This is a genomic window from Cohnella xylanilytica, from assembly GCF_014212175.1.
GTDB classification, from domain to species: Bacteria; Bacillota; Bacilli; order Paenibacillales; family Paenibacillaceae; genus Cohnella; species Cohnella xylanilytica.
The window spans coordinates 1-49,847 of the sequence record NZ_JACJVR010000028.1 but is presented as its reverse complement, the minus strand read 5'-3'; the positions used below and the strand labels follow the sequence as shown (position 1 = coordinate 49,847).

General features: G+C 59.4%; 40 protein-coding genes and 1 pseudogene. 24 read left to right on the top strand and 17 right to left on the bottom strand.

Annotated features, from left to right (window positions below):
* Window positions 1–416: 416 nt before the first annotated feature.
* Window positions 417–1,433, bottom strand: a complete 1,017-nt coding sequence (locus tag H7B90_RS08280; RefSeq protein ID WP_185135384.1) for a LacI family DNA-binding transcriptional regulator — start codon at window positions 1,431–1,433, stop codon at window positions 417–419.
* A gap of 473 nt (window positions 1,434–1,906) precedes the next feature.
* Between H7B90_RS08280 and H7B90_RS08275 the strand changes: the two genes are divergently transcribed.
* From H7B90_RS08275 to H7B90_RS08265, 3 genes are read left to right on the top strand one after another with little or no spacing between them, the layout of a single operon-like run.
* Entirely contained in the window at window positions 1,907–2,818 is a 912-nt protein-coding gene (locus H7B90_RS08275; RefSeq protein WP_185135383.1) for an ABC transporter permease, read from the top strand.
* A gap of 11 nt (window positions 2,819–2,829) precedes the next feature.
* Window positions 2,830–3,717 carry a carbohydrate ABC transporter permease gene (locus tag H7B90_RS08270; RefSeq protein ID WP_185135382.1) on the top strand — a complete coding sequence of 296 codons (888 nt, stop codon included), beginning with the start codon at window positions 2,830–2,832 and terminating at the stop codon, window positions 3,715–3,717.
* Window positions 3,718–3,774: 57 nt separating this feature from the next.
* On the top strand, window positions 3,775–5,394 hold the full coding sequence (locus H7B90_RS08265) for an extracellular solute-binding protein (protein ID WP_185135381.1): 1,620 nt from the start codon (window positions 3,775–3,777) through the stop codon (window positions 5,392–5,394).
* A 94-nt stretch (window positions 5,395–5,488) separates the two neighbouring features.
* Here H7B90_RS08265 and H7B90_RS08260 read toward each other — a convergent pair whose 3' ends face one another.
* Together H7B90_RS08260 and H7B90_RS08255 are read right to left on the bottom strand one after the other, a co-directional pair.
* Window positions 5,489–5,950 (bottom strand): hypothetical protein, encoded by a 462-nt coding sequence (locus tag H7B90_RS08260; protein ID WP_221481968.1) that lies wholly within the window; start codon window positions 5,948–5,950, stop codon window positions 5,489–5,491.
* The gene (locus H7B90_RS08255) at window positions 5,947–6,744 is read right to left on the bottom strand and encodes a hypothetical protein (RefSeq protein ID WP_185135389.1); all 798 of its coding nucleotides are present in this window, start codon (window positions 6,742–6,744) and stop codon (window positions 5,947–5,949) included. Before H7B90_RS08255 ends, H7B90_RS08260 begins: the two co-directional genes overlap by 4 nt.
* 171 nt (window positions 6,745–6,915) lie before the next feature.
* On the opposite strand from H7B90_RS08255, the gene H7B90_RS08250 reads away from it, so the two are divergent.
* Window positions 6,916–8,100 carry an alpha-D-ribose 1-methylphosphonate 5-triphosphate diphosphatase gene (locus tag H7B90_RS08250; RefSeq protein ID WP_185135380.1) on the top strand — a complete coding sequence of 395 codons (1,185 nt, stop codon included), beginning with the start codon at window positions 6,916–6,918 and terminating at the stop codon, window positions 8,098–8,100.
* Here the strand turns inward: H7B90_RS08250 and sspI are convergent.
* Window positions 8,079–8,303: a small acid-soluble spore protein SspI gene (gene sspI, locus H7B90_RS08245; protein WP_246578835.1), complete on the bottom strand. Its 225-nt coding sequence runs from the start codon at window positions 8,301–8,303 to the stop codon at window positions 8,079–8,081. The genes H7B90_RS08250 and sspI overlap by 22 nt on opposite strands.
* A 159-nt stretch (window positions 8,304–8,462) precedes the next feature.
* Between sspI and H7B90_RS08240 the strand changes: the two genes are divergently transcribed.
* The 7 genes from H7B90_RS08240 (at window position 8,463) to H7B90_RS08210 (ending at window position 18,252) form a co-directional block, all read left to right on the top strand.
* Window positions 8,463–9,128, top strand: a complete 666-nt coding sequence (locus H7B90_RS08240) for a potassium channel family protein (protein WP_185135379.1) — start codon at window positions 8,463–8,465, stop codon at window positions 9,126–9,128.
* On the top strand, window positions 9,115–9,948 hold the full coding sequence (locus H7B90_RS08235; RefSeq protein ID WP_185135378.1) for a TrmH family RNA methyltransferase: 834 nt from the start codon (window positions 9,115–9,117) through the stop codon (window positions 9,946–9,948). Before H7B90_RS08240 ends, H7B90_RS08235 begins: the two co-directional genes overlap by 14 nt.
* Window positions 9,949–10,567: 619 nt before the next feature.
* A complete protein-coding gene (locus H7B90_RS08230; RefSeq protein WP_185135377.1) occupies window positions 10,568–11,830 on the top strand; it encodes a sugar ABC transporter substrate-binding protein in 1,263 nt (420 codons plus the stop codon).
* Window positions 11,831–11,910: 80 nt separating this feature from the next.
* Window positions 11,911–12,801 carry a carbohydrate ABC transporter permease gene (locus H7B90_RS08225; RefSeq protein ID WP_185135376.1) on the top strand — a complete coding sequence of 297 codons (891 nt, stop codon included), beginning with the start codon at window positions 11,911–11,913 and terminating at the stop codon, window positions 12,799–12,801.
* Between the two features lie 52 nt (window positions 12,802–12,853).
* Entirely contained in the window at window positions 12,854–13,681 is an 828-nt protein-coding gene (locus H7B90_RS08220) for a carbohydrate ABC transporter permease (RefSeq protein ID WP_185135387.1), read from the top strand.
* Window positions 13,682–13,752: 71 nt separating this feature from the next.
* A complete protein-coding gene (locus H7B90_RS08215; protein ID WP_185135375.1) occupies window positions 13,753–17,124 on the top strand; it encodes a GH36-type glycosyl hydrolase domain-containing protein in 3,372 nt (1,123 codons plus the stop codon).
* Window positions 17,125–17,274: 150 nt separating this feature from the next.
* Complete coding sequence (locus tag H7B90_RS08210) at window positions 17,275–18,252, top strand: LacI family DNA-binding transcriptional regulator (RefSeq protein WP_185135374.1); 978 nt, start codon at window positions 17,275–17,277, stop codon at window positions 18,250–18,252.
* Window positions 18,253–18,360: 108 nt separating this feature from the next.
* Here the strand turns inward: H7B90_RS08210 and H7B90_RS08205 are convergent, their stop codons facing one another.
* Entirely contained in the window at window positions 18,361–19,032 is a 672-nt protein-coding gene (locus H7B90_RS08205; protein ID WP_185135373.1) for an ArsR/SmtB family transcription factor, read from the bottom strand.
* Window positions 19,033–19,235: 203 nt separating this feature from the next.
* Between H7B90_RS08205 and H7B90_RS08200 the strand changes: the two genes are divergently transcribed.
* Window positions 19,236–20,558: an MFS transporter gene (locus tag H7B90_RS08200; protein WP_185135372.1), complete on the top strand. Its 1,323-nt coding sequence runs from the start codon at window positions 19,236–19,238 to the stop codon at window positions 20,556–20,558.
* A 132-nt stretch (window positions 20,559–20,690) separates the two neighbouring features.
* Here H7B90_RS08200 and H7B90_RS08195 read toward each other — a convergent pair whose 3' ends face one another.
* On the bottom strand, window positions 20,691–21,515 hold the full coding sequence (locus H7B90_RS08195; RefSeq protein WP_185135371.1) for an AraC family transcriptional regulator: 825 nt from the start codon (window positions 21,513–21,515) through the stop codon (window positions 20,691–20,693).
* A gap of 178 nt (window positions 21,516–21,693) precedes the next feature.
* On the opposite strand from H7B90_RS08195, the gene H7B90_RS08190 reads away from it, so the two are divergent.
* The 7 genes and pseudogenes from H7B90_RS08190 to H7B90_RS08160 all read left to right on the top strand — a co-directional run bounded on the left by H7B90_RS08190 (window position 21,694) and on the right by H7B90_RS08160 (window position 31,016).
* The gene (locus tag H7B90_RS08190; protein ID WP_185135370.1) at window positions 21,694–23,877 is read left to right on the top strand and encodes an alpha-galactosidase; all 2,184 of its coding nucleotides are present in this window, start codon (window positions 21,694–21,696) and stop codon (window positions 23,875–23,877) included.
* A gap of 166 nt (window positions 23,878–24,043) precedes the next feature.
* A pseudogene (locus H7B90_RS08185) lies at window positions 24,044–24,451 on the top strand (DUF427 domain-containing protein); the annotation flags it as partial.
* Between the two features lie 387 nt (window positions 24,452–24,838).
* Window positions 24,839–25,360 (top strand): nuclear transport factor 2 family protein, encoded by a 522-nt coding sequence (locus tag H7B90_RS08180; RefSeq protein WP_185135369.1) that lies wholly within the window; start codon window positions 24,839–24,841, stop codon window positions 25,358–25,360.
* A gap of 75 nt (window positions 25,361–25,435) precedes the next feature.
* Window positions 25,436–27,115 carry an ABC transporter substrate-binding protein gene (locus tag H7B90_RS08175; RefSeq protein WP_185135368.1) on the top strand — a complete coding sequence of 560 codons (1,680 nt, stop codon included), beginning with the start codon at window positions 25,436–25,438 and terminating at the stop codon, window positions 27,113–27,115.
* Window positions 27,116–27,136: 21 nt separating this feature from the next.
* Window positions 27,137–28,093: an ABC transporter permease gene (locus H7B90_RS08170; RefSeq protein ID WP_185135367.1), complete on the top strand. Its 957-nt coding sequence runs from the start codon at window positions 27,137–27,139 to the stop codon at window positions 28,091–28,093.
* Entirely contained in the window at window positions 28,090–28,986 is an 897-nt protein-coding gene (locus H7B90_RS08165; RefSeq protein ID WP_185135366.1) for an ABC transporter permease, read from the top strand. The genes H7B90_RS08170 and H7B90_RS08165 overlap by 4 nt, the downstream gene beginning before the upstream one ends.
* The gene (locus H7B90_RS08160; protein WP_185135365.1) at window positions 28,983–31,016 is read left to right on the top strand and encodes an ABC transporter ATP-binding protein; all 2,034 of its coding nucleotides are present in this window, start codon (window positions 28,983–28,985) and stop codon (window positions 31,014–31,016) included. Before H7B90_RS08165 ends, H7B90_RS08160 begins: the two co-directional genes overlap by 4 nt.
* 65 nt (window positions 31,017–31,081) lie before the next feature.
* Here H7B90_RS08160 and H7B90_RS08155 read toward each other — a convergent pair whose 3' ends face one another.
* The 11 genes from H7B90_RS08155 to H7B90_RS08105 all read right to left on the bottom strand — a co-directional run bounded on the left by H7B90_RS08155 (window position 31,082) and on the right by H7B90_RS08105 (window position 43,121).
* Entirely contained in the window at window positions 31,082–32,245 is a 1,164-nt protein-coding gene (locus H7B90_RS08155; RefSeq protein WP_185135364.1) for an MFS transporter, read from the bottom strand.
* Window positions 32,246–32,338: 93 nt separating this feature from the next.
* Complete coding sequence (locus H7B90_RS08150; RefSeq protein ID WP_185135363.1) at window positions 32,339–32,620, bottom strand: ArsR/SmtB family transcription factor; 282 nt, start codon at window positions 32,618–32,620, stop codon at window positions 32,339–32,341.
* Between the two features lie 169 nt (window positions 32,621–32,789).
* Window positions 32,790–34,004: an acyl-CoA dehydrogenase family protein gene (locus H7B90_RS08145; RefSeq protein ID WP_185135362.1), complete on the bottom strand. Its 1,215-nt coding sequence runs from the start codon at window positions 34,002–34,004 to the stop codon at window positions 32,790–32,792.
* Window positions 34,005–34,029: 25 nt separating this feature from the next.
* Entirely contained in the window at window positions 34,030–35,400 is a 1,371-nt protein-coding gene (locus tag H7B90_RS08140) for an LLM class flavin-dependent oxidoreductase (RefSeq protein WP_185135361.1), read from the bottom strand.
* Window positions 35,401–35,440: 40 nt separating this feature from the next.
* Window positions 35,441–36,433, bottom strand: a complete 993-nt coding sequence (locus tag H7B90_RS08135; RefSeq protein WP_185135360.1) for an ABC transporter ATP-binding protein — start codon at window positions 36,431–36,433, stop codon at window positions 35,441–35,443.
* A 3-nt stretch (window positions 36,434–36,436) separates the two neighbouring features.
* Window positions 36,437–37,435, bottom strand: a complete 999-nt coding sequence (locus H7B90_RS08130) for an ABC transporter ATP-binding protein (RefSeq protein WP_185135359.1) — start codon at window positions 37,433–37,435, stop codon at window positions 36,437–36,439.
* Window positions 37,436–37,492: 57 nt separating this feature from the next.
* Window positions 37,493–38,410, bottom strand: coding sequence for an ABC transporter permease (locus H7B90_RS08125; protein WP_185135358.1), 918 nt, complete (start codon window positions 38,408–38,410; stop codon window positions 37,493–37,495).
* Window positions 38,411–38,431: 21 nt separating this feature from the next.
* The gene (locus H7B90_RS08120) at window positions 38,432–39,376 is read right to left on the bottom strand and encodes an ABC transporter permease (RefSeq protein WP_185135357.1); all 945 of its coding nucleotides are present in this window, start codon (window positions 39,374–39,376) and stop codon (window positions 38,432–38,434) included.
* Between the two features lie 88 nt (window positions 39,377–39,464).
* Window positions 39,465–41,084 carry an ABC transporter substrate-binding protein gene (locus H7B90_RS08115; RefSeq protein WP_185135356.1) on the bottom strand — a complete coding sequence of 540 codons (1,620 nt, stop codon included), beginning with the start codon at window positions 41,082–41,084 and terminating at the stop codon, window positions 39,465–39,467.
* 151 nt (window positions 41,085–41,235) lie between these two features.
* Window positions 41,236–42,432 (bottom strand): amidohydrolase, encoded by a 1,197-nt coding sequence (locus H7B90_RS08110; RefSeq protein ID WP_185135355.1) that lies wholly within the window; start codon window positions 42,430–42,432, stop codon window positions 41,236–41,238.
* Between the two features lie 8 nt (window positions 42,433–42,440).
* On the bottom strand, window positions 42,441–43,121 hold the full coding sequence (locus tag H7B90_RS08105; RefSeq protein ID WP_185135354.1) for a carboxymuconolactone decarboxylase family protein: 681 nt from the start codon (window positions 43,119–43,121) through the stop codon (window positions 42,441–42,443).
* 167 nt (window positions 43,122–43,288) lie between these two features.
* Here H7B90_RS08105 and H7B90_RS08100 point away from each other — a divergent pair, with 167 nt between their 5' ends.
* The 5 genes from H7B90_RS08100 to H7B90_RS08080 form a co-directional block, all read left to right on the top strand.
* On the top strand, window positions 43,289–44,182 hold the full coding sequence (locus tag H7B90_RS08100) for a LysR family transcriptional regulator (protein WP_185135353.1): 894 nt from the start codon (window positions 43,289–43,291) through the stop codon (window positions 44,180–44,182).
* Between the two features lie 134 nt (window positions 44,183–44,316).
* Window positions 44,317–45,678 carry an LLM class flavin-dependent oxidoreductase gene (locus H7B90_RS08095; RefSeq protein ID WP_260410863.1) on the top strand — a complete coding sequence of 454 codons (1,362 nt, stop codon included), beginning with the start codon at window positions 44,317–44,319 and terminating at the stop codon, window positions 45,676–45,678.
* Window positions 45,679–45,691: 13 nt separating this feature from the next.
* On the top strand, window positions 45,692–46,870 hold the full coding sequence (locus tag H7B90_RS08090; RefSeq protein ID WP_185135352.1) for a M20 metallopeptidase family protein: 1,179 nt from the start codon (window positions 45,692–45,694) through the stop codon (window positions 46,868–46,870).
* Between the two features lie 31 nt (window positions 46,871–46,901).
* Window positions 46,902–48,164 (top strand): M20 metallopeptidase family protein, encoded by a 1,263-nt coding sequence (locus tag H7B90_RS08085; RefSeq protein WP_260410862.1) that lies wholly within the window; start codon window positions 46,902–46,904, stop codon window positions 48,162–48,164.
* 787 nt (window positions 48,165–48,951) lie between these two features.
* Window positions 48,952–49,847, top strand: an 896-nt coding sequence (locus H7B90_RS08080; protein ID WP_185135350.1) for an ankyrin repeat domain-containing protein, incomplete at its 3' end; no start/stop codon positions are given.

Sequence of the window (49,847 nt, the reverse complement as noted above, 5' to 3'; positions counted from 1 at the left end):
GAATTAGGGGGCCGAACCGAGAGCTCGCATGATGGAAGAAAGTACGAACGTCGGCGGACGGATAAGGTAACGTAGAGAACACACGCGGACCGCAGAAGAAATGTTACAGGGAAAACGTACGGGACTACGAAGGAGGTACGCGGAGATCCATCGGGGACACGCGGAGGGGCGTTTGCTGTATGGAGAACAAACGGGGAGATGCGTAGAGGCGGCGTAAGGGAGGAAAAGAGCTGCAAGTGCGCGCGGCCGATCGGCCGTCCCGCGAGCGGAAGACGGAGCGGCGACAACGCCGCATCCGCCGAACGCCGAACCGAACCGGGCCGCATGCATCGGAGCCCCTATCCGAAGAACGTACAAGATAACCTGAAAAATGGGGTATTCAATCCGCCGGCCATCTTCCCTATAATTGGAGTCAGTCACGAAGACGCCTTCGGGCCGCCGGACGACCCGCGCACGATCAGCTCGGAATCGACGGAGAACACTCGCTTCTCGCTGAACTCGTTGTCGTTCATCTGGTCGATCAGCTTCTCGGCGATGACGGCGCCCATCGCGTACTTCGGCTGGTTCACCGTGCTCAGCGTCGGCGTCAGGTACTTGCTGATCCGGTTGTTGTCGACGCCCACGACGGCGATCTGCTCCGGGATGCGGATGCCTCTCTCGGCGCAGGCCTTGTACACGCCGAGGGCCATCTCGTCGTTCGCCGCGTAGACGGCCGTGAAGGAGATCTTCTTGTCGAACAGCCGCATCATCGCTTCATAGCCGCCGGCTTCGTTGAAGTTGCCGTTCTCGACCAGCTCGGGGCGGAACGGAATGTGGTGCTCCTTCAGTCCCTTGAGGTAGCCTTCGAGCCGCTCGAAGCTATCGACCGCTTCGGCGTAGCCGCTCAGGAAGACGATGTCCCGATGACCGAGCCCGACCAGGTGGTCGATCACTTCCCTGGAGAACTTCACGTTGTCCGTGAAGATGCAAGGCACCTTCGGGTGATCGATATTCTTGCCGATGACGGCGATCGCATACCCCTTGTCCGACAGGCGGACGATCTCCTCGTCCGAGATGGCGGGAGTGGCGATGATCATGCCGTCGACAGTGCGGCTCAGGAGCAGGCTCAAATACTCGAGCTCCTTCTCCGGCTGGTTCTCGGCATCGCATATAATCGCCCGGTACTTGCGGGAGTAGGCCATGTTCTCGATGCCCTTGATGATCTCCGCGAAGTAAGAGGAGTTGATGTCCGGCACGATGATTCCGAGCGTCATCGACTTCTGGGACCGCAGGTTCTGCGCGAAGGCGTTCCGGTGGTAGCCGAGGTCGGCGATCGCTTGGTTGACCTTCTCGCGGGTCTTCGACTTGACGTAGGCGTTGCCGTTCAGCACGCGCGAGACGGTGGCGGGAGAGACGCCGGCCTTGTTCGCGACGTCCACGATCTTAATGTCCATAGGGATCTCAACCTTACCTGAAAAAAAGGATTTGACAGAGCTTCGTTACCAAAACTATAATTCAAACTGAAATCGATTTCAAGCATAAAGATGGGTCCTCGCAAGCCGACTAGCACATCATGAAGGTCGGTCTGCACGCGCCGGCTCTCGTAACAAGAGGATTGGGTCTGCTCGAACCGGTTCGATCATCATGAAGATTGTCGCCTCGTACGCCGAATGGAGGAGATGCGCCGCCCGATTTCGTATAAGAAGTGTTCGTTATTAAGAAATCGATTTCACAAAAGTAGAGTCCGATTCGCCTGCATCGGCGGCGGCTTGCCTGCCCGATGGCCTAGATTGGTATGCATTCCTAGCAAGGACGATGGATTCGCCTGGATGGCCTTTGATCCTGTGAAAATAAGAAATCGATTTCACATAATTAGTGATGCTAGCCGCTTTTCCCAACATTCAATCGCTTCGGAGGTGCCCGCCCCATGAGCCTGCTTCGGGAGCTTGCCCGCAACAAAGTCCTGTTCCTGATGATCGCGCCCGCTCTTCTGTTCTTCACGCTGTTCAGCTACATACCGATGGTCGGCGTCTACTACGCCTTCACGAATTACAGCTTCGAAGGCGGCCTGTTCGGCAGCCGGTTCGTCGGCTTCGACAACTTCGAATTCCTGTTCGGCTCCGGCCAATTGGCGACGCTGACGCGGAACACGATCCTCTACAACGTCGTCTTCATCGTCCTCGGCAACGTTCTTCAGCTGATCTGCGCGGTGTTCCTGGCGGAGCTTCCCGGCAAGATCTTCAAGAAGGCGTCCCAATCGGTCATGTTCCTCCCGTTCTTCATCTCGTTCGTGCTCGTCGGCGCCTTCGTGCTGAACCTGTTCAGCTCGGAGAACGGCGTCATCCCGACGCTGCTGACGCAGCTGGGGCTGCCCGAGTACGACTTCTACATGCACACGGCGCCGTGGAAATACATCATCGTCTTCTTCCACATCTGGAAGGGGCTCGGCTACGGCACGGTCATCTACCTGGCCGCGATCATGGCGATCGGCGACGAGTATTACGAGGCGGCGAAGATCGACGGGGCGAACATCTTCCAGCGCATCCGCCGGATCACGATTCCGATGCTGGTGCCGACGTTCATCCTGCTCATCCTGCTCAGCCTCGGCGGCATCCTCAAAGGGCAGTTCGACCTGTTCTATCAGATCATCGGGCAGAACGGCATGCTGTTCGAATCGACGGACATTATCGATACGTACGTGTACCGCTCCCTCGCCGTCAACTTCGACATCGGCATGGGCACCGCGGCCGGCCTGTTCCAATCGCTGTTCGGGCTTATCCTCGTGCTCGGCGTCAACTACGTCATCCGCAGAACGAACGAAGATTACGCGCTTTTCTAGGAGGGGCAGCCATGAAGATCAAAACGGAAAAATCGACCCTGGTATTCAACGCGGCGGGCTATACGTTCCTCACGATTCTGTCGCTGCTCTGCCTGCTGCCGTTCCTCGTCATCATCATCGGCTCCCTGACGTCGGAGAACGAGATCATCGCGGAAGGCTTCAAGCTCATCCCCGACCGCTTCTCGTTCGACGCGTACCGGGCGATGTTCACGAACCCGATCCAGATTTACCGGGCGTACGAGGTGACGATTCTGGTTACGGTCGTCGGCACGGCGCTCGGGCTGTTCCTGACGTCGATGGCGGGGTACGTGCTGTCCCGCAAGGACTTCAAGTTCCGCAACGGGCTGTCGTTCTACATCTACTTCACGACGCTGTTCAGCGGCGGGCTGATTCCGTGGTACATCCTGATCGTGAATTACTTGAACCTGAAGGACAACTACATGGTGCTGGTCATCCCGGGGCTGCTCAGCGCTTGGAACCTCATTTTGATGAAAAACTTCATGAAATCGATTCCAGATTCCATCGTCGAATCGGCGAAGATCGACGGCGCGGGAGACTTCGCCATCTATCTGAAGCTTATCCTGCCGCTGTCGACGCCCGGGCTCGCGACGATCGGCCTGTTCATGGCGCTCGCCTATTGGAACGACTGGTTCACCGCGAATCTGTTCATCACGTCCGAGCACAAGTTCCCGCTGCAATTCCTGCTCTATAAGATTCTGGCCAGCGCCTCGGTGCTGAAGACGAACATCGCCGGCAACCTGTCGCCCGACTTCAAGCCGCCGACCGAGACGCTCAAGATGGCGACGGCCGTCGTCGTCACCGGGCCGATCATTCTGCTCTACCCGTTCCTTCAGCGCTACTTCGTCAAAGGGCTGACGATCGGCGCGGTCAAAGGTTAGAACCGGGTCTCCCGGCTAACATATTCGCTTTCATTTTCCAACACTAGGGGGATGTACATGAATCGGAAAATCGCAAAACGGATGTCGGCGTTCGTTCCGCTGACCTTGACGGCCGCGCTCTTGGCGGCTTGCAGCGGCGGCGGGAGCGGGAGCGGCCTCTCGAATAACGGGGCGGCTTCTCCTTCTGCGGGCGGCAATGACGGCAGCTCGCCTTCCGCGAGCGCGCCGGCGGCGGATTCGGGCAAGCCGGACACGTCGAAGAAGGTAGAGCTCGTCTGGTACGTGCTCGGCGACGCGCACCAGGACACGCCGAAGGTGCTGGCGGAGTGGAACAAGAGGCTGGAGAAGGATCTCAATACGACGGTCAAGCTGAACTTCACCTCGTGGAACGAGTGGCAGAGCAAGTACAACCTGCTGCTCGCGTCCGGGGAGAAGGTCGACATGCTGTTCGCGTCGAGCTGGGCCGACTTCTACAAATACGCCAAGCAAGGCGCGTTCATGGACCTGACCGGCCTGCTGCCGAAGTACGCTCCGCAGACTTGGGAAGAGGTCCCGAAGGACGATTGGGACACGGCGACGGTCGGCGGCAAGATCTACGCGGTGCCGAACACGAACCCGGAGTACACGCCGAACGGCATCGTCTACCGCGAAGACTGGCGCCAGGAGCTGGGGCTGCCGGAGATCAAGGACCTCGATTCGATCGAGGCGTACCTCGACGGCGTCAAGAAAGGCAAGCCGGGCGTCACGCCGATCGGCGGCAAGGCTTGGAACGAAGTGTATACGCTGTTCACGGACTATTACGACTTCAAGGTGTACGGCGGCGAGAGCGGAGTCATCGCCTCGACCTCGTACGACAAGCCGCGCGACATCGTCGTCTATCCGTTCACGTCGCAATTCGAGGAGTTCGTGAAGCGGATGAAGACGTGGGCGGACAGAGGCTTCTGGGCGTCCAACACGCTCTCGTCGCAGACGGAAGCGGGCGACCTGATCAAGGCCGGCACGGGCGCTGTCTACTGGCGCAACGCTCCTGGGGCGGGCGGCTTCATCACGGACGTCTCGAAGACGAACCCGGACTATAAGCTCGGCTACTTCCCGTATACCCGGTTCCATAACTACGCGATCCCGACGCTGCCGATGGCCAACGCCATGGCGGTGCCGAAGAGCGCGGCGAATCCCGAGCGCTCGCTCATGGTGCTCGACAAGCTGCGCAACGACCCGACGTACTTCCGTCTCATGACGTACGGCATCGAAGGCACGCACTACTCGATCGAAGCCGACGGCAAGACGATCGTCACTCCTCCGGCCGGCGCCACGGTGGCCAAGGATTGGAAGAACTACGACATCGCGAGCTGGGGCTGGCGCTACAAGCCGAACATGCTGGACCAGAAGGGGAGCTGGGAAGGCCTCAAGGCTCTGAACGAGGAGTTCGCGGCCGAGGCGAAGCCGAACATTTTCGACCCGATCACGATGGATTACGCGCCGGTCAAGGCGGAGCAAGCGGCCGTCAACCAGGTGATCAAGCAGTACGGCCAGCCGCTTATGATGGGGCTCGTGAAGGACCCGGACAAGGCGCTGGAGACGTACCGCAGCAAGCTGAAAGCGGCGGGCGTGGACAAGATTCTGGCCTACGTCCAGGAGCAGGCGAACGCGTACTTCGACGAGAAGGGCATTCAGTAAGAGAAGTAAACAGGGAAGAACGATGGGGCAAGGGCGAACGGCGGCGGGACGGCGATGGATGGCGTTCCGGGCGGCGTTCGCCCTATTACTCCGCTTATCGGATTCGTGCCGTCCCTAGCGCGAAGTGATGCCATAGAATCTCCTCCACGAGATCTCCCTTCGTCTCCTCGCATTCCACGATAAAAATGACATCCGGATTTTTCCCCCTTAATAAGCGCCGTTGCTTCTTAACGACCTTGTAGTAAAAAAGGTCGATCAAGAACCCCAATAGAAAACCGAGCGTCGTTCCGATCAGTCCCCAATAGATAGGCCCCCATGCGAGCTTGAATCCGACGCTGGCGCCGACGACGGCGAAGGCGGTCCCCAATGCCGCTCCCGTACTAAGGAGCGAGATTCCGTCCGAGCGGTGAAGCGAATCGAACAATCTCCGGTCGTTCCGGCGAAGCGTCAAGGGGACGGCGTACATGGCGTCCTTGCCGATCCCGTTCTTCTCCAGCGAGCTGATCGCCAATTCCAGATGGACCGAATGTTCGAAGGCCGAGAAGATTTGAATCATAGATCGTCGCACCGCGTTTCCTTTTTGATTCGAAAGCCGGGTCTTTGAAAATGCTTAATGAGATAGTTCTTCTGTTCGCTGTCGAAGAGCTTGTTGTTCTCGACCGTGTTCATATATGAATCGTAAACGGCAAACCCCCACATGGAAGGCATATACATAAGCCACTGCTTATCCAATACCGCCGTCGCTCTCGAGATATTCCCGAGGAACAGATGGTGAACGGCGACAAGCGTCTTGGAGAAATATAAAAACACGATCGTCCAGACCAAGGCGAAAAAGGCCGTTAATAGCCGGTGAATGTGCAATTGGCCAAGGCCCGGCATGAAGAGCGACCAGATGACGGACATGACGGGCTGCCTCTTGTCCAAGTAGTTGATCTCGAGCGCGCCGATCGAGAAGGAATTGAACGGAGCGTCTTCCCTCTCGGAGAGCAAATACACTTTGTTCATATCCATGCAGGTTCGGTAGCTGTCCCAGATCCCGAATAAGTACACGGGGATATACATCAACATCCACCTGACATCCAGAGCTTCTTTTGCCTGTTCGATATTGCCGCAGAAGGAATGAACCATTGCGAGGTTGATTTTGGCGTTATAATTCACGATGACTTCCCAGATGAAAAGAGCCAGGCCGCGCAAATATTTGCTAAGCAACAGATGGCCGAAGCCGGGAAAGGCTGCCGACCACCAGGCGATGGCATAAGGATTCCGAAGATGGAACTGCGTCGTCCCGCCAATGCTTACATGGGCTTTATAACGACGGAATTTATTATCGATATTCCGGTAATTATCCATAGCTCCTCCGGGAGATAGGCCGATTCGCCGTGTAGTATTCCTGAATAGCCGAGGGTTATTCCGATTGCGGGCTCCCGAGGCTCCTTCGGCTTCCAATCTCCCTGCATTGTCTGTCGGCCCGCGCTCATTGTAAAATGAACGTAAACTTAACGGGGAAGCGGGCGACGGGTTGTGAGCAGACGGAGACTGATTGTAAAAGGCGGGCTTGTCGTCGGGCCGGCGGGCGTTATGGAAGCGGACCTGCTGGCGGAGAACGGCCGCATCAAGGCGATCGAGAAGGGAGCCGCGGCGACGTGGGCCGAATCCGGCGATCGCGTCATCGACGCGGAAGGCGCGTGGGTGCTGCCGGGCCTCGTCGACATCCACTGCGACGCGATCGAGAAGGAGGTCGAGCCCCGGCCGAACGCGCTGTTCCCCATCGGAATGGCCTTCCTGCAATTCGAGAGGAAGCTCGCGCTGCACGGGATTACGACGATGTTCCACTCGCTCTCCCTCGGGGTCGGGCTGAGCATTCGCGGGGAAGAGCTGATGGAGAAGCTTATTCGCTATATCGCGGAGAGCCGCAGGGAACGGGCGATGATCCGCCACCGGGTGCACTTGAGATACGAAGTGTCGTACTTAACCGGAATGCCGCTCGCGCAGCGCCTGATTCGGGAGGGCTTGATCGACTATTTGTCGTTCATGGACCATGCCCCCGGAGTCGGGCAGTACAGCCGGCCGGGCGCGTTCGAGCGATACGTGATGAAGAACCAGGGGGTCGGAATCGAGGAAGTGGCGCAGATCGTCGCCGAGCTGGAGGAGCGGCGGGCGCGAGTCGATTGGGAGGCGCTGCGGGCTCTCGCCGGCGAAGCGGCTGGCAGGGGAATCGCGATCGCGTCGCATGACGACGATTCGCGCGAATTGGTGGACCGGTCCGCGGCGATCGGGGCGAGCGTCGTCGAGTTCCCGCTTAACCTCGATACGGCGGCCTATGCGCGGGAGCGGGGCTTGCATGTATGCGTGGGAGCGCCCAACGTCGTGCGCGGAGGCTCCCACGACCGCAACATGTCCGCGTTCGAAGCGATCCGGGCGGGGGCGGCGGACATTCTGTGCTCCGACTACCATCCCGCCTCCATGCTTCAAGCGGTGTTCTCTCTGGAGAGCGAAGGAATGCCGCTCGCGTCGGCCGCAGCCTTGGCGTCGCTTCGTCCGGCGCAAGCGCTCGGATTGGATGCCGAGATCGGTTCGCTCGAAGTTGGCAAACAAGCCGATTTGCTCGTCGTCCGCAAGCTGCAGGGCTATCCGGTCGTCGCCGATACCGTGGCGAACGGAACGCTCGTGCAGTCCGCGCGGGATTACGAAGAAGCGTCCTTGTGAACTTGCCGGTGAAGGGCGTCCACCATGCGATTGCGCTCCTCTTCGGGGCTGTTCTGCCAGATGATCTCGAACAGAACGCCGAGTCCGGGAAGCGTCACTTCGGCATTGCCGATGGAATCCTCGATAATCTCGCGCAATTCGTCGCCGTTCTTGTCTTCCACCCGATGAATAATGGCTTCCCGCAAGCTCATCGTGACGGTCAAGGGACAAACCTCCTTTATCCTTCGATGCCCGGTTTGGGGCAGCCTTCGAGTAGAATTCCCTGGCGTCCCGCCGGCTATGCCGCGGGACGCTTCGCTCGGGGCATTGTGTTATAATGGAAGCAATTCAGTCCTCGGCGAAAGGGGTAACCAAGCAAGCTCATGGCTAAAAAACAATTCGCGGTAATCGGGCTTGGCCGGTTCGGCTCGAGCGTGGCCCGCTTCCTGTCCGAGATGGGATATGAGGTGCTGGCCATCGACGACGACAGCGACCGGGTGCAGGAGGTCGCCAACGCCGTAACGCACGCGGTATCCGCCGACTCTACGGACGAAGAGGCGATGCGCGCGCTCGGCATCCGCAACTTCGACGTCGTCGTCGTCGCGATCGGACAGGACATCCAGGCCAGCATCCTGACGACCCTGATTCTGAAGGATCTCGGCGTCCCCCAGATTATCGTCAAGGCGCAGACGGAGCTGCACGGCAAAGTGCTGAACAAGATCGGGGCCGACAAGGTCGTGTACCCGGAACGGGATATGGGCCTTCGCGTCGCGCATCATCTGATCTCGCCGAACATCCTCGAGCATATCGAGCTGTCCAGCGATTACAGCATCGTCGAGATGAAGCTTCCTTCGGCGATGTTCGGGAAGAGCCTGAAGCAGCTCGACATCCGGGCGAAGTACGGGTGCAACGTTCTGGCCGTGAAGCGAGGGGACGAGATGAACATCTCCTTCCCGGCGAACGAGACGCTCAGGCAGAACGACATCCTCGTCATCGTCGGGCGCAACGACCAATTGACGCGAATGGAACAAGCGTATGCGGAGCCTTGAGCAAGCGATCACTTCCGTGGCCAACCCGAGGGTCAAAGGCTGGGCGAAGCTGTCGGAGCGGAAGCACCGGGAGAAGGAAGGGCGCTTCAAGCTCGAGGGCATTCATCTGACGGCGGAAGCTCTGGCGGCCGGCTGGCCGGTCGAATGCGTCGTCTTCGACGAGGGGATCGGCATTCCCGCGGAGCTGCTGCCTTACGCGGAGAGAGAAGACGCGGGGGGAGCGGCCTGGATTCCGGCGTCCCCGGACGTTATCGCCAAGTGCAGCGAGACCGAGACGCCGCAGCCCGTGTTCGCGGTGGCGAAGAAGCTTCCGCTCGAGAAGGAAGCCCTGTTCGAGGCGGCCGCGTCGGCCGGCCCGGTCGTCGTGCTCGACGGCGTGCAGGATCCCGGCAACGTCGGCACGATCGTCCGCAGCGCCGCGGCGAGCGGAGCCCGAGCCGTCGTGCTCGGCAAGGGGACGGCCGATCTGTACAACGCCAAGACGCTTCGCTCGACGATGGGCGCGCTGTTCCACGTGCCGGTCCGGGAGGCGGACTTGGCGGAGCTGCTGCCGGAAGCGCGAGCCCGCGGGGCGACGCTGTACGGGACGAGCCTTCAGGCGACGGCGAGCTGCTACGACTGCGACCTGTCGGGAGGGGACGCGTGGCTTCTGTTCGGCAACGAGGGGAGCGGCCTCTCTCCGGCGGTCAACGCTCTCGTCGACCGGCCGATCATCATTCCGATGACCGGCAAGGCCGAGTCGCTCAACGTCGCGATGGCCGCGACGGTGCTCCTGTTCGAGGCTCAGCGGCAGCGGATTTTTCTTGGATTGAACGCTTAGATCCAGAGTCAAGAGCTATTTGATGAGACGGACCCTTAAGTAGACCTTTTGTGTCTCTATAGGGGTCTTTTTTTGTTGATGGAAGTTGGTTGCTTGGCGGGCTTCCTTGAGCCAGGGCAAGCGCCGCCCAGCATGGGCGTCATTTTCAGGGTGAAGTCCCGAACGCGAGCTGGCGAGAGCGATAAAAGACTGAGCGGCACTTCGTGGCGAGCCTTCAACTGGGCAGCGTGAAGGATTGGGCGATGCGTTTCAATTGCGCCGGGTTCGTTTATTTAAAAATATAAAAACGTTTCGATTTTTTAAAATTAACCTCTTGAATGCGATTTCAAAGTGGTCTATAATCGAAATCGAAACGTTTCAAAAGGCGTTGATAGACATAGATTTTCGCATCCATTATTTTTTTCGTTAAAATCGAAACGTTTCACCGTGCATGGACTTCGCGTAATTCATTCGTTTTACCGGAACAAGGATTGAAAGGGAGGGGGAGGGAGATTCTAAGCCTGAAATCTTTAGGCCAGCGGACGCAAGCAGGCGGCCCGAAAAATTGGAATCATTCATGACCGATTAAGAATGGCTGTAACAAGCACATCGACTAACGATCCATGAGAGGGGTTTCGGTATGAGAAAAACACTTGCCATGATCACGACGGTCGCTCTCGGCGCGGGCTTGCTCGCGGGATGCGGCGCGAATAAGAACGCCGAGGGCGGAGCGAACGCCGGGAACGGCGGCAAAGCGGACGAGAAAGTGACGATTAACGTCTGGGGAATGGGAGAAGAGGCGAAGACTCTTCCCGTGATGGCGGAAGCGTTCAAGAAAGAGAATCCGAACATTACGGTCAACGTACAGGCCTTGCCTTGGGACCAAGGCCACGATAAGCTGCTGACGGCGATCGCCTCCAAGAAGGGCCCGGACGTCATTCAGATGGGGACGTCCTGGATTCCCGAATTCGCCGAAGCGGGCGCGCTCGCGGATCTGGCTCCCTACGTCGGGCAATATCCGGAGCTGAATCCGGACAACTTCTATGAAGGAGCGGTCGCGGCGGGGAAGGCCGGCGACAAATACGTCAGCTCCCCCTGGTACGTCGAGACTCGCGTTCTGTACTACCGGACGGATCTGCTCAAGGAAGCGGGTTACGACAAGGCTCCGCAAACCTGGGAAGAGCTGTCGGACGCGGCTCAGAAGCTCGCCAAACGCGGCGATGGCAAATACGGCATCAGCATCGATCCGAAGGAACAATCGCTGGGCTTCATGTTCTCCCGCCAGAACGGCGCGACTTGGTTCACGGAGGACGGCAAGCCGAACTTCAGCGACGACAAGTTCGTCGAGGCGGTTCAGTACATCAACAGCTTCTACCAGAACGGCTCCGCTCCGAAGGATCTCGGCCTCGATATTATTCCTGCCTTCAAGCAAGGCATTCTGCCGATGTTCATCAGCGGCCCTTGGATGATCAAGCTGATCCAGGACCAAGCGCCGGATATTAACGGCAAGTGGACGATCGCGGTTCTTCCGAAGAAGGAGAACAACATCTCGCTCCTGGGCGGCTCGAACCTGTCCATCTTCGAATATTCGAAGAACAAGGACGCCGCGGCGAAGTTCATCGCCTTCATGAGCAAGCCGGAGACGCAAGTGAAATGGATGGAGCAAACAAGCTCCTTGCCTGCCGCAACGGCGGCCTGGGAGAATGACAAACTGAAGAACGACGAATTCTACAAGGTCATCGGAGAGCAGCTGAAGGCGGCCCAGCCGATGCCGGTCATCCCGGAATGGGCGCAAATCAGCGACAGCTACCTGAAGCACTTCGAAGTGATCTATCGCAGCAACGCGGACGTGAAGAAGGAACTTGAAGCCTTTAACGCGGACGCCGCCAAGCTGATGAAGTAAGTCGAGGCGGGCCGGCCGCATAGGCCGGCCCTCTCCCGTACAGGTCCCCTCGGCATGCTAGAGAGAAGGGAGATATCCCGATGAAGGGTTTCCTGAATAAACAAGCGCCGTATGTGTTCATCGCGCCTACCTTGATCCTGCTCACCCTGTTCTCCATCGTCCCGATTCTGGTCGCGCTCGCGATCAGCTTCACCGATATGGATCTCGGGGGACTCGCGAACTTCCGATCGATCTCGTTCATCGGCTTCGCCAATTACGCGGAGGTGCTGAAGGATCCCGTCTTCCTGAAGGCGATCTTCAACACGCTCTTCTACGTTATCATCGGCGTGCCGCTGGTCATCCTGTTCTCGCTTGCCGTCGCTTTGTTGATCAACCTGGGCACGTCCCGGATCTTCAAAGCCTTCCGCGTCGTCTATTACCTCCCGTCCGTGACCAATATCGTCGCCGTCGCGGTCGTCTGGAGCTACCTGTATAACCCGGCGATCGGCCTGTTCAACTATATTCTGAACTCGGTCGGGCTGCCCGACGTGCCGTGGCTCACGGAGCCGACGGTCGCCAAGCTGTCTTTGATTCTGCTGGCGCTCTGGAAGGCGATCGGGCTCAACATGATTATTTTCATCGCGGCGCTTCAAGGCATTCCGAAGTCCTACTACGAAGCCGCCCAGCTCGACGGGGCGAACCAGTGGCAGCAAGTGACGCGCATCACGATTCCGATGCTGCGATTCGCCATCTTCTTCGTGTCCATCACGACCATGATCGGCTGGCTGCAGTTCTTCGAGGAGCCCTTCGTCATGACTCAAGGCGGTCCGCTCGACGGCACGCTGTCCGTAGCGCTCTTCATCTACCAGAACGGCTTCAAATTCAACAACTTCGGCTACGCGGCCGCGGGCTCGTTCGTTCTGTTCGTCTGCATCATCGCCATCACCCTTATTCAGCTCAGGCTGCAGAAGAACGAGTCGGATATGACGTAAGAGAGAGGAGGAGATCGCATTGAGCGCAACTACCGCAGGCCAAAAGGGCGGATTGCGGGAACGGGAAGGCGGCAAGACGTTCCAGTGGGTGTCCGGCATCGTGCTGACTATCGGCGGCTTGCTCTTCCTGCTGCCCTTTATCTGGATGATCCTGTCTTCCTTCAAGCCGGAGGGCGAGATCGTTCAAATTCCGCCGACCTTATGGCCGAAATCGTTCACGATGTCCAACTTCAACTATCTATTCGAGAACATGAACTTCGGCGTCTATCTTCGAAATACGCTGATCATCGTCCTCTTCTCGTTCGCGGGCCTGCTGCTTAACGCGGTTGCGGGCTTCGGGTTCGCCAAGTACGACTTCAAAGGGCGCAACGCCTTGTTCGTTCTCGTGCTGGCGACGATGATGATTCCGAGCCAAGTCACGATGATTCCGGTCTATCTGATTCTCAATTCGCTCGGCCTTACGAACACCATGACGGGCATCGTGCTGCCGGGCCTCGTCGGAGCCTTCGCCATTTTCCTCTTCCGCCAGTTCATGTCGACGATTCCGACGGAGCTGCTCGAGGCGACGCGCCTGGACGGCGCCAGCGAATACCGCATTTTCCTGCAAATCGCTCTGCCGATCTCGAAGCCCATCCTGGCCGTACAAGCGATCCTGACGTTCATCGCCGGCTGGAACAGCTTCCTCTGGCCGCTTATTATCGCGAACGACGAGAGCCTGTATACGCTGTCGGTCGGCCTGTCCCTGCTGAAGGGGCAATACGCCGCGAACTTCGGGCTGCAGATGGCCGGAGCTACGTTCATGGTGGCGCCCGTTATCGCGCTGTTCACGTACTTCCAGAAGCACATCATAGAGAACTTCAGCATCTCCGGCATGAAATAATCGATGGCATTCGCCTGCGCTTTTTTTTAAACAGACAATAAAGAGAATTCGGGAGAGGAGTACGCGAGAGAATGGAACCACTGGATAATACGATGATATTGCAATCGGACGGTCTGTCTTTCGCATTCCTGAACAGCGGAGATCTTCGCGAGATCGGGTATGAAGGCTTGCTGATCAATCAGGTGCTGTCGAATCCGCTCGACGGATCGATGAACAATATTTATTTGCGCGTTCGCAAGGAAGGGCGGATCTTGTCCGCGCCGCTGCTCGGCGTCCGTTCGGGGAGCGAGGTCCGCGCCTCCGACAGGCGCGTCGAGTGGACGGGAGAGGCGCTTGGCGTCGCCTATCGCGTCACGTTTACGCTGATGCCCGGCCGGATCTGGTTCTGGGAGGTCGCGCTCAGCGGCGAAGGCGTCGAGGCGGACGTCCTCTACGGACAAGACGTCGGGCTCGCGGACCAAGGCGCCGTTCGGACGAACGAAGCGTATATGTCCCAGTATATCGGCCATTCCGCGTTCCGGACGGAAGGGAAGGGATACGTCGTCTGCTCGCGCCAGAATCAGCCGATGTCGACCGGATTCCCTTATCTGCAGCAAGGCTCGCTGACCGGAGCGGCGGCGTATTCGACGGACGGCTTCCAGTTCTTCGGTCTCTCGTACAAGGAGACGGACATACCGGAAGCGCTAAGCTTCGAACGCCTGAAGAGCAAGGTGTACCAGTACGAATTCGCCTACACCGCGCTGCAGTCGGAGACGGTAACGCTGGGAAGCGGGGAGACGACGTTCGTCTTCTACGGGATGTTGAAGCCGAACCATACGGAAGCGATCCGGGAGCTCGAATACGAGGAAGAGCTCCGGGCCGCGTGGGAAGGCGCGAAGGCGTTGAAGGATAGCGGGCTTCGCCCGGTCGGCCAACGCGTCACGTGGAGCGAACGATTCGGAGATCCGCTTCGCGCGGGAGAGATGACGGCGAAGGAGATCGAAGCGCTCTTCCCCGTTCGCCTGCAGGAAGAACGCGACGGCGGCGAATTGCTGTCGTTCTTCACCGAGACGTACGAGCATGTCGTTCTGAAGGCGAAGGAGCTGCGCGTGGAACGGCCGCACGGCCATATCCTCATGAGCGGGGACAACGCCCGAATGAACGAGCGCGTGGCGTCGTCTACGAATTATATGTACGGCATCTTCCACTCGCAGATCACGATAGGCAACACGTCGTTCAACAAGCTCATGACGAACGCGCGCAACGCGCTGAACGTGCTGAAGACATCGGGCCAACGGATTTACGTCGAGATAGACGGCCGCTTCCGCTTGTTGACTCTGCCGTCTCTCTACGAGATCGGGTTCAATTATGCCCGTTGGCATTATAAATTGGACGGCGATGTCCTCGCCGTAACCGCGTGGACGAGATCGGACTCGCCTGAGCTGGGGCTCGAAGCCGTCTCGCGGGAAGGCAAGGCGTACCGGTTCCTCGTGACGAACCAGATCGCGATGAACGATAAGGAATACGAGCTTCCGTTCCGAATGGAGCGTGCCGGCGAGGAGCTGATCTTCCGCGCGCATCCGGAATCGCTCAGTTCGGGCGTCTATCCGGAGCTGAGCTTCCGTCTCGGCCTTCGAGGCGCGGACATGCGGGTGCTGGACGAACGGGCTCTGGCGCCGGAAGCGACGGCAGGCTCCGCGTCCCTGGTCGTGCTGGAGCTTCAGCCGACCTCCAGGTGGCGGCTGACGATTCGAGGCGGGCTGGAGGAAGCCGAGCTCGATGAAGCGGAGCGGGCCGAATATCCGGTCGAAGCCGAGATCGAAGCCTACCGCGCCTTCCTGGCCGAGGTCATGAACGGCTTCGAGCTGTCGCACGACTCGCAGGAGAAGAAGCGGGAGCTGGAGAAGTTCAACGCTCTGGCTTGGTGGTACACGCATAACATGCTCGTCCATTATTCCGTTCCGCACGGCCTGGAGCAATACAGCGGAGCGGCTTGGGGCACGCGCGACGTGTGCCAAGGGCCGACGGAATACTTCCTCGCGATGGGCAAGCACGGCCGGGTGAAGGAGATTCTGAAGACCGTCTATGCGCATCAATACATGGAAGACGGCAACTGGCCGCAATGGTTTATGTTCGACCGGTATTACCGGATCCAGCAGGAGGAGAGCCACGGCGACATCATCGTATGGCCGCTGAAGGTGCTCGGAGACTACTTGCGGATTACCGGGGATTACGAGGTGCTGGAAGAACGCTTGCCTTACACGCTGCACGGAGGCGAGCTGACGGAAGAGACCTTCCCCTTGCTGCACCACGCGCGCAAGGAGATCGATTCTATCAAGAACCATTTCCTGCATGGAACGAGGCTCTCGTCGTACGGCGACGGCGACTGGGACGATACGCTGCAGCCGGCGAACGCGAAGTTGAAGCAGTACATGATCAGCAGCTGGACCGTAGCGCTGACTTACCAGACGTTCGCCCAATTGTCCCTGGCGCTCGCCTCGCAAGGCGGCGAGCTAAGAGAGCTGGCCGAGGAGCTTCGGGAGCTGGCGGAAGGAATCAAGGCGGACTTTAACCGCTACCTCGTGAAGGACGGCGTGACGTCCGGCTTCGCGTACATGGAAGAGCCGGGCTCTATCGACCTGATGCTGCATCCGGGCGATAGCAAGACGGGCATCTCGTACCGGCTGCTGCCGATGACGCGAAGCATGATCGGGGAGCTGTTCGACGAGGCGCAAGCGGAGTCGCATTACCGCCTGATCAAGCAGGAGCTGTTCTACCCCGACGGGGTGCGGCTCATGAACCGGCCGGCCGATTACGCGGGGGGCGTCAGCACGAGATTCAAACGCGCCGAGCAGGCGGCCAACTTCGGACGCGAGATCGGCCTGCAATACGTCCATGCGCATATCCGCTTCATCGAGGCGATGGCTAAGCTGGGCAAGGCCGAGGAGGCGTGGAAGGCGCTCGCGACGATCAACCCGATCGGCATCCGCGAAGTCGTGCCGAACGCGGACCTGCGGCAGAGCAACGCTTACTTCAGCAGCTCCGACGGCAAGTTCGACGATCGCTACGAGGCCCGGGACGGCTTCGGGAAGCTGCGCACCGGAGAGGTTCAGGTGAAGGGAGGCTGGCGCATCTACTCCAGCGGCCCGGGAATTTACATGAACCAGCTCGTCTCGAACGTGCTCGGGATTCGCGGCGTCGGCGGAGATCTCGTGCTCGATCCGGTGCTGCCGGCCGAACTGGACGGAGTCCGCTTCCGGTTCCGCTGGATGGATAAGGAGATCGTATTCCGCTACTCCGTGGGCGGCAAGTCGGTTCGGCGCGTCGCCGTGAAGGGAGAGCCGGTCGAGACGATCGAGCAGCCGAACCGCTATCGCGGCGGAGGGGTGCGGATCGGGAAGAAGACGCTCGAAGCGCTGCTCGTTGCAAGCGATGCGAACGAGATCGAGATTACGATGGCTTAACGGTTGGAAGGAAGGCGGGACAGTCTGGAGGCATCGGTCCTGGGATAAGCGATATCGCATATTCCGATAGGACCGCGACTCCCTTGTTCCGCTTTCTGTTATAATTGAACAAAGCAGGAGAGCGGGCAGCAAGCGATAGGAGCGATAGCGGTGGTAAGCATTAAAGATATTGCCAAGCACGCGGGAGTATCCATCTCGACCGTATCTTACGCGCTCAACGGGAATCCGAAGGTGACGGAAGAGACGAGCAAACGGATTCTCGCCGTGGCCAAAGAATTGAACTACGTGCCGAACGCGGCCGCGCGTTCGCTCAAGAAGCGGGAGACGCGCATCATCGGGGCGTTCCTGACGACGTTCGAAGGGGCCTTCTACGGGAAGCTGCTCCAAGGGATGAAGGAAGAGATGAACAAGCGCGGGTACGATCTGGTCGTCTGCAGCGGAACCCAGTCGCACCGGATGCTCTCGGAAGGCATGCTGGATGGCGCGATCATCCTGGATAGCCTGTTCTCCGACGAAGAACTGCTCCTGCATGCGAACCGCGGGCACAAGCTCGTCGTGCTCGACAGGGAACTCAGCCACGAGAATATCGTGCAGGTGCTGCTCGACAACAAAGCCGGCGCGACGTTCGCGATGGACTACTTGATCCGCCAGGGGCATAAGAAGCTGTACGCGGTGACGGGGCCGGAGGGCTCGTTCGACTCCGAGCAGCGGCTGGCAGCCGCGCGCCAGACGGTTGCGCGGAGCGGCCCGGGAATCCGGTACGAGGAGATCCCGGGCAACTTCGACATGGCGAGCGGCATCGCGGCGGCCGCCCGGATCGTCGCCGAATACGACGGGCCCGCAGGAGTCTTCTGCTTGAACGACGAGATGGCGATCGGCATGTACCATGCGCTGAAGGAGACGCCGTATCGCATCGGCGAGCATATCCACGTGGTCGGGTTCGACCATATCGACGTTGCCGATTACGTCCAGCCGCGGCTCGCTACGGTCGATTATTCCGAACGCAGATGGGGCTCCGTGGCGGCGGAGCAGCTCATCAAGCTCATCGAAGGCAACGGCGCCGCCGAGCACGAGCGCATCTACGTCACTCTGGTCGAGGGCGATTCGGTGAAGCGGGCAGCAGGTTGAAGACCATCAAGATCGTCGATGCGCTCCGAAGAGAGAGGGAGACGAAGAGAAGCCCTCGTTCCGGCAACATCGGGACGAGGGCTTTTGATCGAATCGGAATTTAGCTTATTATGGTCGCAACTGAAAGCGCTCCTGCCATTCGGTTAATCCCTCGTCCATCCGATAGGCCGCAAATCCTTCGGATCGCAGCTTCTGCGCGGCCAGGGCCGAGTAGACGCACAGCGGGCCTCTGCAGTAAGCGACGATCTCGGCATGCTCCGGCAAGTCGCGCATGAACCCTTCCAGGTCCTCCATGGGGACCGAAATCGCCCCTGCGATATGACCGGATTCGTATTCTTCCTTCGGCCGCAAGTCCAAGAGAAGGATGGATTCGTTGTTCATCTTCCGCCTGACCTCGTCCATCGTAAGGGTCTGGACTTCATCCATATTTTTCAAGAAATCCTCTTTCAGCTTGCCGATATCCGGAAGCTGTCGCTGGCTGATCCTCCACAGGGAAGAGAGAAAGTCCGCAATGGCGGGATCGGCCAACGAGTAGACGGCATAGGTTCCCACCTTCGTGAATTTCACCAGCTTCGCCTCCAGCAGAATCTGAAGATGACGGGACACGTTGGCGTAATTCATCTCCGTATAAGCCGCCAGCTTCTCTACCGTCTTCGATCCTTGGGACAGCAAATTCAAAATCTCCAGCCGCTTGTCGCTCGATAAGCTTTTTCCGATCCGGGCCAGCTGTTTGTATAGCTCGTCTTTTAAAACTTTCGCCGAATGACGCATATCCTTCATTCAGGTCGACCTCCGTGCCATTCAATGGAATGATTGAATTTTATCACTCTCCAAGTTGAAGTCAAGCTTGGAAGTTCGAGCGAAGAAAGGATTGACTTCAACTTTTTTTGAACCTATAATTCAATCATTCAATTGAATTTGACAATTCCGATTGTGCCGCTCACTGAATGAACGCTAAAAGCTCGTATAAAGGGAGACTTTGAATGGCAGAGATACATGCAGGGCTTGGGGAAAAGGCGCAAAATCTGACCTCCTCCCTCGCGGAATATGCGAGTTCGCCAGAGAAGCAGCGTCAGCTGCATGCGAGGACGTTGAAGGTGGTCATTCTGTCGCAAATATTCGGCGGGGCCGGCTTGGCGGCAGGCATCACCGTAGGCGCGTTGCTGGCGCAAGACATGCTAGGAGACGACGGCTATGCCGGGATTCCCACTGCGCTGTTCACGTTAGGCTCCGCCGGCGGAGCCCTGATGGTCGGCCGTCTGTCCCAACGATCGGGACGCCGGGCCGGACTGGTTACGGGATTCATGGCGGGCGGCGTCGGGGCGATCGGAGTCGTACTCGCCGCGCTATTGAACAACGTGCCGCTGCTGTTCCTATCGATGTTGATCTACGGGGCGGGCACGGCCACGAACTTGCAGGCGCGTTATGCGGCTACGGATTTGGCGCTGCCCTCCAATCGGGCTAAAGCGATTAGCATGGCCATGGTATTCACGACGTTCGGCGCCGTCGCCGGTCCGAATCTTGTGAATCTAACGGGACAGCTAGCCGCATCCATGGGAGCTCCCAAGTTGACGGGTCCCTTCATGCTGGCTGCGGCGGCGTATCTTGCTGCCGGCTTGGTCCTTCTTCTTTTCCTCCGTCCCGATCCGTTCCTTGTGGCGACAGCGATTGCCGACGCGGAACGATCCGCAGCCGTCCTTCATCAGACGGAACAGTCTCAAGCCCAAGATTACGTCGTAAATAAAAAAGGCATTATGGTCGGCGCGACCGTCATGGTCCTCACGCAGATCGTCATGATTGCCATTATGACCATGACCCCGGTTCACATGCAGCATCATGGCCACGGATTGGGAGAAGTAGGGATCGTCATCGGTCTTCACGTCGCCGCCATGTTCCTGCCTTCTCCTCTTACCGGCGTTCTCGTCGATCGATTCGGCCATAAGCTCATGTCGTACGCTTCCGGATTGACTCTGTTGGTATCCGGTGCGCTGGCTGCTCTGGCGCCCGGCGATTCGATGGGGATGCTTATTCTGGCGCTCGTGCTCCTCGGATTGGGCTGGAACTTCGGCTTGATCAGCGGCACGGCGGCAATCGTCGATGCAACGCCTCTGCGGATCCGCGCCAAGACGCAAGGTACGGTCGACGTCTTGATCGCCCTGGCGGGAGCTTCCGGGGGCGCCTTGTCCGGAATGGTCGTCGCCCAATTCAGCTACGCCGCTCTGGCCTTGGCCGGATCCGTCTTGTCCTTGCTGCTTATTCCGGTCGTGATCGGGTCCAGAACGAAAAAAGATGGATGGGAACCTTGAGGATGAATAAACCTACCTCCGTGGTTATTATCGGCGCAGGCTTAAGCGGTCTGCGAGCCGCCTCTCTGCTTAGAACGGTTCGGTACGATTCGCGAATAGCTCCTATTCATTCGATGTCGGAAAGGGGGGCTCTTATTGAACGTCCGTTCCGCTCCTGTAATGCTTAGGGGAAGCTCCTTTGAGCTTTTTGAAGATTTTGGAGAACAGCAAAGGGTCGCCGTAGCCGACGGATCGGGCGATATCGCCGATCGACAGCTCCGCGTTCCCCATCATCTCGCAAGCCTTGTTCATGCGGTAGCGGATTAAATAATCCTGAATGCTTACGTTCATGGTTCGTTTGAACAGCGAGCACAGATAGCTTCGATTCAGCCCGATAAAATGGGCGATGTCCTCGACGGTCATATTCCGATCGTAATTCAATTCGATAAAATCCTTCACTTTATCCACGTATAGTTCCGCCCGGCTTCCCTTCTCGCCGGAGGCTGCGGCCGGGCCGAATTCCGCCAGCTCGGACAACAGCAAGGCGAGCAGCCCGGTTAATCGGGTTTCCCGGGATTTGGCGTAATCTCTCGATTCGAACATCCATTCCAAGTATTGGGAGATCCTATCGTCCCTGTCGTATTCGAGGATCGGAGACGACAGCGTCAGCCCCGCTTGCTTCAGGTGCCATTCGGCCAGCGTACCGTTAAACCCGAACCAGCAATAGGACCAAGGGTTCGCGGAATCGGCCCGATAATAAGTGACGACCTCGGGGCAAATCAGGAATCCCTGTCCTTTCCTCAGCCGATATCTCGTACCGCCGACTTCGAAGGTTCCTTCCCCGCTCAAAATATAATGGAGCAAATAGTGGTTCCGGACGGCCGGCCCGAAATCGTGACCCGGGACGCACTCCTCCGCTCCGAATTGAGTGACATACAATTCCGCTTGGTGCTTGCTTCTTGGCAAATATTCGATCATAGCCATTCTCCTAGCGACGAATATCTAGCATTATAACATTAAGAGCGAGCATCATGACATGTACTCGATGCTCGGAATTGATATATCATTTCCGTAGAATGGGCGTACATGCTTGAATAAGTCTATCAAGCTTTATGCCATATGATTGGCATTCTAAGGGAAGAGGGAGATTGGATTCATGGGAGTCATCGTCGAATCGCAAACCGGGCTGTTCCATCTGCAATCGTCCGGCATGAGCTATATTCTTCAGATCGTGGACGGGTATCCGGCGCATGTCTATTGGGGAAGCAAGCTGAAGCACCGGGTACCGATGGAGGGGCTGCTGATTCATACCCCCGAGAAGGCCGGATTGGACCGGCTGCCGCAAGAATACCCCCAATACGGGAGCGGAGACTTCCGGAATCCGGCTTACCAGGTCGAACTCGAGGATGGAACGCGGATTACGGAGCTGAAGTACGAAGGCTACCGAATCATCAAGGGGAAGCCGGCGTTGACCGGGCTTCCGGCCGTTTACACCGAAGATGAAGCCGAAGCGGATACGTTGGAGCTGGAATTAAGAGACGCCTATTCCGGCCTCAAGGTCGTCCTGCTCTACACCGTCTTCGCCGAACGCAACGTCATCGTCCGCTCGGCTCGCTTGATTAACGGGGGAGACAGGAAGCTGAGGCTTCGCCGCGCCTTAAGCGCCAGCGTCGATTACTCGGGAGAGCGCGAATGGGAGATCGTCTACTTGTCCGGGGCTTGGGCGCGGGAAGGGAATGTGACTCGCAGACCGCTCGCTCGAGGCGAGACCCGGATCGATAGCAAGAGGGGGATGAGCAGCCACCAATTCAACCCTTTCGCCGCCTTGGTCGCTCCCGACACGACGGAGTTCCGAGGGGAGGCCTACGGCTTCAGTCTCGTATACAGCGGCAGCTTCGAAGCGGGGGCGGAAGTGGACAGCTTCGGGTCCGCGCGGTTTAGCATCGGCGTGAACTCCTTCGACTTCGCGTGGCTGCTGAGTCCGGGAGAGAGCTTCCAGACGCCCGAAGCGGTCATGGTCTACTCCGGACAAGGCCTGGGGGACATGTCGAGAACGTATCATCGCTTGTACCGGACGCGGCTGTGCCGGGGAAGATATCGGGACGAAGAACGTCCCATTCTGGTCAATAACTGGGAAGCCACCTACTTCAACTTCAATGCGGACAAGCTGGTCGAGATCGCGGAAGAGGGGGCCAAGCTCGGAATCGAGCTGTTTGTCTTGGATGACGGCTGGTTCGGGAAGCGGGATTCCGACAACTCGTCTCTCGGCGATTGGATCGAGGATCGGCGGAAGCTGCCGGGCGGGCTTGCGGATGTCGCGCAGCGCATCAACAAGCTGGGACTGAAGTTCGGACTCTGGTTCGAGCCCGAGATGATCTCGCCGGACAGCGAGCTGTACCGTCGGCATCCGGACTGGTGTCTCCATGTTCCCGGGCGGAGGCGCAGCGAAGCCAGGTGGCAGCTCGTGCTGGATTACACGCGCAAGGAAGTGCGCGATTACATCTACGACTCGTTAGCCGCCATCTTCGCCAGCGTGCCGGTCTCCTACGTGAAGTGGGACATGAACCGCGCGCTGACGGAGATCGGTTCCGCCATGCTGCCGCCGGAACGCCAAGCAGAGACCGCCCATCGTTACGTGCTCGGATTGTACGAGCTGTTGGAGCGCATCACCGCCGGATTCCCGCATATTCTGTTCGAGAGCTGTTCAAGCGGCGGGGGCCGCTTCGATCCCGGCATGCTCTACTACATGCCCCAAACCTGGACAAGCGATAACACCGATGCGGTCGAGCGGCTCAAGATTCAATACGGCACGAGTCTCGTCTATCCCGTAAGCGCGATCGGGGCGCACGTGTCGGCCGTGCCGAACCATCAAGTGGGCCGGATGACGCCTCTTGAATTCCGAGGAGACGTCGCCATGTCCGGCAACTTCGGTTATGAACTCGATTTAACGAAGTTCACCGACGAGGAGAAGGAGACGGTCAAGCGCCAGGTAGCGGCCTACAAGCAAATTCGCGGTTTGGTTCAGAAGGGCGACCTGTACCGCCTGAAGAGTCCGTTCGAGGGCAACGAATCGGCTTGGATGTTCGTCTCGGAGGACAAAGAGACGGCTCTCGTCTACTACTTCCAAGTGATGGCCGTGCCGAACGCGCCCCGGCGCAGCTTGCGTCTGGCCGGCCTGGATCCGGATCTCGAATACGAGGTTCGTTCGGGAACGAGCGAAGCGGCGTTTATCCACGGAGGAGACAGGCTCATGCAGGTGGGCTTGCCTCTGGCCTACAGACAGAAAGATTACGAGAGCGGATGGTTCAGGCTGCAAGCCCTAAAGACGCATAAGGACTGACGCACGAATCCGTCCATACCGAATAAGTCGTTCGAACAAGGCCCCTTTTTCGTTGAAAAGGGGCTTTTGCATGCGGCGCGAAGGGGGGAGGGGAGCCAGGCCATGTTTTTTATCCGAATCATGAACGATATGAAAATGAAGAAGAAGCTGGCGCTGCAGGCGAGCGCTTATCGTGACGGAGACGGGCAAACTGCCGGTCTATTATTTTCCGTTGTCCGACGTACGTACGGACTTCCTCGTAGAGACGGACTACCGCCGACCGAACGCCAACAAAGGGGAGGCCGTCTATTGGACGCTCAAGGTCGGAGACCGAGCGGCGGACAACGCGGTATGGGGATATGTCAGTCCGCCGCCGGCAATCGCTTTTCTAGATCGGTACGTCACCTTCCGCTGGGACGCGATGGATGCCTGGTACGAGGAAGAACAAGAGGTGTTCGTCCACGCCCGCGATCCGTATACTCGCGTCGATGCGATCCCCGCTTCGCGTCACGTCCGGGTTGTCGTCGGAGGCCAAGCGGAGCTGTCTTGTCGCGAGTCCATTTATAGACGGAAGCGATTTTTTTCATTGACATGATTTAGCAATCGCATTAATATATCTATATCCATAAATCTATTGATATTTTACGATTAGAGTACATGCGAACTTCAGGGCTCGAATCCGACTAAGTGAAGACTTACGCGGATCCGGGGCAAAACGATTTTCAATATTTCGATATCTATAAATTTATGGTGAGTTTCTTGCGTTCATAATGCCGGAACCGCAACCGCAACCGCAACCGCAACGGAACCTTTCGCGAGGGTTTTGCCCCCTTGTCGAAAGGTTTAAAGCGACCATAATTCCAACTTAATATATAGGAAATATGAAAAATAGCCTAAAGGGGGAATCCTCGAATTTTCCATCGCATGGATGGCGACGCCTATTTTATAGCACCGGCTTCGGGTGCGGAAAGGAAGAAACGCTATGGGGACTGAGAACCTAGGCATCCTTGACATCTTGGCTGCCGAACGATCGATTTATCAAACGCATTTTCGATTTTTCAGGCTCGTCGACACCCGTCAATACGAACGAATCGGAAGCTGCTTCACTCCGAACGCCGATATCGAATACCGCATCATGCCGGGACCGCCGCAATATTTTAACGGCCGCGACGAATTCGTCAACTTTATGCTAGCCGGAGGCAAGAGCTCCGGTTCGGCCGTCGCCCATGTCGGCGGCCAGAGCACGGTCGTATGGGAGGACGGGCGCCCCCGGTTGTTGGCGTATGCAACGGTGTGGCACTGGGCCAGCACGCATACCGAGTCCGGCGCTCATCGTCCCGCGGATTGGACGACGATCGGTTATATCGAAGACGATTACGAACGATTCGAAGGCGATTGGCTGATCGCCAAACGTCTCGTAACTCCGGTCGCGGGGCTGGTGGCGGCAGGAGCGGCCCCCGGATTGGGACGCCGCACGCCGCAGAGAGCCTCGGACTACGAGTAGGCATTCGGACGAAGCCGCATGTCTCGGCTGAAACGAAGTTGCCCATATCGAATTAAGAGAATAGGAGCGTAAGAAATGGTAAAGTTGCCGAAAACCTTCAAGACCGCGGCGCTCATTCTGCTGCTTGTGTTGCCCGTAGCGCTATCTGCTTGCTCTGCCAATAATGGCGTTGCGCAAGAAGGAGGAAGTTCGGGCGCCGCCGCCGCTGCCGATCCGTCTCCCGGGGCTTCCTCGGCAGAAGCATCGGAGACAGGAGGCGAGCTCTCCTACGCGCTGGTGTCCTCGCCCGACTCGCTTGATCCGCATCGCAGCGGGTTGTCCGTCTCTTCAAGGGTTATCCGCACGATGTTCGACAATCTTGTCGTTCAGCTCCCCGATCATACGATTCAGCCTTGGTTGGCCACGGAATGGACGGAATCGGAAGACGGTCTTAGCTACATATTTAAGCTTCGCCAAGATGTCAAATTTCACGACGGGACGCCCTTTAACGCAGAAGCCGTCAAGTATAATTTCGATCGCGTGATCGACCCGAATACGAAGGGGGTGAGCGCGCTCGCGCTTCTCTCGCCTTACGAATCCTCCGAGGTAATCGACGAATACACGATCAAGCTGACTCTCTCGAAGCCCTCCCGCGCCTTCCTCGGCAATCTGAGCGCCGCCCAGCTGAGTATCGTCTCGCCGACGGCGGCGGCTCAATCCGGGGATCGCTTCGGTCAACATCCGGTCGGCACCGGTCCGTTCAAATTCGTCAAATGGGAAGACAATTCGGAGATCAAGGTCGAACGCAATCCCGACTACAATTGGGCGCCTGCTCTGGTCGACAACAAAGGGAGCGCATATCTGGACGGCATCGTCTTCAAGATCGTGCCGGAAGACGCGACCCGGATCGGAAGCGTGCAGAGCGGCCAAGCGCTCGCCGCGGAGAGCGTCCCTCCGCAGAACGTCGCGGCCCTCAAGAGCGACCCCAAGTTCAAGCTTCTTCAAGCCAATACGATCGGTTTGCCCTATACGCTGTTTATCAATCAGAACCGCGAGCCCTGGAACGAACTCCAAGCCAGACAAGCTCTGCAATACGGCATCGATGCCGGTACCATCGTCAAAACCTTGTATCAGGGGACGTACGAGCAAGCATGGTCAGCGCTGACTCCGGGCATGTTCGGGTACGATGCGTCGCTGGAGAATTCGATCAAGCCCGATGCGGACAAAGCGGACTCGCTGCTCGAACGACTCGGATGGATCAAGGGACCGGACGGCATACGACAAAAGGACGGCAAAAGGCTAACGCTGCGTTATGTGGTAACGTCGCCCAACCGGGAGAAGCGCAACGACATTGCCGTTATCGTTCAGCAACAGCTAAAGAAAATCGGCATCGAAGTGGAGGTGGTCGTTACGAAGGATATTCGAACGGAGATTTTCGTAAACGATAATTACGACGTGTTCGGCAACAGCGACGTAAGCGGCGACCCGAGTTGGCTTAGCGTGTACTATCATACGGCTCCCAAAGGGGCGATCGGCAACATGTCGCATGTCTCCGCCCCCGAGCTGGACCGATGGCTGGAGCAAGGGGCCGTCGAGAAGGACGACGGCAGACGGGCCGAGTTGTATCGCAACGTCCAACAATACATCCGAGACAACGCCGTCATGGTTCCGATCTACGTCTTCCCCTATACGGTCGCAACTTCCAGGTCCGTTGAAAATCTCAAGTTCGATCCTCTCGGATTCCCGCTGTTCAACGATGTCCGTCTGACGAAGTAGGATGAAGGGGCTACGGTTGCCATGGTGAGAGTTGTTATCGGTCGAATCGTCTCTTCTTTGCTCGTCGTCGTCAGCTCGTCGGTATTGGTCTTCGTCATCATGTACCTGCTTCCCGGAGACCCGATCGACAGCATGGTCAATGTCGCCGCCACCCCGCCCGAGGTCATCGCGAGTCTCCGCCATCAATTAGGCGTAGACAAACCGCTGCCGCAGCAGCTTGCCGATTACTTCGGCAAGCTCCTTCGCGGCGACTTGGGCACCTCGCTGTTGACATCGGAACCGGTTCTGCCCAAGATCGCGGCCCAATTGCCGCCGACGTTGGAGTTGGCGGCCGTTAGTCTGGCCATAGCGCTGATCGTCGGGCTTGCTCTGGGCGTCCTGTCCGCCATCCACCGGAACGGTCCGATCGATTGGATCGCCCGATTCGTGGGGCTGCTGGGAATCTCGATGCCGAATTTCTGGTCGGGCATTCTCTTGCTGCTCGTCTTCTCGATTCGACTGGGCTGGTTCCCGGCGATGGGATCCGACGGGTGGCGAACGTTGGCGCTGCCCTCCCTAACGCTCGGTTTGATCGGGGCCGGATTCCTCGTGCGAATCGTACGCAACAGCATGCTTGAAGTCATGAGCGAGCCTTACATCGTCATGCTCCGCGCGAAGGGGCTGACCGAACGGGCGGTTATGTATCGTCATGCGCTGCGCAACGCCCTTATACCGGCGATTACGGTGATCGGTCTGCTCGCGGGCGATATGCTGGCGGGGACGGTCGTTATGGAGACCGTATTCGCGCGGCAAGGAATCGGACGGATGATCTCGGACGCCATCCTCTCCAAGGATATGCCTGTTGTTCAGGGCGTTATCCTGTTCTCCGCGGTCGTCTATGTCGTCATCAACCTGTTGGTCGACCTGTCTTACTCGTGGATCGATCCGCGCGTACGCCTGAGGCATAGGACGGCCGATACCGGAGGAGCCATTCGATGAGGGAGAGGCTGAACTTAAATATCATGCTCGGGAAGCGGGAACTCCGCCCTTACCGTACAGGCGGACTTCGCCCGCGCTCCTACAATGTCCTGTTGATCGCCGCCGCGGCCGCGATCGCTTGGTTCGCGGGTTGCGCCATAGCTCCGGATTGGTTGGCCCCATACCCGCCGACGGAGATGTCGAGCGACAGCCTTATGCAACCTCCAAGCTGGGCCCATCCGTTCGGAACGGACTACTTCGGCCGCGACGTGCTTAGCCTCGTCGTATACGGAAGCAGGGATTCCTTATTCATCGGCGTCGCTTCGATATTAATAGGCGGACTGGCCGGCGGCGCCATCGGAGCGATCTCCGGCTATATCGGAGGCTTGACGGACGCCGTCTTCATGAGAGCGGTCGACGTGCTGATGACGATCCCGGGCGTTCTGTTAGCTCTGGCTGTCGCTTCCGCCCTGGGTCCCAGCTTGTTCAATATGGTGGCGGCGGTCTCTCTCGGAACCATCCCCGGTTTTGCGAGATTGATGCGCGGCCAGACCCTCGGCATCAAGAACCGCCCTTATATCGTCGCTTCCCGTTCCGTCGGGGTCACCCGCTTCGGGATCTATTGGAAGCACGTGCTGCCCAACTCTCTGTCTCCGTTAGTCGTAATGGCTACGCTCGGCATTGGCGGATCGATCTTGACCGGCTCGGGACTTAGTTTCCTCGGAGTTGGAGTCTTGAAGGAGATTCCGGATTGGGGGGAGCTGTTGTCGCAGGGCAGGAGTTATTTGACAGTGGCATGGTGGATCTGCACGTTCCCGGGATTAGCCATCGCGCTTCTTGTGCTGTCCGTTAACGTGATAGGGGATTGGCTGAGAGACCGGCTTGATCCGAGGCGAAGGGGAGAAGCGAATTGAAGCCGCTATTGGATATTCAACGATTATCCGTCGATTTCAACACGAAGCGGGGAGTGCTGCATGCGCTTCATGAGGTGTCGCTAACTATAAAAGCGGGAGAGGCCGTCTGTCTTGTCGGAGAATCGGGAAGCGGGAAGACCATCGCCTCCAAAGCGGTCATGCGCTTGCTCGGGCACGAGAACGGCAGCATCGTGAATGGCCGGATCGCGCTGTCCGGCTTGGATCTGAACTCTCTGACCCAGTCGGAGCTGCGGGCCGTAAGGGGGAAAAGGATGGCCATGATTTTCCAAGAGCCGATGGCCGCCTTCGACCCGGTCTATACGATCGGCTACCAGTTGGTCGAGACCATCCGGAGGCACGAATCGATGTCCAAGTCTGCCGCCCGCAAGCATGCCGCCTCGCTGCTCGGACGCGTCGGAATTCCGGAGCCGGAACTCTGCATGAAGCAGTATCCGGGCGAACTCTCCGGGGGCATGCTGCAACGGGCTATGATCGCGATGGCGCTCAGCTGCGGTCCCGAACTGCTCATCGCCGACGAACCGACGACGGCTCTGGACATGACGATCCAGGCCCAAATATTGCGATTGCTTAAAGAATTGCAGAAGGAGTTCGGCATGGCGCTGTTCCTCATTACGCATGATTTCGGCGTGGCCGCCAGGGTCGCGGACCGAATTGCGGTCATGTACGCTGGGCGCATTGTCGAGCAAGCGCCGGCTCAGGAGCTGTTCGCGAGGCCGAGACATCCGTATACGCGAGGGTTAATCGAGTCGGCCTTCATGCCCGACAGGGAGAGAGGGGAGAAGCTGCCGGCCATCCCCGGCAGCATCCCCAACCTGAACGCCCTGCCGGAAGGCTGCGTATTCCATCCCCGATGTCTCCATGCCACGGACCGTTGCCGCGTCTCGGAGCCCCCGACGGTATCCTTCTCCGGAAGCGAAGTGGCCTGCTGGCATGCGAGCGAGCTGCCCGGCGTCTCGCCGATGCCGGAGAGTCGGCCGCCTCTGAGCGAGTCCGGCGGCGCCGGCGGAACCGGATGGGGGAGGATGCATGCGGCATCCGAAGGCGAAGATCTGTTCCGAGTGGAGGGCCTGTATAAAGATTATCCGCTGAGAAGCGGCTTGCCCGGCCGGCCTCGCGCCCATATCCGCGCCGTAGACGGCGTATCCTTCACGATTCGCCAAGGAGAGACCTTGGGACTCGTCGGCGAGTCCGGCAGCGGCAAGTCGACGCTCGGCCGTTTGCTGCTTAGGCTGGAACCGGCCACGGCGGGTACCCTCTTTTTTCAGGATACGAATTTGACCGGAATTGGAGCTTCGAAGCTAAGGCGGATGCGCAAGGATATGCAGATGATCTTCCAGGATCCGTACGGGTCGCTCGACCCGCGTTGGAATGTCGGCGAGTTGGTCGGCGAACCGCTTGACGTCCACCTTCGCTTGAAGGGCGCGGATAAGAAGGAGCGAATCGAGGAGATCCTCGCTGCCGTCGGTCTCGATCCCTCCGTCATGAACCGGTATCCGCACGAATTCTCCGGCGGTCAGCGGCAACGGATCGGCATCGCGCGAGCCATTGCCCTGAATCCCAAGTTCGTGGTCGCCGATGAAGCGGTATCCGCGCTGGATGTGTCCGTGCAGGCCCAAATCGTCAATCTGCTTCAGGATTTGCAGAAGAAGATGGGCTTGACCTATCTCTTCATCGGGCACGGGCTGCATGTCGTTCGGCATATCTCCGATCGGATCGCCGTGATGCACCAAGGCCGAATCGTGGAGATCTCGCCCAGCCGACAGCTGTTCCGTCGTCCCGCGCATCCTTATACCCGCGCGCTTATCGCCTCGATCCCTCATCCGGACCCTCAAGTCCAGGCAGAGCCTGACAGGATGGACGGCGAGCCCTTATTCTCGACGCGAACGTTATCCGGCTGCAGGTTCCGTATGCGCTGTCCTCTAGCGACGGACCGCTGCCGAGAAGAGCGGCCCGAGCTGAGACGGCTGGACGGAGAGCAATACGCCGCTTGTCACAATCCTTTGCTCTGAACGACATCCCCTTCCGGCCGTCATTCTGACGAATGGTGGCGGAGGGGGATTCGTTCTATGTCGGCTTACCTGCCGGGATTCATAGTTCGCGACGAGCGGACAGAGTAGAAGACGGCCAGCAGCCCTATTCCGATGGACAGGCTCCCCATCCATCCCAGATTCAGGACCGATAGCCGATTCACTATCCAGCCGCCCGCGCCCGCGCCTACGGCCATTCCGATCTGCAGAATCGAATTGTTCAAGCCCAACGCCAGTCCGGAAGCATCGGGCGAGAGGGAGACCAGATAGAATTGCTGGACCGGCGTTGTCATCCATGCGGCTCCGACCCAGACGGCGACCATGATCAAAGCTCCTGTTAGCGAAGTCGCCGTCCAAGGAAGAAGAACAAGCGCGACGGCGTGGATGAGCAGGCTGCCGATCAAAGTCCGGGAAGTCCCCCATTTGTCCGCGCCATAGCCTCCAAGACGCGAACCCGCTACCGCGAATAGACCGCACGCCAACAGAACGGCGCTTATCCGCGCGGTATTTAACCCCGCCGCCTGCTGAAGGAACGGGGAGATATAAGTAAACATGAGCTGATAACCGACGATCCAGAAGAACGTAATCGATAAGCCGCCGACGATTCTCGGATTCCGCAAGATTCTCAATTGCTCGCCAAGCGGTATCGGAGCCTGTCCGCTCATCTTGGGAACGAGAGCGGCAATGCCGATAACGGCGGGAATCGCTAGAATAGGGATCAACAGGAAGATGGAACGCCATCCCCAGTATTCGCCTATTAACGTTCCCAAGGGGGCGCCGACAACCAGCGCCGTACTGAAACCCATAATGATGATTCCGATTGCGTTGCCTTGTCTCCCCGGCGCGGCCATGCTCGAGCCTGACGTCAAAGCTACGACGGTATATACGCTCGCGCTGGCAGCCAGAACGACTCGGGAGACGACGAGAACGGCGAAGTTCGGACTGAAGAAGGCGATCAGATTGCCGATAATAAAGACGATGAACGTGAGAATCAGCAGCTTTTTGCGCTCCATTCTGGAAGTCAGCGTAACGAGAATCGGCGACCCGATTCCGAAGACGGCCGCGAATACGGTAACCAACTGACCGGCTGCCCCGACGGATACGTCGAGATCCTGGGCGACCATTCCCAGGATTCCCGCCATTACGATCTCGGAAGTCGCCATGACGAAGCCGCCGAAAGCCAGCAGATAGATGAGATACGTCTTGTTCATTATTCATCCTCCTTGCGCCGCAAGCAGACGCTTTGTTTATTCCTTTTTTAACAACTATAGATTTAAATCTATCGAAATATGAGTCAAAAAAAATTACTCGACCGTTAAGGCAACATAACGCTTTAACATATCTTTATTTACTTCATAGAAGTGGTAAGTCCCCTCCTTGCGCGATAAATCCAGCAATCCGCAATCCAGCAGTTGCTTCAGATGGTGGGAGAGAGTGGAACCCTTGAAGTCCAGACGCTGCTCGATCTCCGTGCAGCTTAATTCCTTGTGCTGGCACAACAAATTGATAATGCTCAGACGGCTTGGCTCACCGAGCGCTTTGTACACTTTCACGGCTTCTTTGTGCGAGGAGGGTTCGATCAACATGGCGATGGAGACTCCTTTCTGCTGCGTCGATAATTTTATAGTTCTATATATATACATATAGTCAAGGATGGAGAGCGATTTGTCAATAGAGAAGGAAAATGACCGGATTACGCATGGGCTGGCAAAATTGCAAGGCCGACCGGAATCGTGATCCGGCCGGCCCTTGGCGTTACGCGTTGGCAAGCTCGCTTCGGCCCACCGCTTCCCGCTGGCGATCCACGGGATCGTGAAGCGTCAGCGTGCGTGCGTTGCGGTAATAGCGATCGATCGCGTGCTTGCGCGTCGCCGCCCGCGCGCCCATGACCTGAAATACTTCGTTCGTCACCGCAAGCGCCGTCTCGGTGGAGACGATCTTGGCCCGGGATGCCGCCGCCCGGATGCCGTCCCGCAGCTCGGGCCGCGATTCGAAGGAGCCGAGCATCCGCGCCGCGCGCAGCACGAGCTCGCGGGCGCCGGCGAGCCGGGCCGACAGATCGCCGAGCCGCAGCCGGATGTACGGGTCCTCCGCCGCGCTCGGCACTCCCGGCCAGGGACGGGCCTGCTCCTTGACGTACCGCAGCGCCTCGCGGTAAGCGCCCTGCGCCATGCCGACGAATTGCGCGGCGAAGTTGACGTGGAACTGCGTCGCGAAGTAGTCGGCATGTTCGCCGTAAGAGCCGGGCCCGCCCATGACATGGGCGGCTGGAATGAAGACGTCCCGGGCCTCGACCGTGCCGCTCCCCGTTCCCCGCTGGCCGATACCGTCCCAGTCGTCGATGACTTCGACCCCCGCGGCGTCCAACCGAACGATCGGCATCATGTATCGATCGTCCTGCGAGCCCTCCGTCCGGGCGATCACCGACCGCCAGAACGCCCACTTCGCGCCAGGGGAGCCGGTCGCGAAGATCTTGCGGCCATTCAGCGCGTAGCCGCCTTCGACGGGCGCCAGTACGCTCGAGAGCGCGGAGCGATCGGCGTTCGCTTCGCTCCCGAAGCTGCCGAACAAATGCCCCTGCAGCGCCTCCGCGAAGAAGAACCTTCGCTGGTCCTCGTCTCCCATCGCATGTACGAGCTGGACCCCCGTGTTATGAAGCGCGAACACTTGAGCGGTCGAGGAGCACCAGGAGGCCAGCTCCATCAGCACAAGCGGCAGCAGCAGCGAATCGCCGCGGTAGCCGGCCCCGCCGCCGCCGTACGAGAGGGGCACCGACAGCGCCGGCAGCCCCTCTGCCCTTAGGGCGGCGATCGCTTCGAAGGGATAGACCGCCTCGCGGTCCGTTCGCTCGGCGGTCGGCCCGACGGCTTCGATGCCGAGCCGCCGTACGCGCCGGAGCGTCTCCTGCTGCTCCGGCGTCAGCTCCCACAGCTCTTCCGGCGCAAGCAACGATTTCTTTTCTCCGAGCATCCGAATTTAATCTCCCCTCCCTGCCTTAAGACAGCCGCGAGACGTCGCGGAACGCCGCGCCCGGATGGTGGTCCGGCAACCGGGCCGATCCTCTGCCGAACAGGCGCTCGCGGAACGTTCCTTCCTCGTACTCTTCCTTGAAGATGCCTCGCTTCTGTAGAACGGGAACGACCAGGTCGATGAAGTCCTCGTAGGAGGCGGGAAGAATGTAAGGCTCGAGGTTGAAGCCGTCCAGGTCCGCTTCCTCGACCCAGTGCTGGATCTTGTCGGCGACTTCCTCGGGAGTGCCGACGACGGTCAAGCCGCGGAAGCCCTTCTTCAAGAAGTCCTCCGCGACTTCGCGGACGGTCTTCTTCGTTCGGCTGTGCTTCGTGAACCGGTCGGTGTGGGTCTGCCCCATCTCGGTATGGATGTTCTCGAAGTAGGAGTCGGGATCGAGCTTCGTCAGGTCGATTCCGGTTACGCTCGCGTAGCTCGAGAGCGTCGCTTCCGCGCTCTGGTAGGAGAGATATTCCGCATGCTTGCGTTCGGCCTCCTCCTTCGTCGGCGCGACGACGACCGACAGGCCGGTGAACACCTTGACCGAAGCCGGGTCGCGGCCATATTCGGCGGCTCGGCGGCGAATGTCGCGGATCTGGTCGCGCAGCACCTCCAAGGTAGGCGCCTTCAGGAATACGCCCTCCGCATGCTTCGCCGCGAACGCGCGTCCCCGGTTCGAGCTGCCCGCCTGGAAGATAACCGGCGTGCGCTGCGGGGAAGGCTCGGCCGCATGGTAGCCGGTCAGCTTGAAGTACTTGCCCTTATGGACGATTTTGTGCACCTTGGCCGGATCGGTGAATACCCGGTTGTCGCGGTCGATCCGCACCGCGTCGTCCTCCCAGCTCCCTTCGAACAGCTTGTAGCTGAGGTCCATGTATTCGTCCGCCATGTCGTAGCGCTCGTCGTGCGGGAGGAACAGATCGTCCCGGCCGAACAGATCCGCCGCGGTCTTGTTGCTCGTCGTCACGACGTTCCAGCCGATCCGTCCGTTCGTGACGTGGTCGAGCGAAGAGAAGCGGCGGGCGTTCGCGTACGGCGCTTCATAGCTGGTGGAGGTCGTCATCGTGAACGCCAGATGCTTCGTCGCCATCGCGAGAGCGGGGATGAGCATCATCGGGTCGTTGCCCGGCAGGCCGGTCGCTTCGCGGAACGCGAGCTCCGTGCGCTCCTTCGGATAGCCGTACGTGTCGGCGAAGAACATGAAGTCGAACTTGCCGCGTTCGAGCAGCTGCGCGATCTTGGTCCAGTACTCGATCTTGCTGTAATGAACGCGCTGCTGGCCGGGATGCGCCCAGATGCCTTGGGTGAGGTGATTGACGCTGTTGACTTCGAATACGCCGAGATGAATCTTCTTCATGGTCGGTGCCTGCCTTTCCGTATGGGGTTGTCAGTTGCTATCAAATCAGATGACATGCGGCAAAATGGCCCTCGTCCACCTCGCGGCGAATCGGAGTCTCGGTGCGGCAGCGCTCCGTCGCGAACGGACAGCGGGTATGGAAGGCGCAGCCCGAAGGCGGATCGAGCGGAGAGGGGAGGTCCCCCTCGAGTGCGATGCGCTCCCGCCTTCCGGACGGGTCCGGCACCGGTACGGCCGATAGCAGCACCTGCGTGTAGGGATGGCGCGGATTCGCGAACAGCTTGTCCGTAGGCGCTTCTTCCACGAGCTTGCCGAGATACATGATGCCGATGCGGTCGGAGATATGGCGAACCACGGCGATGTCGTGCGCAATGAACAGGTACGTCAGCTTGAGCTCGGCTTGAAGCTTGCGCATCAGATTGACGATCTGCGATTGAATGATGACGTCGAGGGCGGATACGGGCTCGTCGCAGATGACGATGCGCGGATTCAGAATAAGCGCGCGGGCGAGTCCGATCCGTTGCCGCTGCCCGCCGGACAGCTCGTGCGGCAGCCGGTAGTAGTGCTCCATCCTCAGGCCGACCGTGATCAGCATCTCCATGGCCCGGTCGGTCCGCTCCTTCGGCGAGCCGATGCCGTGGATGACGAGCGGCTCTTCGAGCGCCCGGCCGACGATCTGCCGGGGGTTCAGCGAAGAGAACGGATCCTGGAACACAATCTGCAGCTCGCGGCGGTACGCCTGGAGAGACTTGCGCGACTGCTTGAACAGGTCGACGCCCCGGTACAGCGCTTCGCCTTCCGTCGGCTCCGTCAGCCGCAGAAGCGACTTGCCGAGCGTGCTCTTGCCGCAGCCGGATTCGCCGACGAGCCCGTACGTCTCGCCTTCGCGCAGGTCGAAGGACACGCCGTCGACGGCTTTGACGACCGAGCGGCGGAACGCGGATCGGCCTGAGGCGGCGTAGTATTTTTTCAAGCCGTTCACCCGCAGCAGCGGTTCGGCAGAGGCTTGCTTCGTTGGCGATACCCGTGACATAGGTCAATCCTCCGTTCCGGCGATCCGGCCGGCGTGCCAGCATCTAACCCGGGTATCGGAACCCGGGAGAGCGGCAAGCTCGGGCATGGCGGATCGGCATTTGTCGTCCGCGAAGGCGCAGCGCGGAGCGAACCGGCAGCCTTGCGGGATCTGATGGAGGGGAGGGACGCTGCCGGGGACGTCCGGCAGCTCTTGCTTCCGGTCCCCGTCGAGACGGGGGACGGCCTTCATCAGCCCGATCGTGTAGGGATGCAGCGGCGCCTTGAACACGTCGCGGACGTCGCCGCTCTCGACCACCTGGCCGAGATACATGACGACGACCCGGCTGCACGTCTCGGCCACGACGCCGAGATCGTGGGTGATGAGCATGACGCTCATGCCCAGGCGCCGATTCAGGTCTTGAATCAGCTCGAGAATCTGGGCCTGGATCGTGACGTCGAGCGCCGTCGTCGGCTCGTCGGCGATAAGCAACCGCGGCTCGCAGGCGAGAGCGATGGCGATCATGACGCGCTGCCGCATGCCCCCGGACAGCTGGTGCGGATACTCGCGCGCTCTCCGCTCGGGAGCGGGAATGCCGGTCAGCCGCAGCAGCTCGATGGCCTTGGCCGCCGCTTCTTTGCGCCCGATAGGCCGGTGAAGCCTAAGCGTCTCGACGATCTGGCCGCCGATCGTGTAGACGGGATTCAAGGAACTGAGCGGGTCCTGGAAGATCATCGAGATCTCGTTCCCGCGGACGCCGCGCATCTGCTTCGGCGTCAGTCCGAGCAGATCGCGGCCGCCGAAGCGGATCTCGCCCTCGTAGCTGGCGAGCCGCTTCTCGTCGAACAGCCGCAGCACCGATTGGGCGGTCGCGCTTTTGCCGCAGCCGGATTCGCCGACGATGCCGACGATCTCGCCCCGGCCTACTTCCAGCGATACGCCGTCTACCGGCGTCACCCGGCCGCGCTCCGTATGGAAGTGCGTCTTAAGTTCGTTGATCTGCAGAATAGGTTCGGCCGACATCGATGGACCTCCTTGTCGTAGCCGCGGAACGGCGGATTGCGGACGGATCGTTGCCGCTCATCGCTTCTTCCCCGCGCGGCGGGCGTGCGGATCGAGCAGATCGCGGAGCCCGTCGCCGAACAGATTCATCGCGAGCACGACGAGAACGAGAGCGAGTCCGGGGAAGATCGTCATCCACGACGAGTTGTAAATAAACAGCTTGCCGTCGGACAGCAGGTTGCCGAGACTCGGCGTCGGCGCGGGAATGCCCGCCCCGAGGAAGCTGAGAGCCGCTTCCACGATGATCGCTTCGGCGAAGACGAACGAGCCTTGGACGATAAGCGGGGACAGCGCCCCCGGCATGATGTGCTTCCAGATGATCCGGTTGCGGGAAGCGCCGAGCGCATGCATGGCCTCGATGTACGTCTGCTCCTTCGAGACCAGCGCCGACGAGCGGACGATCCGGGCGATCGAAGGGACGAAGACGATGGTGAGGCAGACGATCAGGTTGCCGACGCTGGGCCCGAGGGCGGCCATCATGGCGATGGCCAGCAGCACGGCCGGGAAGGCGAACAAGCCGTCCATGACGCGCATCAGAATCTGGTCGAGCCACTTGATATACCCGGCGTACAGGCCGATGACGAGGCCGATCAGCGAGGAGGCGAACGCGACGGCGAATCCGACTTCGGCCGACATCCGCGTGCCGTAGACGACCCTCGTCAGCAGATCGCGGCCGAAGTTGTCGGTGCCGAAGGGGAAGGCGGAGCTGGGAGGCTTCAAGCGATTGACGACGTCGAGCCCGTAAGGGTCGCGGCCGGAGATCCACGGCGCGAACAGCGAGACGACGGCGATGAGCGCGATCAGCGCGCTGCCGATAACGGCGGACTTGTTCGCGACGAACCGGCGCGCGAACAGCTTGCGGTTTTCGCGCTTCAAGCGGAGCCTGGCGTCGTCCGAATCGAAGGCAGCCGGCGTATTCGTATCCAATAGGGGCATGGAGCTCCTCCTTTTCCTTCGTTATTTGAGTCTGATTCTCGGGTCGACGATCGCGTAGAGCAGATCCACGACGAGATTGACCAGCACGTAGGCGAAGGCGACGAACAGGACGACCCCTTGGATGACCGCGTAATCCCTTCGCTGAACCGAGTTGACGAGCAGCTGTCCCATGCCGGGAATGTTGAAGATGGACTCGATGACGGCGGCGCCCGCGATCAGGGTGCCGAACGATCCGCCGATGACGGTCAGGATCGGCAGCAGCGCATTGCGCAGCGCGTGCCGGTAGACGATTCCTCGCTCGCCGACGCCCTTGGCCAGCGCCGTCTTGACGAAGCTCTCGTTCAGGACGTCGAGCATGGACGACCGGGTGACCCGAGCCAGCAGCGATGCTTGGACGATCCCGAGCGAGAGGGCCGGCAGGATCAAGTATTTGAGGTGCATCCACAGGCCGTCGGAGAGCGGCTTATAGCCGGACACCGGGAGCCACTTCAGCTGGACGGAGAAGAGGAGCACCGTGAACATGCTCAGCACGAACCCCGGAACGGTAATGCCGAACAGCGAGAAGCCCGTCAGCGTCTTGTCCGCCAGTTCGCCCCGCCTTGAAGCCGCGCGAATGCCGAGCGGCAAGGCGATGACGATCGCGACGAGCTCGGCCAGCACGGCGAGCGAGAGCGTCGGACCGAGATGCTCGGCCAGCGCCGTCCGGACCGGCTGCCGCATGAAGAACGAGTCTCCGAGGTCGCCCTGCAGCGCATGACCGATCCACCGCCCGTACTGCGGGAGCAGCGGAAGATTAAGCCCCATCTGCTCGCGCAGCGTCTCGATCGTCTCCGGGCTGGCGCCGTCGCCGAGCATGACGGCCGCCGGGTCGCCCGGGATCAGATAGATGATAAGAAAGACGATGACGGACAGGACGAAGAGCACGGGAATCGTAGCCAGCAGCCGTCTCGCGATGTAGAATGCCAAGGTTGGCTCCTCCTTCCGATAGATAGCGGCGCTGAGAAAGGACAAGGGGCCGCATGCGTGCCCCTTGGGACTCCATGCGGCGCTTGCGTCACTTCGACAGCTTCACGTTGGCCAGGTTCGGGTAGCCGGCCAGCGTCTTCAAGCCGGTCAGCTTATGGCGCGTCGCGGTCTGGGAGTATGTGTCGCCGATCTTGACCGCGGCGAGGTATTCCCATTCGTACTGCTGGAGCGCATCGTTGGCCTGCTTGATCTCTTCGTCCGAGGAGGCCGCCGTCAGCGCCTTGTTCAGTTCGGCGAGCTTGGCGTCGTCGGCGAAGCCGTAGGTCGGATTCAGGTAGAGCAGCTGGGACGGCGTGGACGGCATCGTGAACAGGCCGACGTAGATGTCCCAGGCGTTCGGGTCCGCGCGCTTCTTCAGCAAGGTCGCGAAGTCGTTGATGTCGAGCTTCGTCTTGACGCCGATCGACTCCAGCTCCTTCTGCACGACGATGGTGGCGTTGTAGAACGAACCGCCGAGCTCCTTGGTCGTCAGCAGCGTCACTTCCCGGCCGTCGTAGCCCGCCTCTTGAAGCAGCTGCTTCGCCTTGTCCGGGTTCTTCTGGTTGTAATTCTCCTTGCCCGCTTCGCTGTACCAGGTCGTATTCTCCGGATACATATAACTCGGATTCAGGCGATACAGCTCGGGCGAGCTCACCGTTCCGAGCAGAATCTCGTCGGCGTCCAGCACGGCCGCGACCGCCTGGCGGTACTTGACGTCGGAGAACAGCGGCGACTTCTTGTTGAACACCAGATTGATGTCGGAGCCGAGGTTCTTGTTCAGCGTCACATCGGAGAGGCCTTGCACCTGCGGCAGGTTGTCCAGCGACACGTCGACGTAGTCGTAGGTGCCGGAGAGGAACGAAGCGAAGCGCGTCGCGCTGTCCGGAACGATGTCGAAGAAGACGTCCTGGAGGAAGGCTTCTTTCTTGCCGGAAAAGCCGGAAGGCGGAGCGTCGACGGATTGGTAGTCGTCGAACTTGGACAGATGGACGTACTGGTCCTGCTTCCACTCGACGAACTTGAACGGACCGGTGCCGATATATTCCTTCACGCCGTCCGGACCGGCCGCTTCGACGACTTCCTTGGGCATGATGGCGGCGTTGTTAAGCACGTGGCTGAGCTGGGCGAGAATGTCGTTGCGCGGCTCCTTCAGCGCGAGTTCGACGGTGTAATCGTCCTTAACAGCGAATTCCGAATCGCCGAGGGAAGCTTGCGCCCGTCCGGTCAGCGACTTCCAGCGGTTGAGGGAGGCGACGACGTCCTCGGCCTTCATCTCCTTGCCGTTGTGGAACTTCACGCCATGGCGAAGGTGGAACGTATACGTCTTGCCGTCTTCGCTCAGGTCGTAGGACTCGGCCAGCATCGGCACCGGCTTGAAGTTCTCGTCGAAGGCGAACAATCCTTCGAAGATATTCATCGTCACGTATACGTTCGTGTTCAGCGCCAGATGAGGGTCCAGCGTCGGCACCTGCTGCGCGAGCGGGAAATGCAGCTCGGAAGCGAGGTCCGCGGAGACCGGCTCGGCGGGCGACGAGGTGCCAGGCGACGAGGTGCCGGACGCGGCGTTCCCGTTGCCGCCTCCGCCGTTATTGCCCGACGAGCATCCGTAGACGGCGAACAGCGCGAGGATCAGAAGTGCCAGAAGCGAATGGCGGTACAGCTTGTTCATCTTGTCTCTCCCCTAATCTTCCATACAAAGTTGATAATTCCAACTTGTATAATCGGAATTATTTCTTACACTATATCGGATTCCGCCGGAGTTGTACAATGAATCCTTTTAAAGGGTGAATTTAATAAAAGCAAAGGCTGCGGGATTCCGCTCAGGAATCCCACTCCAACAGCTTCTCCGCCGCCCGGACGAACAGCCGGACGCCGGTCGCGAGCGCGTCTTCGTCGATGGCGAACTTGGGGTGATGATGGGGGTAGACGATGCCCTTGCCGGCATTGCCGGCGCCTATGTTGACGAACGTGCCCGGCGCCTTCTGCTGGTACGCGGAGAAATCTTCGCCGCTCATGCCCGGAGGCGTGCGGACGACATCGTCGCGCCCGACCAGCTCGACGGCGGCTTCCTCAATGAGTCGGGTAAGCTCTTCGTCGTTCACGACGGGGGCGTATCCCAAGACGTAATCGAATTCGAATTCGGCGCCGTGGGCAGCCGTGATTCCTTGAACGATGCGGAGGAGCTGCTCGCGGGCATCCGCCCGGACCTGTTCGCCGAAGCTGCGAACCGTGCCCTTCAGAACGGCGGTGTCGGGGATGACGTTGTGCGACGCCCCGGCCGTGAACTGGGTGACGGAGACGACGAGCCGGTCGAGCGGATTCGTGTATCGCGAGACGATGTGCTGCGCGTTCGCGACGATCTGCGCGCCGACCGCGATCGTGTCGACCGCCCGGTGAGGGAATCCGGCATGTCCGCCGTAGCCCTTGATGACGATCGTGAAGTTGTCCGGCGAAGCGGCCATGTCTCCATAGGCGATGCCGATCTGCCCGACCGGGAGCTGGGCGGCCAGGTGCTCGCCGAACACCCAATCGACTCCGTCCATGACTCCTGCTTCGACGAGCTCGACGGCGCCGCCGGGAGGCAGTTCCTCGGCATGCTGGAAGAGGAAGCGGATCTCGCCGTGCAGCTTGTCCCGGCGCGCGGCGAGCAAGCGGGCTGCCGCCAGCAGCATCGCCGTATGGCCGTCGTGGCCGCAGGCGTGCATGACGCCCGGCGTCCCGGAGGCGAACTCGAGGCCGGTCTCTTCCTGGATCGGCAGAGCGTCCATGTCTGCGCGTAGCGCCAGCGTTCGGCCCGGCTTCGCTCCGATCAGCCGCGCCACGACGCTGGTCGGCGTCGGGCGGTCGATCTCGAAGCCGCCGCCGAAGCCCCTCAGCGTCTCTTCGACGAACCGGGAGGTATTCTCCTCCCGGAAGCTCAGCTCGGGGTGGCGATGCAGATGCCGCCTCCAGGCGACGAGCTGCTCGGCCAGCCCTTCCGGCCACTCCTCTCGAATGAGGTCCGTACGTTCCGTCATGGGCGAGCTCACTCTCTCTCGAACGCCTGCAGGGCGTTCACGCGGTGCGCCATCGCGGAGCCGGCCTTCAGCACGGTCGCCACGAGCGTCGTCTCGGCCAGCTCCTCGATCGTGACGCCAATCTCCTTGGCCCGGCGCGTGAACGCTTCGATGGAGTATGCGCTGCCTTCGACGAGAGCGGAGCCGACCGCGATCAGCAGTTTCTCCTTCTCGGAGAGGCGTCCGGCGCGAAGCGAGACGTGCAGGAACTCGTGGAAGCTGTTGTACGCATCCTCGTTCGCGTCTTCGAGCTTCTCGGTCAGCTCGAGATTAGCCAGCGGGAACAAGTCGGGATCCTGGCTGCCTTCGAACGCCTTCAGCGCATTGGTCGCGTAATAGAAGGCGGAGTGCGCTTTGACGGCGGCGGCGACGGTTACCGATTCGAAGATCTCCTCGAACGAAGCCTGCTCGGCCTTCGACTTGCCGACATGCGCTTCGATGCAATACGGGCAGCCCGTGATGTGGGCGACGGCGACGGCGATCAGCTCCTTGGTCTTGACGGACAGGGCGCCGGCGGCGAGCGCCTGCTTGTTGAATTCGCCGAACGATTTGAAGCCTTCGGGAGCGAAGGCGAACAGTTTGGCCGAGAAGCTCGGAGAATGGCGGGTGTACAGGCTTGCGCCGACGTCGTTTGTTGTTGCGTTGCTCATGATGGAGGACCTCTTTTCGCTTGGTTTTTTTAATTCATGGTAATCCGCTTGGATTTATTGGGGCCTTGTCTGTTATAATAGGGGAAAAGTTCCGGTTTGTATAATTGAGATCTATAAAGACGGAGTTTATGAAAATTAAATTGGGAAATGGAGGAGGAGCGGCGCCCATGGAGATTCGGCTCATCAAGACCTTTCAAACCATCGTGAAGCTGGGCAACTTCCAGCGGGCGGCGGAGGCGCTTCAATATTCGCAGCCTACCGTGACCATACAGATCAAGAAGCTGGAGGAGGAGCTCGGGGTCAAGCTGTTCGAGCGGGGGAAGACGATCAAGCTGACGACCGCGGGACGCTTGTTCTACGAGCGGGCGGACTCGCTGCTGCGGGAGTACGACGATCTGAACGTGGCGCTGGTCGATTTCGTTCAGGGAGACGCCGGCCTCGTCCGATTCGGAGCTTCCGAGCCTTCCGCGAGCAATCGCGTTCCCGAGATTCTGGCTTCCTTCACCCGGCAGAAAACAAAGGTTCAAACGAAGGTCTCCATCGGCACGACGAGGGAACTCATGAACATGCTGCTCGAGGACCGGATCGATCTTGCTCTCTGCAATCAGCCCGAGCCCCATCTGGAGCTGGAGTTCTATCCTTTGCTTAAGGAGACGTTTAAGCTGATCGTGCCGGACGACCATCCGCTGGCGCGGCGCGACGACATCCGGCTCAAGGACTTGAAGGACGAGAAGTTCCTGTTCACGCCCGGTTCGTGCGCCTTCCGCATCCGGATCGAAGAGATGATCACGAAGCAGATCGGCAAGCTGCGCCAGAGCAGCATCGAAGTCGCGGGTATTACCGCGCTTAAATATTACGTCCAGTCCAAGCTGGGCATCGCGCTGGCGCCCGTCGTGGCGATCGCGCCCCCGGTTCCGGGCGTGGTCGTCAAGGACGTGGCCGACCTGCTCGAAGGGCCTTCGCTCGGAATTCTGACCCGGAGAAACGCCGCGTCGATGAGCCGAATCAGCCGGGAGCTGGTCGAGGAGATCAAACGGTTTTATTCGGAGACGGCTTCCTGACTTTAACGTTATCTAACCGGAGATTCACGAAATTCTATTGTACATTCGCCGCGGCGTCGGCTATCCTCTCTAGTTAAAGGCACCCATTCCAATGGGTATTCCGGAAGATAGAGCGGGGAAGGAAGGCGCACGCGTTGAAAAAAATCCATCTAGGCATCTTCGATATTCATACGCCGAATCAGATGACCCAAGGCTTGTGGGCGCATCCGGACAACCAGTCGCACCGTTACAAGGAGCTCGGCTTCTGGATCGAGTTGGCCCAACTGCTGGAGCGGGGGCTGTTCGACTTTATGTTCTTCGCGGATTCGTACGGTTACCCCGATCATAAGCGGGAGCTGACCTATCGGGAGGCGGTGTACGCGCCCGCGAACGATCCGATGCTGATCATCCCGGCGCTCGCGGCGGCGACGAACAACTTGGCCTTCGTGACGACGGCTTCTCCCGTCTACGAGCTGCCGTTCCCGAACGCCCGCCGCTTCTCGACGCTCGACCATCTGACGAACGGCCGCATCGGCTGGAACGTGGTCGCCGCCGGCGGCATCAGCGGCGCTCGCGCGTTCGGCCGCGAAGGAATTTTGCCGCACGACGAGCGTTACGAGCAGGCGGAGGAGTTCATGGAAGCGAGCTACAAGCTGCTCGAGGGAAGCTGGGAGGACGACGCGGTCGTCGGGGACAAGGCGGGTCGCTATTACGCCGACGCCTCGAAGGTGCATATCGTCGAGCACGAGGGCCGTTATTACCGCATGACGGGAGCGCATTCGTGCGAGCCTTCGATCCAGCGCACGCCCGTCCTGTTCCAGGCGGGCAGCTCCGACCGCGGGCGCGACTTCGCGGCGAAGCACGCGGAGGGCGTCTTCCTGAAGGCGCCGACGGTCGAGGCGCTGCGGGCGCAGGTGCAGGATATCCGCCGGCGGGCGGCCGCCTTCGGCCGCGGGCCGGAGCAGATCAAGATCTTCACCGGCCTGTCCGCGGTCGTCGGACGGACGAAGGAGGAGGCGCAGCGGAAGCTGGACTCGTACCGGAGCTACGCCAGCCGCGAGGCTGCGCTGCTTACCTATGAGAACGCTACGGGCGTCGACCTCCTGGCGCTCGACCCGGATGCGCCGTTCGTCAACGTGAAGACGGAGCAAGGCCGTACCCACACCGAGAGGTATACGAAGCATAGCGGAACCGTACAGACGGTGCGCGACGTCATGGATAACTTCGCGAGCAAGGAGTTCCGCGGCATTACCGTCGCCGGCACGCCCGACGAGATCGCGGACCATATGCAGCATTGGATCGAGGAGACGGGAGCGGACGGCTTCAACTTGGAGCGTTATGTGCTTCCCGGCGGCCACCGCGACTTCGTCGAGCTGGTCGTACCCGTCCTGCAGAAGCGGGGCATGTTCCGAGAGCGCTACGAGGAGACGACGCTTCGGGAGCGGCTGTTCGGGAAGGGCTTCGCGCGGCTGGCGGATACGCACCCGGGGGCGGCATACAGGAAGCTTGGAGAATAGAAGGAGGATTCCTATGTCCGATAAGTGGTTTCAAGAGTTGGTTAACGGCGAGTCCGAATTGATCGAGACGAGAAGATACCTTCATCGTCATCCGGAGCTGTCCTTCGAGGAGACGAATACGTCGGCATTCGTGGCCGAACGTCTGCGTTCTTACGGGATCGAAGTTCGGACCCATGTCGGCGGCAACGGCGTGCTCGGCTATCTCCAGGGCGGAAGGCCGGGCCCGACGATCGCGTTCCGCGCCGATTTCGACGCGCTGCCGATTCAGGACGAGAAGGAAGCGCCGTACAAGTCGACGGTGCCCGGCGTCATGCATGCTTGCGGCCACGACGGGCATACGTCGACGCTGCTCGGCGTGGCCGGCGTGTTAAGCAAGTTCAGGGAAGAGCTGGCGGGCAAGATCGTCTTTATTTTCCAACATGCGGAAGAGAAGCCCCCGGGAGGGGCTAAATTCATGATCGAGGACGGCTGTCTGGACGGAGTCGACGAAGTGTACGGCATCCATCTCTCCTCGGAAATCCCGTACGGACGCATCGGACTCAAGGCCGGACCCGCGATGGCGGCGGCGGATGCGTTCGCCCTGACGATCAAGGGGAAGGGAGGTCACGGGGCTAGGCCGCACGACACGGTGGATTCCGTCGTTATCGGGAGCCAGATCGTAAGCGGTCTGCAGCAGATCGTCAGCCGCCGGGTGAATCCGCTTCAACCTGCGGTCGTCAGCGTCGGCGTCTTCCAGGCCGGCACGGCATTTAACGTGATTGCCGACAAGGCGAGGCTCGAAGGTACGGTCCGCACCTTCGACAAGCAGGTACGTCGGCAGATCGAAGAGGAGATTCGGTTATTCGTCCGAGGAATCTGCGAATCTTCCCGCGCGGAATACGAGCTTGAATACGTGAACGGATATCCTCCTCTGGTCAATCCGCAAGCAGGAGCGGATCGCGTACGCGAGACGGTGAACCGAGTCTTCGGTCCGGATGCTTTCGTGGAGCTGCCGCCGGTCATGGGGGCCGAAGATTTCGCTTATTATTTGGAGCATAGATCAGGCGCGTTCATCCATGTCGGAGCCCGCAATGACGAGGAGCGGACGCATTACCCTCACCATCATCCGCGCTTCGACATCGACGAGAGGGCGCTGCTGACGGCGGGACGGCTGTTCCTGGCGTTGGCCGCCGGCCATGGATCCGGCAGCTGACAGAGAGTCGGAGGCGAAGGGAGCGAACGACTTGGCGAACGATCGATGGCAGGCGGAGGAGACGGATATTGCCGGCATCTTCCGGTGGTTAGAGGAGCGGGAGGAAGACTGGATCCGGCTCCGAAGGGAGTTCCATCGCCGGCCCGAGCTGCTGTTCGACGTGGACCGCACCGCCGCGCGCGTCGCGGAGCTGCTGGAGCAGGGCGGGCTTGAGGTTCGGCGGAACGTAGGACGGCACTTCGGCAAAGGCGTCGTCGGCGTACTGCGAGGCGGCCGGCCCGGCCGAACGGTGCTTCTGCGAGCGGACATGGATGCGCTCCCGATTCGGGAAGCGGAAGGCGCCCCCTGCCGCTCCGAGATCGAGGGCGCGATGCACGCTTGCGGCCACGACGCGCATATGGCGATGCTGATCGCTGCCGCGCTTGGGTTAAGCCGCTTCCGGGAGAAGCTGGCCGGCACGGTGCTGTTCGTGTTCCAGCCGGCGGAGGAAGGAGCGGTGCCGAGCCCGACGGACGGCGTGCTGCGCAGCGGAGGCAGAGACATGGTCGAGAGCGGAGCGGCGGATGAAGCGTCGGCCGCCTTCGCCCTGCACGTCTGGCCGCAGCTCCCGGTCGGGGAGATGGCCGTTCACCGGAGGGAAGCGATGGCGTCGTCGACCCACTTCCAGGTGTCGTTCCGCGGGCGCTCGGGGCATCACGGCTCGCCGCATCTGGCAGCGGACGCGTTGTTGATGGCGGCCCACTTCGTGACCGAAGCGCACAGCGCCGCGGCGGCGGCATCCGATCCGCTGGAGCCGTTCTCGTTGGCGTTCGGCAAGCTGCGGGCGGGAACGGTCGGCAATGCCATCGCGGAATCGGCGGAGGTATCGGGCACGTATCGCGCCTTCGCGGACGATACGGTAGCGCGGATTCGTTCCGTGCTGGAGCGGTGCGCCGCCGCCTGCGCCGACCGGTTCGGCGGTTCGAGCGAGACGCGGTTCCGGATGGGCAAGGCGCTGATCAACGATCAAGAAGCGGTGAAGCTGGCGTTGCGCGCGGGAGCGAGCGTATTCGGGCAGGATCGGGTGCGCTTGCTGGAGAAGCCCAGTCTGGCCGGCGAAGATTTCGCCTATTTTTTGGACAAAGCGCCGGGAGCGATGCTGCTGATCGGCGTCGGCAACGAAGAGCGAGGGATTATCCATCCGCTGCATCATCCGTCGTTCGACCTGGACGAGCGGGCGCTCGCGCTCGGCGCCAAGTTGCATGTGCAGCTGGCCGTCGATGCGTTGTCGGCGGATGCGGAGCCGCAACCGTGAGGCATTCCGATTCTGCAGGAACGCGGTTTGTTCCGCAAGGCAAGGGAACACCTGGACATCATGCAGTCGCCGGCCAGCTCTTTTTTTCTACGGATGCCCCATTTACATACAAGCTCCGTTATCCAAAACTCCGTCTGTGATGACCGGGCTGGCGAGTCCAATCTCGCCGACATGGCGGGCTTCACCGCAGGCAGGCGGATTCACTTGTGCGATTTTTCGAATAATGCACAGTCGGAAAAAACAAGGCAGATGAATTTTGTATGATTTTTCGTACAACATTCGAGCAAGGCGCTTTCTGAAGCAGATTTTGTATGATTTTTCGTACAACATTCAAGCAAGTCGCTTCCTGAAGCAGATTTTGTATGATTTTTCGTACACCATTCAAGCAAGACGCTTTCTGAAGCAGATTTTGTGTGATTTTTCGTACAACATTCAAGCAAGGCGCTTTCTGAAGCAGATTTTGTGTGATTTTTCATCCACCACTCAAGTAGGCGCCTTTTCGGTAGGCAAAATTATCGTGGAATAAATCTTCGAAAAGTTCCGTCGCGGGAAAACGCGGCGGAACTTTTTTATAATGAAAGCCCTTAGACAGACAATCAGTTATGGTTGCCATCTCGAAGCCGGTCTTCACAGGAAGTACCCCTGGGACACCGCCAACGGATATTCGGCAGAATGTGGGAACCATATTTGCGAGTAGACACAATATAATCTTCCATTATATTCTAGTCGAGAGGCAAGCAGCTGTCGATGCAGTGTCGATTATAGCGAAAGATGGAGGATGAAATAATTGACCATAAAGAAACCGGATCAACAAATGCTAGATGCTCTAAAAAGGAAAGATATAGAGGCTGTAAAGCAAATGGTTACTTCCGGCTTTGATCTGAAGACGGTACCCGGATATGGGAGTTATTTGAGCTATGCGTGGGGCCATTATGGCGATTACGATTTTGAAATTGTGAAATATTTAATCGAAAAGGGTGGCGTTAATCTGAATGATTCTTCAGATCCCGCCATCATCATAGCTGCCGGTCGGGGCAAACTGGATGAATTGCAATATATTCTGGATCGTGGTGCCGATATCAATGCGCTAAGTCGTGTGAATACGAGCGCTCTATGGAAGGCCGCATATCGTAACCAAATCGAAGAAATAAAATATTTATTGGAGCATGGCTTGGATATAAACATTCATGGAGGACGAGCTCTTCAAGTTGCTGCAAGTAGAGGTTATCTCGACGCGGTGAAGTTGCTCATTGAAGCGGGGGCTGATATCAATCACCAAGATTTTAAAACTCACCCCGATGACAGCGCCACTCCTCTTCACAATGCAGCCTTCCATGGTCATGTAGATGTTGTAAAGTATCTCTTAGCGTGCGGAGCAGATCCCCTTTTAAAGGATCATTACGGCGAGAGGCCTTATACGGCAGCCAATAGTAGAAAACTTCAAGAAATTATAGAGCTATTGGTTGCAGTTGAGCCTCAAGAGCTGCATGATTTTGAACGGAAGGCTGCCGAACTCAAAAGGATGGGTCTACCCGTAGCGATCATCAACGATCTCGGGAATACCCGAACAAGAATTGAATTACGGGATTCCAACCAAATCGATTACATCGAACTTTGCTCTGTCCTTGATGTTACTGAACTTCGATATAAAAGAGTTAAAATCTCAACTTTCGCAGAGAGAAA

Coding starts and splice junctions, on each gene's coding strand:
- H7B90_RS08265 (WP_185135381.1), top strand. CDS start 3,775: ATGAATCGGAAAATCGCAAAACGGATGTCGGCGTTCGTTCCGCTGACC.
- H7B90_RS08230 (WP_185135377.1), top strand. CDS start 10,568: ATGAGAAAAACACTTGCCATGATCACGACGGTCGCTCTCGGCGCGGGC.
- H7B90_RS08090 (WP_185135352.1), top strand. CDS start 45,692: ATGTCCGATAAGTGGTTTCAAGAGTTGGTTAACGGCGAGTCCGAATTG.
- H7B90_RS08195 (WP_185135371.1), bottom strand. CDS start 21,515: ATGATCGAATATTTGCCAAGAAGCAAGCACCAAGCGGAATTGTATGTC.
- H7B90_RS08175 (WP_185135368.1), top strand. CDS start 25,436: ATGGTAAAGTTGCCGAAAACCTTCAAGACCGCGGCGCTCATTCTGCTG.
- H7B90_RS08155 (WP_185135364.1), bottom strand. CDS start 32,245: ATGAACAAGACGTATCTCATCTATCTGCTGGCTTTCGGCGGCTTCGTC.
- H7B90_RS08235 (WP_185135378.1), top strand. CDS start 9,115: ATGCGGAGCCTTGAGCAAGCGATCACTTCCGTGGCCAACCCGAGGGTC.
- H7B90_RS08130 (WP_185135359.1), bottom strand. CDS start 37,435: ATGTCGGCCGAACCTATTCTGCAGATCAACGAACTTAAGACGCACTTC.
- H7B90_RS08225 (WP_185135376.1), top strand. CDS start 11,911: ATGAAGGGTTTCCTGAATAAACAAGCGCCGTATGTGTTCATCGCGCCT.
- H7B90_RS08125 (WP_185135358.1), bottom strand. CDS start 38,410: ATGCCCCTATTGGATACGAATACGCCGGCTGCCTTCGATTCGGACGAC.
- H7B90_RS08190 (WP_185135370.1), top strand. CDS start 21,694: ATGGGAGTCATCGTCGAATCGCAAACCGGGCTGTTCCATCTGCAATCG.
- H7B90_RS08180 (WP_185135369.1), top strand. CDS start 24,839: ATGGGGACTGAGAACCTAGGCATCCTTGACATCTTGGCTGCCGAACGA.
- H7B90_RS08140 (WP_185135361.1), bottom strand. CDS start 35,400: ATGAAGAAGATTCATCTCGGCGTATTCGAAGTCAACAGCGTCAATCAC.
- H7B90_RS08135 (WP_185135360.1), bottom strand. CDS start 36,433: ATGTCACGGGTATCGCCAACGAAGCAAGCCTCTGCCGAACCGCTGCTG.
- H7B90_RS08105 (WP_185135354.1), bottom strand. CDS start 43,121: ATGAGCAACGCAACAACAAACGACGTCGGCGCAAGCCTGTACACCCGC.
- H7B90_RS08260 (WP_221481968.1), bottom strand. CDS start 5,950: ATGATTCAAATCTTCTCGGCCTTCGAACATTCGGTCCATCTGGAATTG.
- H7B90_RS08200 (WP_185135372.1), top strand. CDS start 19,236: ATGGCAGAGATACATGCAGGGCTTGGGGAAAAGGCGCAAAATCTGACC.
- H7B90_RS08255 (WP_185135389.1), bottom strand. CDS start 6,744: ATGGATAATTACCGGAATATCGATAATAAATTCCGTCGTTATAAAGCC.
- H7B90_RS08205 (WP_185135373.1), bottom strand. CDS start 19,032: ATGAAGGATATGCGTCATTCGGCGAAAGTTTTAAAAGACGAGCTATAC.
- H7B90_RS08150 (WP_185135363.1), bottom strand. CDS start 32,620: ATGTTGATCGAACCCTCCTCGCACAAAGAAGCCGTGAAAGTGTACAAA.
- H7B90_RS08115 (WP_185135356.1), bottom strand. CDS start 41,084: ATGAACAAGCTGTACCGCCATTCGCTTCTGGCACTTCTGATCCTCGCG.
- H7B90_RS08275 (WP_185135383.1), top strand. CDS start 1,907: ATGAGCCTGCTTCGGGAGCTTGCCCGCAACAAAGTCCTGTTCCTGATG.
- H7B90_RS08270 (WP_185135382.1), top strand. CDS start 2,830: ATGAAGATCAAAACGGAAAAATCGACCCTGGTATTCAACGCGGCGGGC.
- H7B90_RS08215 (WP_185135375.1), top strand. CDS start 13,753: ATGGAACCACTGGATAATACGATGATATTGCAATCGGACGGTCTGTCT.
- H7B90_RS08280 (WP_185135384.1), bottom strand. CDS start 1,433: ATGGACATTAAGATCGTGGACGTCGCGAACAAGGCCGGCGTCTCTCCC.
- H7B90_RS08100 (WP_185135353.1), top strand. CDS start 43,289: ATGGAGATTCGGCTCATCAAGACCTTTCAAACCATCGTGAAGCTGGGC.
- H7B90_RS08110 (WP_185135355.1), bottom strand. CDS start 42,432: ATGACGGAACGTACGGACCTCATTCGAGAGGAGTGGCCGGAAGGGCTG.
- H7B90_RS08240 (WP_185135379.1), top strand. CDS start 8,463: ATGGCTAAAAAACAATTCGCGGTAATCGGGCTTGGCCGGTTCGGCTCG.
- H7B90_RS08145 (WP_185135362.1), bottom strand. CDS start 34,004: ATGCTCGGAGAAAAGAAATCGTTGCTTGCGCCGGAAGAGCTGTGGGAG.
- H7B90_RS08170 (WP_185135367.1), top strand. CDS start 27,137: ATGGTGAGAGTTGTTATCGGTCGAATCGTCTCTTCTTTGCTCGTCGTC.
- H7B90_RS08165 (WP_185135366.1), top strand. CDS start 28,090: ATGAGGGAGAGGCTGAACTTAAATATCATGCTCGGGAAGCGGGAACTC.